Annotated in this window: 50 protein-coding genes and 2 pseudogenes (2 of these 52 running past the window's edge); 32 read left to right on the forward strand and 20 right to left on the reverse strand. The window is 72.3% G+C overall.

Annotated elements, in window-relative coordinates:
- The 4 genes from KBX00_RS09760 to KBX00_RS09775 form a co-directional block, all read right to left on the reverse strand.
- On the reverse strand, window positions 1-999 hold the 5' end (the start) of the coding sequence (locus KBX00_RS09760) for an amino acid transporter (RefSeq protein ID WP_210825460.1). Its footprint begins 1092 nt before the window's first position; only the first 999 of its 2091 coding nucleotides appear in the window; the start codon lies at window positions 997-999; its stop codon lies beyond the left edge, outside the window.
- Between the two features lie 130 nt (window positions 1000-1129).
- On the reverse strand, window positions 1130-1525 hold the full coding sequence (locus KBX00_RS09765; RefSeq protein ID WP_210825462.1) for a hypothetical protein: 396 nt from the start codon (window positions 1523-1525) through the stop codon (window positions 1130-1132).
- A 289-nt stretch (window positions 1526-1814) separates the two neighbouring features.
- Window positions 1815-2600 (reverse strand): DUF5995 family protein, encoded by a 786-nt coding sequence (locus tag KBX00_RS09770; protein WP_210825464.1) that lies wholly within the window; start codon window positions 2598-2600, stop codon window positions 1815-1817.
- 102 nt (window positions 2601-2702) lie between these two features.
- Window positions 2703-5576 carry a helix-turn-helix transcriptional regulator gene (locus tag KBX00_RS09775; protein ID WP_210825466.1) on the reverse strand — a complete coding sequence of 958 codons (2874 nt, stop codon included), beginning with the start codon at window positions 5574-5576 and terminating at the stop codon, window positions 2703-2705.
- Between the two features lie 193 nt (window positions 5577-5769).
- Between KBX00_RS09775 and KBX00_RS29185 the strand changes: the two are divergent.
- Window positions 5770-6894, forward strand: a pseudogene (locus KBX00_RS29185) (AAA family ATPase); the annotation flags it as partial.
- 798 nt (window positions 6895-7692) lie between these two features.
- On the opposite strand, the gene KBX00_RS09785 reads toward KBX00_RS29185, so the two are convergent.
- Both KBX00_RS09785 and paaI read right to left on the reverse strand, forming a co-directional pair.
- A complete protein-coding gene (locus KBX00_RS09785) occupies window positions 7693-8292 on the reverse strand; it encodes a dienelactone hydrolase family protein (RefSeq protein WP_307868403.1) in 600 nt (199 codons plus the stop codon).
- A 109-nt stretch (window positions 8293-8401) separates the two neighbouring features.
- A pseudogene (gene paaI, locus KBX00_RS09790) lies at window positions 8402-8773 on the reverse strand (hydroxyphenylacetyl-CoA thioesterase PaaI); the annotation flags it as partial.
- 433 nt (window positions 8774-9206) lie between these two features.
- Here paaI and KBX00_RS09795 point away from each other — a divergent pair.
- Complete coding sequence (locus KBX00_RS09795; RefSeq protein WP_210825468.1) at window positions 9207-9917, forward strand: MBL fold metallo-hydrolase; 711 nt, start codon at window positions 9207-9209, stop codon at window positions 9915-9917.
- Window positions 9918-9939: 22 nt separating this feature from the next.
- On the opposite strand, the gene KBX00_RS09800 is transcribed toward KBX00_RS09795, so the two are convergent.
- Both KBX00_RS09800 and KBX00_RS09805 read right to left on the reverse strand, forming a co-directional pair.
- Window positions 9940-10275 (reverse strand): hypothetical protein, encoded by a 336-nt coding sequence (locus KBX00_RS09800; RefSeq protein WP_210825723.1) that lies wholly within the window; start codon window positions 10273-10275, stop codon window positions 9940-9942.
- A gap of 121 nt (window positions 10276-10396) precedes the next feature.
- On the reverse strand, window positions 10397-11662 hold the full coding sequence (locus KBX00_RS09805; protein ID WP_210825471.1) for an MFS transporter: 1266 nt from the start codon (window positions 11660-11662) through the stop codon (window positions 10397-10399).
- A 155-nt stretch (window positions 11663-11817) separates the two neighbouring features.
- Between KBX00_RS09805 and KBX00_RS09810 the strand changes: the two genes are divergently transcribed.
- Window positions 11818-12801, forward strand: coding sequence for a LacI family DNA-binding transcriptional regulator (locus KBX00_RS09810; protein WP_210825473.1), 984 nt, complete (start codon window positions 11818-11820; stop codon window positions 12799-12801).
- Window positions 12802-12819: 18 nt separating this feature from the next.
- On the opposite strand, the gene KBX00_RS09815 is transcribed toward KBX00_RS09810, so the two are convergent.
- Complete coding sequence (locus tag KBX00_RS09815) at window positions 12820-13446, reverse strand: TetR/AcrR family transcriptional regulator (protein WP_301547649.1); 627 nt, start codon at window positions 13444-13446, stop codon at window positions 12820-12822.
- A 66-nt stretch (window positions 13447-13512) separates the two neighbouring features.
- Between KBX00_RS09815 and KBX00_RS09820 the strand changes: the two genes are divergently transcribed.
- From KBX00_RS09820 to KBX00_RS09900, 17 genes are all read left to right on the forward strand, one after another.
- The gene (locus KBX00_RS09820; protein WP_210825477.1) at window positions 13513-14670 is read left to right on the forward strand and encodes an FAD-dependent oxidoreductase; all 1158 of its coding nucleotides are present in this window, start codon (window positions 13513-13515) and stop codon (window positions 14668-14670) included.
- A 169-nt stretch (window positions 14671-14839) separates the two neighbouring features.
- Window positions 14840-15646: a DUF3153 domain-containing protein gene (locus tag KBX00_RS09825; protein ID WP_210825480.1), complete on the forward strand. Its 807-nt coding sequence runs from the start codon at window positions 14840-14842 to the stop codon at window positions 15644-15646.
- A gap of 83 nt (window positions 15647-15729) precedes the next feature.
- Complete coding sequence (locus tag KBX00_RS09830; RefSeq protein WP_210825481.1) at window positions 15730-16065, forward strand: hypothetical protein; 336 nt, start codon at window positions 15730-15732, stop codon at window positions 16063-16065.
- 12 nt (window positions 16066-16077) lie between these two features.
- Window positions 16078-16686 (forward strand): glycine zipper family protein, encoded by a 609-nt coding sequence (locus KBX00_RS09835; protein WP_210825482.1) that lies wholly within the window; start codon window positions 16078-16080, stop codon window positions 16684-16686.
- The gene (locus KBX00_RS09840) at window positions 16683-17378 is read left to right on the forward strand and encodes a carboxypeptidase regulatory-like domain-containing protein (protein WP_210825483.1); all 696 of its coding nucleotides are present in this window, start codon (window positions 16683-16685) and stop codon (window positions 17376-17378) included. The genes KBX00_RS09835 and KBX00_RS09840 overlap by 4 nt, the downstream gene beginning before the upstream one ends.
- 31 nt (window positions 17379-17409) lie before the next feature.
- A complete protein-coding gene (locus tag KBX00_RS09845) occupies window positions 17410-18645 on the forward strand; it encodes a phage tail sheath subtilisin-like domain-containing protein (RefSeq protein WP_210825484.1) in 1236 nt (411 codons plus the stop codon).
- 1 nt (window position 18646) lies between these two features.
- Window positions 18647-19126 (forward strand): phage tail protein, encoded by a 480-nt coding sequence (locus KBX00_RS09850; protein ID WP_093402636.1) that lies wholly within the window; start codon window positions 18647-18649, stop codon window positions 19124-19126.
- Window positions 19104-20498, forward strand: a complete 1395-nt coding sequence (locus tag KBX00_RS09855) for a hypothetical protein (protein WP_210825485.1) — start codon at window positions 19104-19106, stop codon at window positions 20496-20498. The genes KBX00_RS09850 and KBX00_RS09855 overlap by 23 nt, the downstream gene beginning before the upstream one ends.
- Window positions 20498-21256: a hypothetical protein gene (locus KBX00_RS09860; protein WP_210825486.1), complete on the forward strand. Its 759-nt coding sequence runs from the start codon at window positions 20498-20500 to the stop codon at window positions 21254-21256. Before KBX00_RS09855 ends, KBX00_RS09860 begins: the two co-directional genes overlap by 1 nt.
- Window positions 21253-22848: a phage baseplate assembly protein V gene (locus KBX00_RS09865; RefSeq protein ID WP_210825487.1), complete on the forward strand. Its 1596-nt coding sequence runs from the start codon at window positions 21253-21255 to the stop codon at window positions 22846-22848. The genes KBX00_RS09860 and KBX00_RS09865 overlap by 4 nt, the downstream gene beginning before the upstream one ends.
- The gene (locus KBX00_RS09870) at window positions 22848-23186 is read left to right on the forward strand and encodes a hypothetical protein (protein ID WP_210825489.1); all 339 of its coding nucleotides are present in this window, start codon (window positions 22848-22850) and stop codon (window positions 23184-23186) included. The genes KBX00_RS09865 and KBX00_RS09870 overlap by 1 nt, the downstream gene beginning before the upstream one ends.
- A complete protein-coding gene (locus tag KBX00_RS09875) occupies window positions 23183-23650 on the forward strand; it encodes a GPW/gp25 family protein (RefSeq protein ID WP_210825492.1) in 468 nt (155 codons plus the stop codon). Before KBX00_RS09870 ends, KBX00_RS09875 begins: the two co-directional genes overlap by 4 nt.
- Entirely contained in the window at window positions 23647-26247 is a 2601-nt protein-coding gene (locus KBX00_RS09880; RefSeq protein WP_210825493.1) for a putative baseplate assembly protein, read from the forward strand. The genes KBX00_RS09875 and KBX00_RS09880 overlap by 4 nt, the downstream gene beginning before the upstream one ends.
- Window positions 26228-26833, forward strand: coding sequence for a phage tail protein (locus KBX00_RS09885; protein WP_210825495.1), 606 nt, complete (start codon window positions 26228-26230; stop codon window positions 26831-26833). Before KBX00_RS09880 ends, KBX00_RS09885 begins: the two co-directional genes overlap by 20 nt.
- Complete coding sequence (locus KBX00_RS09890) at window positions 26830-27753, forward strand: hypothetical protein (protein WP_210825498.1); 924 nt, start codon at window positions 26830-26832, stop codon at window positions 27751-27753. The genes KBX00_RS09885 and KBX00_RS09890 overlap by 4 nt, the downstream gene beginning before the upstream one ends.
- Complete coding sequence (locus KBX00_RS09895) at window positions 27750-28205, forward strand: hypothetical protein (protein WP_210825500.1); 456 nt, start codon at window positions 27750-27752, stop codon at window positions 28203-28205. Before KBX00_RS09890 ends, KBX00_RS09895 begins: the two co-directional genes overlap by 4 nt.
- 14 nt (window positions 28206-28219) lie before the next feature.
- Window positions 28220-28990: a hypothetical protein gene (locus tag KBX00_RS09900; protein WP_210825502.1), complete on the forward strand. Its 771-nt coding sequence runs from the start codon at window positions 28220-28222 to the stop codon at window positions 28988-28990.
- A 29-nt stretch (window positions 28991-29019) separates the two neighbouring features.
- Here KBX00_RS09900 and KBX00_RS09905 read toward each other — a convergent pair whose 3' ends face one another.
- A complete protein-coding gene (locus tag KBX00_RS09905; RefSeq protein WP_210825504.1) occupies window positions 29020-29631 on the reverse strand; it encodes a TetR/AcrR family transcriptional regulator in 612 nt (203 codons plus the stop codon).
- A 90-nt stretch (window positions 29632-29721) separates the two neighbouring features.
- Here KBX00_RS09905 and KBX00_RS09910 point away from each other — a divergent pair, with 90 nt between their 5' ends.
- From KBX00_RS09910 to yidC, 3 genes are all read left to right on the forward strand, one after another.
- Window positions 29722-30768 carry an aldo/keto reductase gene (locus KBX00_RS09910; protein ID WP_210825507.1) on the forward strand — a complete coding sequence of 349 codons (1047 nt, stop codon included), beginning with the start codon at window positions 29722-29724 and terminating at the stop codon, window positions 30766-30768.
- A gap of 98 nt (window positions 30769-30866) precedes the next feature.
- Complete coding sequence (locus KBX00_RS09915; RefSeq protein ID WP_210825509.1) at window positions 30867-31151, forward strand: DUF6412 domain-containing protein; 285 nt, start codon at window positions 30867-30869, stop codon at window positions 31149-31151.
- A 95-nt stretch (window positions 31152-31246) separates the two neighbouring features.
- Window positions 31247-32179: a membrane protein insertase YidC gene (gene yidC, locus KBX00_RS09920; RefSeq protein ID WP_210825511.1), complete on the forward strand. Its 933-nt coding sequence runs from the start codon at window positions 31247-31249 to the stop codon at window positions 32177-32179.
- Between the two features lie 111 nt (window positions 32180-32290).
- Here yidC and KBX00_RS09925 read toward each other — a convergent pair whose 3' ends face one another.
- The 4 genes from KBX00_RS09925 to KBX00_RS09940 are packed head-to-tail and all read right to left on the reverse strand — an operon-like array spanning window position 32291 to window position 37789.
- A complete protein-coding gene (locus tag KBX00_RS09925) occupies window positions 32291-34627 on the reverse strand; it encodes a beta-glucosidase (protein WP_210825513.1) in 2337 nt (778 codons plus the stop codon).
- Window positions 34628-34662: 35 nt separating this feature from the next.
- Window positions 34663-35529: a carbohydrate ABC transporter permease gene (locus KBX00_RS09930; protein WP_210825725.1), complete on the reverse strand. Its 867-nt coding sequence runs from the start codon at window positions 35527-35529 to the stop codon at window positions 34663-34665.
- A complete protein-coding gene (locus tag KBX00_RS09935) occupies window positions 35526-36524 on the reverse strand; it encodes a carbohydrate ABC transporter permease (RefSeq protein WP_210825516.1) in 999 nt (332 codons plus the stop codon). The genes KBX00_RS09930 and KBX00_RS09935 overlap by 4 nt, the downstream gene beginning before the upstream one ends.
- Window positions 36521-37789, reverse strand: a complete 1269-nt coding sequence (locus tag KBX00_RS09940) for an ABC transporter substrate-binding protein (protein WP_301547651.1) — start codon at window positions 37787-37789, stop codon at window positions 36521-36523. The genes KBX00_RS09935 and KBX00_RS09940 overlap by 4 nt, the downstream gene beginning before the upstream one ends.
- 202 nt (window positions 37790-37991) lie before the next feature.
- On the opposite strand from KBX00_RS09940, the gene KBX00_RS09945 reads away from it, so the two are divergent.
- Complete coding sequence (locus KBX00_RS09945) at window positions 37992-38984, forward strand: LacI family DNA-binding transcriptional regulator (protein WP_301547652.1); 993 nt, start codon at window positions 37992-37994, stop codon at window positions 38982-38984.
- Window positions 38985-39259: 275 nt separating this feature from the next.
- Here KBX00_RS09945 and KBX00_RS09950 read toward each other — a convergent pair whose 3' ends face one another.
- From KBX00_RS09950 to KBX00_RS09975, 6 genes are read right to left on the reverse strand one after another with little or no spacing between them, the layout of a single operon-like run.
- Window positions 39260-40099 (reverse strand): PmoA family protein, encoded by an 840-nt coding sequence (locus tag KBX00_RS09950; RefSeq protein ID WP_307868367.1) that lies wholly within the window; start codon window positions 40097-40099, stop codon window positions 39260-39262.
- Window positions 40096-40728: a hypothetical protein gene (locus KBX00_RS29635; protein ID WP_210825522.1), complete on the reverse strand. Its 633-nt coding sequence runs from the start codon at window positions 40726-40728 to the stop codon at window positions 40096-40098. The genes KBX00_RS09950 and KBX00_RS29635 overlap by 4 nt, the downstream gene beginning before the upstream one ends.
- Window positions 40712-41596, reverse strand: a complete 885-nt coding sequence (locus KBX00_RS09960) for a carbohydrate ABC transporter permease (protein ID WP_210825524.1) — start codon at window positions 41594-41596, stop codon at window positions 40712-40714. Before KBX00_RS09960 ends, KBX00_RS29635 begins: the two co-directional genes overlap by 17 nt.
- Window positions 41596-42579: a carbohydrate ABC transporter permease gene (locus KBX00_RS09965; protein ID WP_210825526.1), complete on the reverse strand. Its 984-nt coding sequence runs from the start codon at window positions 42577-42579 to the stop codon at window positions 41596-41598. Before KBX00_RS09965 ends, KBX00_RS09960 begins: the two co-directional genes overlap by 1 nt.
- A 30-nt stretch (window positions 42580-42609) precedes the next feature.
- Window positions 42610-43950, reverse strand: coding sequence for an ABC transporter substrate-binding protein (locus tag KBX00_RS09970; RefSeq protein ID WP_210825528.1), 1341 nt, complete (start codon window positions 43948-43950; stop codon window positions 42610-42612).
- Between the two features lie 19 nt (window positions 43951-43969).
- Window positions 43970-45100 (reverse strand): LacI family DNA-binding transcriptional regulator, encoded by a 1131-nt coding sequence (locus KBX00_RS09975; protein ID WP_210825530.1) that lies wholly within the window; start codon window positions 45098-45100, stop codon window positions 43970-43972.
- Between the two features lie 236 nt (window positions 45101-45336).
- Here KBX00_RS09975 and KBX00_RS09980 point away from each other — a divergent pair, with 236 nt between their 5' ends.
- The 8 genes from KBX00_RS09980 to KBX00_RS10015 all read left to right on the forward strand — a co-directional run.
- The gene (locus KBX00_RS09980) at window positions 45337-46665 is read left to right on the forward strand and encodes a Gfo/Idh/MocA family protein (RefSeq protein ID WP_210825532.1); all 1329 of its coding nucleotides are present in this window, start codon (window positions 45337-45339) and stop codon (window positions 46663-46665) included.
- Between the two features lie 24 nt (window positions 46666-46689).
- Window positions 46690-48117: a glucuronate isomerase gene (gene uxaC / locus KBX00_RS09985; RefSeq protein WP_210825535.1), complete on the forward strand. Its 1428-nt coding sequence runs from the start codon at window positions 46690-46692 to the stop codon at window positions 48115-48117.
- Entirely contained in the window at window positions 48114-49415 is a 1302-nt protein-coding gene (locus KBX00_RS09990; protein WP_210825536.1) for an enolase C-terminal domain-like protein, read from the forward strand. Before uxaC ends, KBX00_RS09990 begins: the two co-directional genes overlap by 4 nt.
- Window positions 49406-50896 carry a mannitol dehydrogenase family protein gene (locus tag KBX00_RS09995; RefSeq protein ID WP_210825538.1) on the forward strand — a complete coding sequence of 497 codons (1491 nt, stop codon included), beginning with the start codon at window positions 49406-49408 and terminating at the stop codon, window positions 50894-50896. The genes KBX00_RS09990 and KBX00_RS09995 overlap by 10 nt, the downstream gene beginning before the upstream one ends.
- A gap of 86 nt (window positions 50897-50982) precedes the next feature.
- The gene (locus KBX00_RS10000; RefSeq protein WP_210825540.1) at window positions 50983-52164 is read left to right on the forward strand and encodes a Gfo/Idh/MocA family protein; all 1182 of its coding nucleotides are present in this window, start codon (window positions 50983-50985) and stop codon (window positions 52162-52164) included.
- Between the two features lie 216 nt (window positions 52165-52380).
- Window positions 52381-53766, forward strand: a complete 1386-nt coding sequence (locus KBX00_RS10005; RefSeq protein ID WP_210825541.1) for a polysaccharide lyase family 1 protein — start codon at window positions 52381-52383, stop codon at window positions 53764-53766.
- A 39-nt stretch (window positions 53767-53805) separates the two neighbouring features.
- Window positions 53806-55377 (forward strand): polysaccharide lyase family 1 protein, encoded by a 1572-nt coding sequence (locus KBX00_RS10010; protein ID WP_210825542.1) that lies wholly within the window; start codon window positions 53806-53808, stop codon window positions 55375-55377.
- Window positions 55378-55687: 310 nt separating this feature from the next.
- On the forward strand, window positions 55688-57671 hold the 5' portion of the coding sequence (locus KBX00_RS10015; RefSeq protein ID WP_210825543.1) for an AAA domain-containing protein. Its footprint extends 863 nt past the window's final position; only the first 1984 of its 2847 coding nucleotides appear in the window; the start codon lies at window positions 55688-55690; the stop codon falls past the right edge of the window.

Here is a 57671-nt window from a genome sequence, read left to right on the forward strand (position 1 = left end):
TGCAGCGACGGTGAGCAGCCGCCGCGTGTTGCGGATCCGGGCGGCCAGCCGGGCCGGCGCATCCGGCCCCTGCCCCGCCACCAACGGCATCATGCTGACCCCGGTCTCGAACCCGGACAGGCCCAGCACCAGCAACGGGAAGGCCAGCGCGGCGGTCAGCGCCACCTCGCCCGGACCGCCGCCCGTGGTCAGCGCCGCCGTCCAGTCGGCCAGGGGACGGGGATCACCGGCCAGTTCGGCGAGCGACACCGCCACGATCACCGCGTTCAGCCCGAGGAAGGCGGCCACCAGCGGTACGGCCACCGCCACCGCCTCCCGGAAGCCGAGCAGGAACACCGCACCGAGGATGAGCAGCAGGACGACGGTCACCCCGACGGCGACGCCGGTGCCGCCGAACCACTCCGGCAGATACGGATTCTGCAGCACGTGCACGGTGGCGTCGGCCGAGGAGAGCGTGATCGTGACGATCCAGGACGTGGCGACGAATCCGAGCAGCACCAGCACGAAGATCTTGCCCCGCCAGAACGGCAACAGTCGTTCCAGCATGGCCACCGAACCCTGGCCGTGCGGACTGTCCCGGGCCACCCGGCGGTACATCGGCAACATGCCGAACAGGGTCAGTGCCACGATCAGCAGCGTCGCCACCGGAGACAGCGCGCCGGCGGCCAGGGCGGCGATGCCGGGCAGATAGGACAGGGTGGAGAAGTAGTCGACGCCGGTCAGGCACATCACCCGCCACCAGGCGTGCGACCGGGTCTGTCCCTCGGCGGTCTCCGGTCCGACCGGCTGCACCCGGTGGACGAACAACCACCGGCGCAGCCGGCTCTCCGGTGCCGCCGGGCCGGTCGGCACGGCCACCCGCTCGGGCATGGTGACCCGGCGCCCCGCCCGTTCCCCCTTGCGCGTCGGATCCCGCGCGGCACGCAGCCCCGGTTCCGGTGCGCCGGGCGCCGGGCGGCGGCGTTCCCGGCCCCGTCGCGCTTTCGTCCCGTCCCCCATGCCCCCGCCTCACCGTTGTCGAACAGACCGTAGGTGGTGGTTCGGTCCGACCCACCGCACCCCGATGGTCAGCCGCCGACCGGATCCGGTGCCCCGGCCCCAGGGTCACGGTCGACCGGTCCGCCCTTCGTCAGCCGCCGTCCGGTGCGGTCAGCACCCGGGCCAGGTCGGCGGGGTCGGCCACGGTGACCGTCAGTCCGGGATGACGCGGCCATCCGCCGGGAAGCAGGGCGGGCACCGGCCGCACGAATCGGACGCAGAGCCCGGCGGCCGTGGTGGTGCCGAAGGTGACGCCGGTGTCGGCGCCGGACAGGTGCGGACCGATCACCCGCCACCAGCGGTACGGGCCGCCGCGCTGCACGCCCGCGACGTTCTTCCGCTCGGTACGAAGCCGCCAGGGGCCGAACCGGACCAGCAGTTCACCGGAGTCGACCCGGACCCAGGCGGTGTCGGGCCGGACCCCGATCAGCGCCAGCAGCCAACGGAACCGCGACTCGAAGCGGAACTCGAACACCTGAGCGGTCATCACCGGGCTCCGCGGCCGGCGCGATCTCCCGGCCGCGCGGGACGGGGCGGGGCGGCGGGGCGCGGTCGCGGTCGGGCGGCAGGACGGCGCCGGGACACAGCGGTCATGGTGGCGGCGTACCCCGCAGGGGCCGGCCGACACCCCCCGGGCCGGCCGGCCCCTGTTCCCCGTGGTCCCCCCGTGCTCCCCGTGGCCCCCCGGTGGCCACCTCCGGACGCTGCCGCCCGGGTCTCGGGTCGGATGTCCCCGCGCCCACAGGTGGGCGGGGCGCGGGGACCCCCCGTCCCGGTTACTGCAGGAACGCCCCGAGGGGCGACAGCAGCAACCGACCGAGCGCGGCGGCCGTGTCGTCGAGCCGCCTGCGCTCGCGCTCATGCTGGTGCGGGTCGTGCCGGCACCGCCAGATCCGCTGTGCGTTGCGCCAGGCGACATCGCGGGTGTAACTGATCAACTCACCCTGGTACCAGTCGTCGATGTCGCCGTTGAGCATGTCGATGAGCAGTTGCCACTGCTCCAGGTAGCCCCGGCGCAGCCCGGGGATCTTGTCGGCGAAGATCTTGTTGATCTCCAGGTAGTCGCGGTGCTGGTCGCTGCCGTCGACCGGCTCGGACTCCAGGTGGTCGAACGTGGTGACCAGCGCGAACGGCAGGTCGAAGTTGATGTGCGCGTTGACACCGGCCGCCGCCGAGGGCAGCGGCCGGGCGTCCGGCCCATGCATCCGCTCGAACAGGCACGTCCAGGCTCTGGGAGTGCTCGGGCTGGCGTCGCTCCACATGCGTAAGGCGTCGAAGTAGCGGGCCGCGAACTCGACATCCAGTCGGGACAGGAAGGCCGGATCGACGAAACGGTCGGTGTACAGCCCGTCCAGCACGCTGCTGGTGATGGTGAGGTACAGCTTGTTGAAGTCGGCCAGCGGGCAGCTGTCCAGCAGCGGCGGGAGCCGGACCAGCATGTCCTGCAGCTTGGTCAGGTGGTCGACGACAGCCGGCACGTCGGTGGGGTGATCGGCCAGCAGATCGACGATGTCCCGGTGCACCGGCCCCCACACCGGCTCCCCACACCCGCGCTCGCTCATGTCCCCTCCAGGCTGCCCGGCGTCGTCGTGCCCGTTGCGACACCGGGCACAGCCTTTCAGGCGTCCGCCACGCGGACATCAGTAGAACGACGTATCCGACACCTACGCGCGACTACGCAGGAAGATGGCGCTCGCCTGAACCCGGGTACGCACCTGGAGCTTGTCGAAGATGTGCGACACGTGGACGCCGATGGTCCGCTCGCTGATGAACAGCCGCTGGCCGATCTCCTTGTTGGTGAGCCCTTCGGCGACCGCGGCCAGCACCTCGCGCTCCCGCGCGGTCAGGGCGGCCAGTTCGTCACCACCCGACCCGTCCGGCGTCGGGATCCCGACCGCACCGCGTTCCTCCAGCGCGACCCGGGCCCGCCCGGCGAGCGTACGGATCTCGTCGGTCAACGGCACCGCCCCCAGCGTCTGCGCCATCTGGTACGCCTGGCGCAGCAGCTTCCCGGCGGTGGCGGCCTTGCGGCGGCTGGCCAGCAACGCCTCGGCCTGACGCAGCCGCGAGTACGCCGCCGGGTACGGATGGTTGCGGTGGTCCCACTCGGCTGCGGCCCGTGCCCACAGCTCCGGATCCGCCCCGTCGAGCCGACTCACCTCGGCGGCGCACAACGCCAGGTAACCGTCGACCACGTAGCGCACCGGCCGGGCCGCCCGCTCGCTGCGCTCCGCCACCCGGTCGGCGATCCCGCGCAGCCGGCGCACCGCGTTGTCGTCGACGGCGACGGTGCGGCTGGCGTGCGCCTCCGCCTCGGCGCGCAACCCGTGCCAGACCAGCACCGCGAGGATGACCAGGTCGTCGGAACGGGTCTCGGTCAGACCCCGCTGCACGGCGTGCCGGGCCACGTCGTGCCGCCCCTGCCACATCGCCATCCCGGCCCGCAGGGTGAGCAGCGGGATGACGTGCCGGGCACCGCCGCCGGCCAGGATGGTCGCCACCGCGTCCAGATCCCGATCGGCCGCCTCGACGTCGCCGTAGCCGACCGACAGCCGGCAGCGGGCCAGCAGCAACTCGACGGCATCCGCGCCGGAGGGACGGTGCCGCAGTGCCGAGGCGACCACCTTCTCCGCCTCGGCCCACTGGCCCACCCGGAACAGTCCGTTCGTGGCGATGGCCAGCAACCGGGTCTCGTAGGAGCGACCCAGCCCCAGCTCGGCGACCCGCTCGGCGCCCCGGCGGGCGACCACGACGCCCTCTTCGAGGATGTTCAGCGGCCCGGTCAGCAGCTCGGCCAGGTGCAGGTAGGCCAACGCCACGGCCTCCGGGCTGCCGGCCCGCTCGGCGGTGGCCAGGGCCCGCCGCAACACCGCCAGGCCCGCGTCCGGATCCTGCCGGTACGCCTCGGAGAAACCCAGCGCGGCGCTGGCCAGCACCACCTCGGTGGTCGCGCCCTCCACCTGCTCGGCCAGGGCCAGCGCCTCCCGCGCCCGCCGGCCCGCCTCGGCGTACCGGCCGAGTTGCAGCAGCAGCTCCGCCAGCCGGGCGGCGGCGGTGGCCCGCTGCCCGGGCGTGCAGTCGGCGACGGCGAGTGCCTGCTCGTACTCCACCTCGGCAAGCGCGGAACGGCCGGCGGCGGCCAGGTAGCGGGCCCGCCGGATGTGCAGCTCGCAGGCCGGGAGGTCGGTGTCGGCGCCGGCCAGTTCTTCGAGCAGGGCCAACGCACGCGCGTACTCACCACAGTGGTGCGCCGCCTCGGCCGCCCGCCCGAGCAGCGTGGCCCGGTCGACGTCGGGCAGCCCCTCGGCCGACTGCACCGCCACCGACCAGTGTCGATGCGCCTCGGCGTAGCCGTACAGCCGCTCCGCCTCCTCGGCGGCGGCCACCGCCGCTGGCAGCGCCCGCTCCGGCTCACCGGCCAGCCGCCAGTGATGGGCCAACCGGGCCTGGTGCAGCTCGGCCGGGGCGGAGGTCAACGCCTCGGCGTAGCGGCGGTGCAGCACCGCCCGCTCGGCGGGCAGCAGTTCGTCCTCCAGCACCTCGGCGACGAGCCGGTGGCGCAGCCGGTAGCCGTCGGCGGAGCCGACGAGCAGCCGGTGGGACACCGCCGCCCGGACCGCGTCGAGCAGCTCGTGCTCCGGCAGCTCGACCACCCGGGCGAGCAGCCAGTGCTCCACCGGTTCGACTCCCGCGGCGACGGCGTGCACGGCACGGTGGGCCGGTCGCGGTAGCGCGTCCACCCGGGCCAGGAAGACCTCGCGCAGGGTGTCGGACAGCCCGTCCCGACCGTCGCGCAGTTCCCGGGAGAGTTCCTCGGCCACGAAGGGGTTGCCGCCGCTGCGCTGCCACAGTTGCTCGGCCGCCTCGGGTACCAGTGGCCGACGCATCACCGCGGTGGCCAGTTCCTCGGTGCCGGCCCGGTCCAGCGGAGCCAGATCGAGCACCCGCACCGAACGCAGTCGGCGCAGCTCGGTGAGCACCCGGCGCAGCGGATGCGCTCCCTGCAGCGACTCCGACCGCACCGCCGCCAGCACCGACAGTTGCAGGTCACCGAGGCCGGCGAGCAGATACAGCAGAAGTTGCCGGGTCGTCCGGTCGACCCACTGAAGGTCGTCGAGCACCAGCACCAGCGGGCGGTCACCGGCGATCACATTCAGCCCCCGGGACACCCGCTCCAGCAACGCACCCGCGCCGTCCGGGCCGGCCCGGTCCTCGGCGAACACCCCGAGCAGCGCGCGGACGGACGCCGCGGCCGGCGGGGCGAGGTCGGCGTCGAGGCGGCGCAGCGCCTGTCGCAGCGGGTGCAGCGGGGAGGCGTCACCGATGTCCAGACAGGACCCGGTGAGCACCAGGGCACCCCCGTGGCCCAGTCGGTCGGCGACCTCGCGCAGCAGGCGGGTCTTGCCCACGCCGCTCTCACCGGTCAGGAACACCGCCGCCGTGTGTCCCGGCGCCACGTCGTCGAGCAGCGCGGATCGTACCGTCGCCACCAGGTCGTCGCGACCCACGAGCGGTGTGGTGTCCACGTCGCTGGCCATGGCTCGCAGCCTAGTCACAGGTTCCGCCCCCGTTCTACAGGTGCCTCGCGTCTGTCCTACTCATCGCGTCGACATTGCGACCAAAGGTTGCGTCCGGCCGACATACGTCGTTCTGCAGATCCGCCGTCGGACCAGCGGTGACAGGCTCCGGACATCGTCGGCGCGCACGGGGGGTGAGGCAGGTGCGATCTCCATGCCCAGTTCTGTTGTCGCTGGTCAGGCCACCGTCGGGCGAGTGCGGTGGCCCGTGGCGGAGGAGCGGCGGACCGTCACGGTCCTCTTCGTCGACATCGTCGGGTCGACCCGATTGGTCGACCGGCTCGACCCGGAGGACGTCCGCGCCCTGCAACGGGCCTACTTCGGCAGCGTCGCCCGGGTGCTGCGACGGTGGAACGGCGCGGTGGAGAAGTACGTCGGCGACGCCGTGATGGCTCTGTTCGGCGCACGCCACGCGGACGGATGGGACGCGTATCGGGCGGTGCGCGCCGGGCTGGAGATCCAGCGGGCACTCGACGGCCTCCCGCTGGCCCCGGCACCGGGACTGCGGGTCCGGGTCGGCGTCGCCACCGGCGAGGCCGTGGTCGACCTGACCACCAGCCACGACGGCGGGCACGGCGTCGCCAGCGGTGCGGTCATCACCCTCGCCGCCCGGCTGCAGGAACACGCCCCGCCCGGTGGGGTGGCGCTCTGCCCGGCCACCCATCGGGCCGTCGCCGGGCTGATCGCACAGCGCCCGGTCCCGGCGGTGGCCGTCGTCGGCAAGGCGCTGCCGGTCGACGTCTGGCATGCCACCGGCACCGAGCCTCCCCGACCGCCACGACACGTGGGTGCCCTGCTCGGCCGCCGACGGGAGTTGGCCGTCGCCGGCGAGCACCTCGCCGAGGCGGTGCGCGGGCGCGGCGACCGCCGGGTGCTGCTGCTCGGTCCGCCCGGCAGCGGGCGCAGCAGCCTGTTGCGGGAACTGGTGCGGACCACCCGCACGCTGGACGGGGTCCCGGTACGTTGGTGTCCCACGGCCTGCCCGCCCTACCCGGAGGCACCGCTGCAGCCGGTGGCGGACCTGGTCCGCGGGCTGGCCCGGGCCCGCGTCACCGACGACCCCGAGACGGTACGCGGCCGGCTCGCCGCCGCCCTGACGTCGCTGGTGCCGGCCGACCTGCTGACGCCCGCGCTGGCCACAGTGGACGACCTGTTAGGGATGACGGTCGCCCAGGCGCGCGCGGTGCCGTACTGGTGGGAGGTGTTGCTGAGCCTGGCGCGACGGCAACCGGTGGTGGTCGCCGTCGACGATCTCGACCGTGCCGCACCGGCGCTGCGCCGCCACCTGGCCACGCTCGTCGACCTGGCCGACGAACGTGACCTGCCACTGGTGCTGGTCGCGACCGGTACTCGGGAGCGGGGCACTGCCGCTCGCCGGGAGGCCCGGGTGCGCCTGTCACCGCTCGACACCATCAGCACCGCCCGGCTCCTGCGCCGACTGCTGCGCCGGGCCGGTCAACCGACCGGGTTGGTGCCCCGGCTGATCGCCGTGACCGGTGGCAACCCCGGCCGTGCGGTGGCCTACGTCCGCATGCTCACCGCGCTGGCCGGGGTCGCTCGGCCGGGCCGGTTCGCGGCGGACGGCACCCCCCGAGCGCTACCCGTACCGGAGTGTGTCCGGCGGGTCGTCGAGGCCCGGCTGGACCGTCTCGGCGGCGGTGCGCGTGCGGTCCTGATGGCCGCCGCGCTCCTGCCGGGCCGCACCGTGGCGGAACTGGCCGCCGTCCTTGTCTGGCCGGATGCCCGGGCGGCGGCGGAGCTGGCCACCCTGACCCGCGACGGCCTGCTGCTCACTCGGCCGGCCGGCGGCTACGAGGTGGCCGATCCGGTGGTGCGGCAGGTCGCCCGTGCCCGGCTGCCCCGAGCCGTGCGGGCCGCCTTCGCCCGGCGGGCGGCGCGAGGCACCCCGACGAGCGCGGCGGGTGCGGACCATCTCGACCCGGACCGCGCGGCCGGCATCGCGTCGGCGACCCCCGTGACGCACCACCGGGAGCCGCCTCCGACGCGCTCGGCACCAGTGCCGGCACTGACCCGCGGTCCCATCCCGCACGCCGGTTGTCGGCCCCGGATCGCCAGGTCAGCGCCGGGCGAGGAAGGCCATGACCCGGTCCCAGGTCAGCGCGGCGGCGACCGGGTCATGGTCGGCGACGCTCGGGTCGGTGAAGAGGTGTCCCGCCCCGGGATACCGGTGTGCCACGAGATCGGCCCCGGCCGCGGTCATCTCCCGCTGCCACGTGTCGACCTCGTCGGGTGGGTCGTAGGCATCCGGGTCGGCCAGGTGCAGCTGCACCCGGAGGCCGGGACGGACCGCCGCCGGAGACCCTCCGGTGCCGTGCAACAGCAGCAGTCCGCCGGTGTCCGGTCGTTCGGCAAGCAGCGCACCGGCGACCCCGGCACCCATCGAGAAACCGGCGAGCACGGTGTCGGGCGGCAGTCCGTCGAGCGCCGCGCGTGCCCGGTCCAGAACGGCCTGCTGGCCGATCCGCGCCAACAACGCGAAGCCCTCCGCCACGGAGTCCACGGCGGGTACGCCGTACAGGTCGGGCGCGTGCACCTGGTGACCGGCGGCGCGCAGCCGGTCGGCGGCCGCCAGCACCGCTGGTCGCAGCCCGTACACGGAGTGGAAGAGCACCACATGTCCCATCGGGACATCCTGCCCGACCCCGGCGCCGACCATGGATCGACGCGCGCGGGTGCCGTACCGGGCGGCCGGCTCAGCGGTGCTGTTCGGCTGCCGGCGCCCGGTCCGGCTCCACCGGTTCCGGTGCGCCACCGCCGGGATCGGCTGCCGGGCGCAGCGTCCGGCTCTGTCCGCGAAACTCCGCGACCACCTCCCCGTCCGCCCGGCACACGGTGACGTCGTAGATGCCGCTGCGGCCGTACCGGGTGCGCTCGCTGGCCCGGGCGACCAGCAGATCCCCCTGCCGGGCCGGGCGGACGAAGGTGATGTCGGCTCCGGCGGCGACGGTGGCCGGGCCGTGGCTGTTGCAGGCCAGTGCGAACGCGGTGTCGGCCAGCAGGAAGACGAAACCGCCGTGCGCGATGCGGTGTCCGTTGACCATGCCGTCGGTGATCCGCATGCGGGCCACCGCGTTGCCGTCGGTGGCGCTGATCAGCTCGATGCCGAGCCGGTTGGAGGCCACGTCGGCGTCGAACATCTCGTGTGCGGCGGTGCGCTGTGATTCCACCTGGTGTCCAGTCCGTTCCGGCCGGGCGCCTCGCCCTCGCTCACGAAAATCATGGCAGCACAGGTCGGCGCACCTACGCGCGGGCTTTCCCGAGCGGGGGCGGCTCCCGGCCCAGGTTCGACGACGGCGTCCCGGGTCGCTCGGTTCGGCGGGGTGTGCCGACCGAGCGCGACCGAGCCGGACCGTCTGTCCGGTCCGACCCGATCCGATCATCGCCCCGCCATTCTCTCGTAGTTGCAAAAGCTTGGCAACAAGGCTGGACAGGAAAGCCCGCCAGTAACTGGCGTGCTCTACCCGACCGGGCACAGCCCGGAGTGGACACCCCCGATCTCCTGGCACCGCACGGCCCTCAGGTGCCACGGCTGCACGATCGCCACGCAGGGGTGGGAGCTAGGGTGCGGTGATGGTGGTGGCGTTCGAGCATCTTGTGGGTCGGGTGTGGCTCTGTCCGGGGGATCCTGATCCGGACCTGGTGCAGGCGGGCGTCGCGGTGATCGCCGACGAGCGGGGCAGTGTCCTGGTGGACGCCGGCCAGAGCCCGTCGCACGCACGTGAGCTTCAGGCGGCGCTACGGGCCGCCGGTCTACCGGCTCCCCGCTGGCTGGTCTACACCCATCATCACTGGGACCACGTCTGGGGCGCCTGCGCCTGGCCGGACGTGCAGATCGTCGGCCATGCCAGCGGTGCGGAGCTGCTGCGCGCCGAGGCGGCCCGGCCGTGGAGCGTCCGGTACCTGCGCGAGGAGGTGCTGCGCAACCGGCGGCTCGGGCCGAGTTTCCGGGCCCGCGCGCTCGCCGTCGACTCCTGGGACGAGTTGCGGATCCTGCCGCCGACGCGCGTCTTCACCGATGAGGTGAAGTTGCCCACCGGCGTGCTGGTACGCCACGTCGGCGGCCGGCACGCCCCGGACTCCACAATCGTGGTGGTGCCCGATTCGGGGGTCATGCTGCTCGGGGACAGCTGGTATCCGCCGCCGGCGCACCTGCGTACGCCGGCGGACGAACCGGACCTCGCGCTGGTCGGGCGGCTGCTCGACGACGACATCGGCTGGTACGTCTCCAGTCACAGCCCACCGTTGACCCTCGACGATGCCCGGGCGGCGATCACCGGCTGAGTCGGTCGGCAGCCCGGTCGGCTCAGCGGGCGCGACGCTCCGGATGGGCCCGGTTCCAGGCGCGCATCCGGTCCGGATATCCGACCTTGTTGGCCTCGTAGAGCGGGATGGCGTGTTTGCGGGCCAGGGCGCCGGCGGCGCGCGGCGTGCCGGTGCGGCGGCGGATCCACTCCCCGTCGTGGGCGATGGCCATCACCGTGGTGTCGGTGGCGGTGGTCTCCGGTTCCAGGTAGAACTCCACCCCCTGCCGGCTGGTGGCGAACCGCTCCAGCGCGGCGAGGTCCTCGGGGGTGGCCTCGCGGTCGAGTTTCGTCGGGGTGCCCTGCGCGGCTCGTGACCGCCGGCTGAACCAGCCCATGCCCGGCTCCTCTCCTCGGCGTGACTCCCAGTGCAGCACCGTCACCTGGCAGATCCCTGTGAGCCGGGTGAGAATCCCCCGTCGCGGTGAGCCGGTCGACGGCGGCCCGGCCACCGGCCCGCTACGCATCCGGCTGCCCCGAGCCCGCCCGCGCCGGCGCCCCCGTGCCGCCGGCGTCGGGCGGGCGGGCCGCCGGGACCAGCAGGAGGGTCGGCAGCAGGAGCAGCGGTACGACCAGCAGCGCCCGCAGCGTGCCCACCTGGTCACCGAGCAGGCCCAGCAGCGGCGGCCCGGCCAGGAACGCCGTGTAACCGATCACCGCGACCACGCTGACCCGTACGTGTGCGTGCTCCTCCTCGTCGGCGGCGGCGCTCATCCCCACCGGGAAGCCGAGCGAGGCACCGATCCCCCACAGCGCGACGCCGACCACCGCGACCGGACCGGAACCGGCGAGCACCGCCAGACCGGCGCCGACGGCGGCGAGCAGGATGGTCGTGGTCAGCACCGGCCCCCGCCCCCAACGGTCCAGTGCCACCGTGCCGACCGTTCGGCCCAGCGTCATGCCGACCACGAACACGCCGAAGACCGCCGCGCCGGCCGCCTCGCTGAAGCCGTAGCCGTCGATGAAGGCGACCGCGAGCCAGTCGTTGGCGCTGCCCTCGGCGAACGCCGCCGCCAGCACCAGCAGACCGATGAGCAGGGTGCGGGGCTCCCGCCAGGCGGCCAGCAGCCGACTGCGGCGGCCGGCCGGGGTGCCGGCCGCCGCCGGCTCGGCCGGCAGGAACGCGCGCGCCCCGAGCAGGGTGCCGCCGAGCACCAGGGCGGCCAGCACCGCAAGGTGCACTGCGACCGGGACGCCCAGGCGGGCGGCGCCCGCGCCGACGCCCGCGCCGGCCACCGAGCCGAGGCTCCAGGCGGCGTGGAAGCGGGGCATCACCGTCCAGCCGAGCCGCCGTTCGACCGCCGCACCCTCGACGTTCATCGCGACGTCGCAGGTGCCCGAGCCGTAGCCGAGCGCGAACAGGCCCACCGCCACTCCGGGCAGCCAGCCGGCGACGCCCGCCGAGACTCCGGTGATGGTCAGCCCGAGCGCGACCAGCACGGTGGACGCCGCCACCGCGCGCGCCGCGCCGAGGCGCTGGGCGACCAGGCCGGCGGTGGGCATGGCGAGGATCGCCCCGAGGGACAGGGCGAGCAGGAGCAGGCCGAGACGGCCCGGGCTGAGGCCGAGGCCGTCGCGGACCGCCGGTACCCGGGCGAACCAGGTGGCGACGGCCAGTCCGTTGAGCGCGAACACGACCGCGACACCGTTACGGGCGGCCAGCACGGCGCCCGACGGGCCGGGGCTGGCCGGCGGGGTGGCGGGGGTGGTGACGGCGGGGTCCACGTACGTTCCGGTCCTCTCCTCGGAGCAGTACGACGATCACACACCTGGGAGCGCTACCACCACAATCCGTCGCCGGTCCTTACCAGTGGCCGTCGGGCACGGCATGATGCTGTTGGGCGCCCAGGTGGGCGGGAGCGACAACGGGGAGAACGCCAATGACGACCGCAGCGCACCGCCCGGCGACCCTGGACGACGTGGCCCGGGTCGCCGGGGTGTCCCGCTCGACGGCGTCCCGGGTCCTCGCCGGTAACGGCTTCGCCTCACCGACCGCCCGCGCACGGGTACGCACCGCCGTGGACCTGCTCGGCTACGTGCCGAACTCGGCGGCCCGGGCCCTGGTGCACGGCTCCGGCGTACGGCTGCTGATCGCGGTGGCCGGCGCCGACCCGGCGGTCCTCGACGACCCCTACGTCGACCAGGCCGTCGCCGCGGTGGCCCGGGCCTGCACGCCGCACGGTCTGGGCGTCGCGGTGCAGTGGGTGCCCTTGGGCGCACCGGAGTGGCTGACCCGGTTGACCGACGACCGGGGCGTGGCCGGCCTGGTCCTGCTCAACACGACGCCGGCACTGCTGGACCTGGTGCCGCGCCGGCTGGCCGGCCGGGCCGTGTCGATCGGGATCGGTTCGGCCACGGTGCCGTCGGTGGACATCGACAACGGCGGCGGCACCACGGCGATCGTCCGTCACCTGCACGACACCGGCCGCCGACGGATCGCCATGGTCACCGGCCCGCGCTGGCTGGCCTGCGCCAACCGCTCGGTGCGGGCGTACCGGACGGTCATGCACGACGCCGGCCTGCCGACCCGGGAGGTGGTCGGCGACTTCAGCGCGACCCGGGGGTACGCCGCCGCTCGGGAGGTGCTGCGACGCTGGCCGGACACCGACGCGATCGTCGGGATCAGCGACGCGACCGCGCTCGGCGTGATCGGCCGGCTGCGAGCCGACGGCATCCGGGTGCCCGACGATGTCGCGGTGACCGGGTTCGACGACATCCCACTGGCCGCCACGGTGGCGCTCACCACGGCCAGTCACCCGGTACGACAGATCATCACCGCGGCCGCGACGATGGTGCTCGAGCAACGCACGGCACCGGAGACGACCGTCTTTCCCTCGGCGCTTGTGGTACGCGGCAGCGCCTGAGTTCCGCCAGTCGTCCCCTCAGTCGACGAGGGCACGCAGCAGGTCGCGTACCGCCTCGGTGAGATCGGCGCGGCTGGCCGGGGTGCCGGGTGGCGGCGCGCTCAGCGCCCCGGCGCCGACGAGCCGGTCGAACAGCAGGCCGTCGACGAAGGCGACGAACCGATGACCCCGGCGTCGGGGGTCCGGGGCACCCGCGCGGGCGAGCAGATCCTCGGCCTGGGCCCGCAGCACCGCCCCGTGTTCCAGGATCGTCCGCAACTGCGGTCGATGCACCGCCTCCAGCAGGCAGGCGTACCGGGCCAGGGTGCGCGTCCGGGCGCCGGAGAGCCAGTGGTCGAGCACTCCGGCGATGCCGGCGGCGAGCCGGTCGAGGTCCGCCGGGGACAGCGGCCGTCCCGGCGGCGTCGGCGGCGTCCCGGGGGGTAACTCGTGGCCGGCGATGTCGACGCGGTCCAGGTCCGCGAGACGCCGCACCACCGCCTCGATCAGCGCCTGCCGGGTGCGCAGGTACGCCGAGGTGGTCCCGGCCGGCATCCCGGCACGCCCGTCCACCGCCCGGTGGGTCAGTCCCCGCATGCCGCTTTCGGCGATCAGCCCGATGGCGGCGTCGGCCAGTACCGCCACCCGCTCCGCCCGCCCGCCCAACCGGTTCCCCCTCCGCCGTTCTACGGATGTAGTATGCCTTTCTACAGGCGTAGAAAGGCGGTCGCCGTGACCGAGAGGCATGCGGTCGTGGCCGGTGCGGGCATCGGCGGGCTGGCCGCCGCGCTCGCCCTGCACCGGCGAGGCTGGCGGGTCACCGTGCTGGAGCGGGCCCCCGAGCCGCGTGAGGTCGGCGCGGGCATCACCCTGATGGCGAACGCGGTACGCGGACTGGACGCCCTCGGCCTCGGCGGCGAGGTGCGCCGGCTGGGGCGCGACGGCGCCACCGGCGGGCTGCGCACCTGGGACGGGCACTGGCTGTCCCGGGTGGACGCGGCCGAGCTGGAGCGCGTGCTCGGCACCACGGCGCTCGGCGTGCACCGGGGTGCCCTGCACCGGGTGCTACGCGAGGCGTTGCCGGCCGAGGTGCTGTGGACCGGTTGCGCGGTGTCCGACGCCGACCCGGCCAGCGGCACGGTGCGCTATGAGCGCGGCGGCGCGTCGGCCGAGATGTCCGCCGACCTGGTGGTCGGCGCCGACGGGTTGCGCAGCGCGCTGCGTACCCGGCTCTGGCCGGACAGTCCGCCACCGGTGTACTCGGGCTCCACCGCCTGGCGGGCGGCGATCGCCTTCGACGGGCCGGTCCCCGCGGCGGTCAGCTGGGGGCCGGGCAGCGAGTTCGGCATGGTCCCGCTCGGCGACGGACAGGTCTACTGGTACGCCGCGACCTGCGCCCCGGCCGGCGGGCAGGCCGGCGACGAACTGGCCGAGGTACGCGAACGCTTCGGCCACTGGCACGACCCGGTACCGGCGCTGCTCGCCGCGACCCGACCCGACGAGGTGCTGCGCAACGACCTGTACCACCTGGCCACGCCGCTACCCCGGTACGTGCGCGGCCGGGTGGCCCTGCTCGGTGACGCGGCGCACGCCATGACTCCGCACCTGGGGCAGGGCGCCTGCCAGGCGATCGAGGACGCGGTCACGCTGGGCGCGGTGGCCGGTCCGGCGGTCGACGTGCCGGCGGCGCTGCGCGCGTACGACCGGGTGCGCCGGCCCCGCAGCCAGGCCATCGCCCGCGCGGCCGCCCGTACCGCCCGGTTCGGACAGGAACTGCGACACCCGGTGGCCATCGCGGCACGAAACGCAATGCTGCGCCTCACGCCGAGCCGGGCGGCGCTGCGGGGCATGGCCAAACACGCCGACTGGCATCCGCCCCGACCCGCCTGACGTCAGAGCCGCCACCACCCGATCAAGTAATTGCGACCAACCCTTCAGGATATCGATTTTCCCGGTTCGCGACCTCGGCCGAATGTGACGGGATGCCGGTAAGATCGGCGACTGGCATGTGACTGATCGCTGACTGATGACTCGGCCGGCGAGAGCACACACTGGGCCCATGAATTCGGGGCTCAGGCGCTTCAGGGCACTCCGCGGCGCGGCGTGTCTCGTGCTGGTGGCGGCCCTTTCCGGCTGTATGCAGCTCAATGCCGGGCTGACCGTCAACGCCGACGACACGGTCAGCGGACAACTTCTGCTCACGGCCGAGCGGAACGTCCTGACCTTGAACAACAGGCCGGTCGAGGCGGGCTTCGCCGAGTTGCGGCAGAACATACCGGCGCTACCCGCCGGACCGGAGACCCGATACGAGGACGACACCCACTTCGGATCTCTGATCGACTATCGGAACGTTCCGTTGAGCGAATTCGACAGCGAAAGTCTGAGCATCGTCCGCACCGACGACCGGTACGTGTTCACCCTTCCGCTGGACCCGAAGAAGTACGGCGGAAAAGTGGCCGAACAGGACCCCAAAAATCAAGAACGATTCATGTTGTTGATGTCGTTCGAGATAGCGGTGACCTTTCCCGGCCGCGTCCTGGACGCCAGCACCGGTGGTCAGGTCAACGACCGGACCGTCACCTGGCGGGTCAATCGCAACGAGCAGAAGCCCGCCGAGCTGCGCGCCGTCGCCGAGGCGCCGCCGCGACCGTCTCCGGCGGCCGGAGCGGACTCCGGCGGCGGCTTCCCCTGGCTGCTGGTCGTCGCCGGCACCGTGGTACTGCTGCTCGTCGCGGTGTTGGTCGCGTTCCTGCTCCGCCGCTCCCGCACCGGCGGTTCGCCGCCCGGGAGCGGCACGCCTCCGGTCGGCGGATCCACACCGGTGACGCCGGCCGTCACGAATCCCGGTCCGCCGGACGCCGGCTGACGACCGGCCTGCCGCCGCCCGTCGAGGACGGCAGCTCACCCACACCCCACCCGGCAGTACGCAACACCGAAGGGGGATCGGCAATGAACGATCTCTTCACCTGGGCGGCCCTGGGCAGCCTCACCGGCGCCAGTGCCGCGACGCTGCTCGCCACGAACGTCATCGGCGGACTCATCGGCCCCAACGCCGACAAGGCCCGCAAGTGGATCGCACTGGGCATCGCACTCGCGCTGTCGTACCTCACCGCGGCCTTCGCCACCGACGCGGGCCCCGAAAAGTGGATCATCGCGTTCTTCAACGGCCTGGTCATCTTCTCCGCCGCGCTGGGCATCAACCAGTTGCCGCCGGGCAACCGGCAGGCCACGCCGATCCAACTGGCGCAGGGCAACGAACCGCGGTTCATCCGCTCCTGGGCCTGAGGGGAGCCGGAGATGGTCTTCGGAATCCTCAGCGCCGCCGTGCACGTCGCGGCGGGCGCCGTACTCGGCCAACTCCTCGGTGGCGGCGTCGGGCTGCTCGTCGGCGCGGGCATCGGCCTGCTCGTCGGCGCGGTCTTCGGCTGGGCGGTCGCCGCGGCGGAGGTCTACGCGGTCAGCCCGCGCGGTGTGTTCCTCTTCGTCGTGGATCACACCTGGAGCCTGCTGAACACCCTCGTCGGCGCGATCTACCTGGCTCTGCACCTGGTGTTCGGGCACTCACTCGACCGGGCCACCACCCGGCACAGCTGCCGGGTGAACGTGGTCGAGGGGGTCTCCCCCCGCTACGCCACCACGCTCGGCACGGTCTGCGCCGGCTCCGGTCCCGGCATCCAGCGGCACGAGGACGTGCACATCTTCCAAGCCCGGCTGCTCGGCCCGCTGTACATCCCGCTGGTCGTGGCGAACTACGTGCTGTTCACCATCGCACCGGTCTGGCTGCTGTACCACGACCACACCGGCGCGCCGATCAACCGCTTCACCCGGTACTTCGAGATCGGCGTCTACCCGCACGTGTGGAACGAGGCCATCGCGTACCGGATCCAGGGGACGCCGCCGCGATGACCGACGACGGTCCGATCTGCACGGCCACCGCCGAGGTGGTGGCGTGGCTGGCCGGGACGGTGGGGGACACCGTCCCGGTCGGCCCGCCCCGACCCGACGCCGAACCGAGCCGGTTGACGCTGTGGCCACTGGAAATCCGGCCCGCCCGGCAGACCCGGGGCAGCGGCAGCGGCCCCGAACCGTACCGGTTCACGGTGCGTTACCTGCTGGCCGCGGGCGGACCGGAGTCCCTGGCCACCCTGGACCGGGTGCTCGTCGCGGCCAGCGCGGCGGCGGACGGGCGCACGCTGGTGCTGGAGGCCGGCGACCCGGCGCTGTGGGCGGCCTTCGGGACGCCGCCCCGGCCGGCGGTGCTCATCGACGTGCCGGTGCAGGTCACCCACCCGGCCCGGCCCGCCGCACCGGTGCTGCGACCGCTGCGCCTGCGGCAGCTGGAGATGGTGTCCTTCGACGGGCGCGTCGTCGGTCCGGCCGAGCAGCCCCTCGCGGCGATGCGGGTCGAGGTCGTCGGCCAGCCGTACGCGACGCAGACCGACCCGGCGGGCCGCTTCCGGGTCGTCGGCGTCCCCCACGACCCGGAGCGGCCGGCACCGGTCCGGCTCCGGCTCACCGGCCGGGGACAGGTGCTCACCGCCGAGGTCGACCCGACCGAACCCGACATCGTCATCGTCTGCGCGCCGCCGACGCCCTGATCCGCCGACCCGACCTGCACGGGAGGAACCGATGCCCACCTACTTCTCGCCCGGCATCTACGTCGAGGAGGTGCCCAGTGGTGCCCGGCCGATCGGACCGGTCGGCACCAGCACGGCGGCCTTCGTCGGCGTCGCGCCGGACCGCACCGCCCATCTCGGCGAGGCCCTCGCGGTGAACAACTGGACCGATTTCCTCCGCCTGTACGCCGACGGCGACCAGTTGGAGAGCACACCGCTGGCCCGCGCCGTCTTCGGCTTCCTGGACAACGGTGGCACCCGCTGCTGGGTGGTGAACGTCGGCGAGGGCGGCGCCATCTCCGGCACCGGCCGCAAGCGCGCCGGTCTGGACCTGCTGGAGGCGGTCGACGAGATCGCCATCCTGGCCGCTCCCGGCTTCCAAGACGCGGTCTCCCACGAGGCGCTGCTGAGCATGGCCGAGCGCACTCGCACCATGGTCGCAATCTGCGACCCGGCACCCGACATCGACGACATCTCCACCCTCACCCGGGTGGCCACACCTGGTTCGGGCCGCGCGGCGAAGCCGAGCGACACCAGCGATCCGGACGCCGCCGCCGGGTCCGGGGGCGGGGGCGGTCCGGTTGCGCACCGACCCCGGCAGTCGGATTTCGGTGCGCTCTACTACCCGTGGTTGCGGGTCCGCGACCCGCTCGACGGCGAGCTGGTACTCACTCCGCCGAGCGGGCACGTCGCGGGCATCTGGGCCCGCACCGACGCCCTGCGCGGCGTGCACAAGGCACCCGCCAACGAGCCGGTACGCGGCGCGGTCGACCTGGGTCACCTGGTCACCCGGGCCGAGCACGACGTACTCAACCCCCGGGGCGTCAACGTGATCCGGTACTTCCCCGGTGAGGGCATCCGGGTCTGGGGCGCCCGTACCCTCGCCGCGGAGGCCAGCGAGTGGCGCTACCTCAACGTCCGGCGGCTCTCCATCGCCATCGAGCAGGCCATCGCCAACGGCACCCGGTGGATGGTGTTCGAGCCGAACGACTACACCCTGTGGCGGTCCATCCGTCGCGACATCGGTGCCTTCCTCACCCGGGTGTGGCGTGACGGGGCGCTGCTGGGACGCACGCCCGAGGAGGCGTTCTTCGTCAAGTGCGACGAGGAGACCAACCCGGCCGACGTCCGCGACGCGGGGATGGTGGTCGCCCACATCGGCATCGCCGTGGTCAAGCCCGCGGAGTTCGTGGTGTTCAAGCTGAGCCAGTGGGCCGGCGGCACCGAGACCGAGACGATTGGAGGCTGACATGCCGACCACGGCCACCCCACAGCCGGGCACCCCGGTCGACCCGTACCGGGCCTACAACTTCAAGCTGCTGGTGAACGGGGTGACGAACGGCCACTTCACCGAGGTCAGCGGCCTGGAGGTGAACATCCCGGCGGTGCCCTACCGGGAGCAGGGCAACGACCGGATCCGGATGGTCCCGGGCCAGGTGGAGTACGGACCGGTCACCCTGCACTTCGGCCTCACCGCGTCGCGGGAGCTGTGGGACTGGGTACATGCCGTGGCCCGGGGCACGGTCAGCCGCCGCAACGTCTCGGTGGTCCTGCTCGACGCCGCCGGCACGGCGGAGGTGCTGCGCTGGAACCTGATCAACGCATGGCCGACCAACTGGCGCGGCGCCCACCTGAACACGCTCGGGCAGGAGATCGCCATCGCGGCACTGACGCTGCGCTACGAGAGCCTGGAACTGGAGGCCGGCGGTGCCGCGCCGACGCCCGCGTAACTGGCTCGCCGACCGGCTGCGCTCCGCGGCGGCCACCGTGGACCGCCTCGCCGGCGCGCTCGACTCCCCCACCCCGCCGGCTCACGCGGTCGCGACCGCCCCGAGCCACGTCGATCGTCGGCCCCGGCGACCGGGGCAGCCGCCCGAGCACTGGCTGCGGGTCGTCACCGCCCACGCTCCTGGCCTGCTGCGGGACCTGGCCCTCGACCCGTCGCCGGACGCCGGGTCGGCGCCGGCCGATGCGTACCACCATGAGCCGGGCCACCACGAACCGGGCGGCGACGGCCGGCCGGACGTCGATCCCGCCGGCCCGCCGGGCGGGGGTGGTGCCGAGGGCCCGGAGCACCGACCTGCAACGTCGCTCGGCGCGGCCGGCTACGCCCAGCGTCCCGACACCACTGCCGAGCCCGCCCCGGCCACCGACGTGCACCCCCGCTCGACGGCAGCCTTCCCGACGTCCGGACCGGCACCGGAACCCCACTCCCCCACGCCCTTTGCTCTGCTTCACTCCACGCATCACCCGCCGTCCGGTATCCGGACGTCGACAAGTGCGCAGGTTGAAGCAGAGCAAAGGGGCCGCAGGGGGATGTCCCGGCCCGCTCCGGCGACGGCCGAGCAGACGGGGCCGGTCGAGACCGGCGGACCGGGCGGACCGGGCGGATCCGACCGGTCGGGCGGGATCCGCCGGCAATGGAGCCGAAAGGCGGACCAGGCACCAGCGGCGACAGCCGCGACGGTTGGCCCCGGCGGGGCCGCAGCGTCAACGGCGGGTCGCCGCCCCGCCCAGCCGGCGGGAAGATCGACGGCGACGAACCAGGGCACCACCGGGGACCAGGCGCTTCCGCCCGCACCGACACCCCGACACCCCGATCCAACGGGCCGGCCTGCCGACCCGGCGGGCCGGCGCACCGTCCCGGCTGACCGGCCCGCCGACGTGGCCAGCCGGCAGTCTGCCGGGCCGCACCGATGGGCGGCCGGACCGCTGAACGATCCCGAGCCGACCTCGGCCGGGGCCGTCCCGGGGCACCGCGCGGCGCTCCGGTTGGTCCCCGGGCGGCAGCAGACGGCCGGCCCCGACCTGCCGGGCGGCGACGGCGGGGCGGGACGAACGATCCGGCCCGGCGACCGACGCTGGTTCCCCGCCGGATCGTCCACCGGCGACGGACGCTGGCCCGGCAGCGGGCTACCCACCGGCGACGGACGCTGGTCGGTGGACGCGGACGTGCGGTGGCCGGAACTGGATTCGACGCGCGTCGGGCCCGACCCGTGGCCAGCCCTGCCCGACGACCGGGCACTGTGGTCGGTTTCCGGACCGGCCGACGGCGACGAGCACCGGACGCGGCGGCTCGACGGGGAACAGGCGGGTGGCTGATGCAGCGGGTGGCCTTCCTCATCGACAGCGGCGAGCGGATCGACTGTCTGCTCAACCCGGAGACCGTGCAGGTGACCCGCCTCGCCGGGGTGCGGCAGCGGGGTGGCGCCGACGGCCAGCTCACCGGCGCCGGGCTGGCCGACGACCCGCTGCTCTTCACCGGCGGTGGGCGCACCGAACTCGTGCTGGACCTGCTCTTCGACATCGACTTCGCCGAGGGGCAGGTCCAGCCCACCGACGTGCGGGCGCTCACCCGACCACTGTGGATGCTGGCGGAGAACTCGGCGGTGGAACACGGCTGGCTGCGGCCGCCGCTGGTGCGGATGGTCTGGGGCAAGACCTGGAACGTGCCCGGTGTGATCGTCGCGGTGGCGGAGCGCTTCGACGCATTCACCGCCACCGGCTCCCCGCGCCGCTCCTGGCTGCGACTCAAGCTGGTCCGGGTGGCCGAGGACGCCCGCCGCGCCGAGGAGGGCTTCGCCGAGGAACTGTCCGCCGCACAGACCCCCACCGTAGCCCCGGGCACGGCCGTGGTGGCCGCCGGCGACGGCACCACCGCCGACACCTCGGGCGTACGCTTCGACCTGCTCGCCCACGACGCGCTGGGCTCTCCCCTGCGCTGGCGGCTGCTGGCCGAGCACAACCGGATCACCGACCCGCTGGCCGTGCCCGCCGGCACCGCGCTCGCCGTACCGCCGCTGCCCGGCACCGCACCGGCGGGGGCGAGCGCCCTCGACTCCTCGGGAACCGGGTCGTGACCGCCGCCGCGCCCCGGGCGCTGACCGTGCTGCTCGGCGGCAGACCGCTGCCCGACGCGGTGACCGGCCGGGTCACCTCGGTGCGGGTGGCCGCCCGCCTGAACCTGCCCACCCAGTGCGAGGCCACGCTGCGCGCCGGGCCCGGCACCGCCGCGCTGACCGGGCCGGTGCAGATCGGCGCGAGCCTGGACGTCCGCCTCGACGGGCAACCGGAGGCGCTGTTCACCGGGGAGGTCACCGCCGTCGAGGTCGAGTACGCCGCCGACGGCGGGGCCACGCTGCGGGTACGCGGCTACGACCTGCTGCACCGGCTGCGCAAGCGGCAACGCATCCGGGTCTTCGAGTCGGTAACCGCCGCCGAGTTGGCCACGGAACTCTGCGCCGACCTGGGATTGCGGGTCGAGGCGGAGGTCGACGGCCCGCGCCTGGACCGGCTGCCGCACCACCGGCCCAACGACCTGGACCTGCTCGTCGAGGTGACCGGACGCGCCGGGCTGCACCTGAGCCTCGACGGTGACGTGCTGCGACTGGTCACCCTGGACGGCTACGGCGAGCCGACCGCCCTGGAGTTGGGCCGCGACGTGCACGGCCTGCGGTTGTCGGTGAACGCCGACAGCGCCGCCGGGGAGAGCGCGGTGCTGGGCTGGCATCCGCAGCGGGCCGAACCGATCGTCCAGCGGGTGGGCAACCCCCGCTGCGGGCGCCGCACCCCGGCGGATCCCGATCCGGCCGAGGTCGGCGCGGACGGCCCGCGTACCGCCCTGGACCAGCCGGGGCGCAGCGACGACGAGATCGCCGCGCTGGCCCAGGCGCGGCTCGACACCCGGGCCGCCGCGCTGGTCACCGCCGACGGTACCGCCGAGGGCACGCCCGCGCTGCGGCCCGGCCGGCGGATCCGGCTGACCGGGGTGGCCGAGCCGGTGGCCGGCACGTACGTGCTGACGGAGGTGGTGCACACCGTCGACGCGAACGGTCACCTGAGCCGCTTCTCCACCATGCCGCCACCGCCGCCGCGCACCGGGTCGCCGGCACCGGCGGTGGTCACCCTCGGCACCGTCACCGACGTCACCGACCCCGACGGTCTGGGCCGGGTACGGGTGGAGCTGCCCGCGTACGGCGGGGCGGACGCCGGCTGGCTGGCGGTGCTGTGCCCGGGAGCCGGCCGGGGCAAGGGGCTCGTCGCGTTGCCCGACCCGCAGGACAGCGTGCTGGTGGCGCTGCCCGGTGGCGAGCCGGCGTCCGGTGTGGTGCTCGGCTCGCTGTTCGGCACCGTCGAGCCGTACGACACCGGGATCGACGACGGGCGGGCCCGGCGCTGGTCGCTGCGTACCGCCGGTGGTCAGCAGGTGGTCGTCGACGACGTGGCGCGCAGCCTGCGGCTGAGCACCGAAGCCGGCAGTTGGCTGGAACTGACCCCGCAGCTGGCCACCCTGCACGCCGCCACCGATCTGGTGCTGTCCGCGCCGGGCCGGGCGATGGTCGTCCGGGCCCGCAGCGTCGACTTCCTGCACGCCGAGACCGTCGAGGACCCGGAGACCGCCGCCGAGCAGGCCCGGGTGCTCGCCCGCGCCCACCACGAAGGAGGCAGCTGATGCGCTGGATCCACCGCGACTCGGTGATCAGGTGCAGCCACGACGGCCGGGTCCGCAACCGGGCGTCCCAGGGCTGGGTCACGGTGACCGGCGTGCCGGTGCTGGTGGCCGACGACCCGAAGGGACGGGAGATCGTCGCCTGTCCGAACTACGGCGCCACGGTCAAGCCGTGCACCGGCACCGAGGCGGTGCGGGCCGGCTACAGCGACTGGGTGCGCGTCGGCGGCCGGCGGATCGTGCTGTCGCACCTGTCCGGGTTCACCAACGGCAGTCCGCCCGGCCAGTTCACCTACCGGGTACGCGATCCCCGGCAGCGTTTCGTGGGGGCCGACACGTGAGGGCGATCCGGTTCGTCGGTGCCGGCTTCGACCCGGGTCAGGGCGGTGGGCTCGGGTTGACCGCGGCCGGCGGCCTGGCGATGACCGACGGCGACGAGACGGTACGCCAGGCGCTGTTCCTGCTGCTGTCGACCACCCCGGGCGAGCGGCTGATGCGACCCGGGTACGGCTCCCGCCTGCACCGGCTGGTCTTCGCGCCGAACGACGACACCACCGCCGGGCTGGCCATCCACTACGTCCGGGCGGCCATCGCCCGCTGGGAGCACCGCATCGACGTGCTCGACGTCGACGCCGGACCGGATCCCGACGATCCGTGGCGGCTGGTGATCCGGCTGGACTACCGGATCCGGGCCAGCCTCACCCCCGGTCAGCTGGTCTTCTCGGTCGACCTGCTGCCGGCCGACGACGACCCGCCCGTCGGGCCGACCACCGGCACCGACCCGGACACCGAGGAGGCACGATGACGCTGCCCGTGCCACACCTGGACGACCGGAGCTTCCTCGACCTGGTCACCGAGGCCCGGGACCGGATCCGGCAGTCCTGCCCCGGGTGGACCGACCTGTCCGCGCACGACCCCGGTGTCGCGCTGCTGGAGGCGTTCGCACACCTCACCGAAGTGATGATCTACCGGCTGAACCAGTTGCCGGAGAAGGCGTACGTCTCCTTCCTCAACCTGCTCGGGGTGACCCGACACCCACCGACGGCGGCCTGGGCCGACGTCCGGTTCACCCGCACCGGCGGCGACGAGAGCCCGTTGCGGATCCCCGCCGGTACCCGGGTGGCCGCCGCTCGGGGGGCCGACCCACGGCCGGTGGTCTTCGTCACCTGCGAGCCGGCGCTGCTCGCCGCCGGGCAGCGGGAGGTGACCGTCCGGATGCACCACTGCGAGCCGGTGGAGGCGGAACTGCTCGGCGTCGGCACCGGGCAGCCGGGGCAGGTGCTGCGCGCCGGGCGGGCGCCGCTGGCGCGTACCGCCGAACCGCTGGACCTGCTGCTCGGCGTCGAGGTGCCGACCGGTTCGGTGGAGCTGGGCGCCGCGGCGCGGGAACACGACGGGCGCACCTTCGAGATCTGGCGGGCGGTGGACAGCTTCGCCGGCCTCGGCCCGCAGGACAAGGCGTACCTGGTGGACCGCTGCTCCGGCACGGTGACCTTCGCACCGGCGTTGGACCTGCGGGCCGCCGACGGCGGGACGCTGTCCGCCGGCGAGGGCCCGGTCACGGCGGTGCCACCGGCGGGCCGGCAGGTTCGGCTGTGGTACCGCGCGGGCGGCGGACCGGCCGGCAACGTGGCCGCCGGCACCCTGACCAGCCTGCGTGACCCGCTGCCGGGGGTGAAGGTGGTCAACCCCATGCCGGCGGCCGGTGGGCGGGAGCTGGAGACCATGGAGTCGGTGCTGCTGCGCGGGCCGTACGCCTTCTTCGCCCAGCAGCGCGCGGTGACCGCCCGGGACTTCGAGGTGCTGGCCACCGCCGCCAGCGGAGTGAGCCGCGCCCGTGCCTTCACCCGGGCCGCCGTCTACAGCTTCGCCCGCCCCGGTGAGGTGGAGGTGGTCCTGGTGCCGCACGTGCCGGACGGCGCCCGGCCCGGTGGCCAACTGCCGGTGGCGGTACTGGGCGAACACGAGGTCGAGGAGGTCCGGTTGCGGGTCGAGGCGGACCTGGAGCGCCGCCGTTCGCTGGGGACCGCCTGCCGGGCCACCTGGGCGCGGTACAAGGCGGTGTCGATCCGGGCCCGGGTGGTGGTCCGCCGGGAGGAGGACGTCGACGCGGTACGCCGGCGCATCCACGACCGCCTGCACCAGACGCTCAGTCCGCTGCCGACCACGCTCAACCCGACCGGGTGGGCGTTCGGCGAGCCACTGCGCGCGTCGAACGTGTACCGCCTGCTGGAGCAGGCCGAGCCGGGGGTGCGCTACGTCGAGTCGGTTCGGTTCGAGGTCGACGAGGCACCGGACAGCCAGGTGCGTACCCTCGCGGCCGACCAGTACCAGCCGCGCACCTGGTACGCCGGCAGTGGGGCGGTGCTGTTCCGCTCCACCAACGCGGGAGCCGGTTGGGAGCCGGCGGGACGCTTCGACGATGGGGAGACCGTGCAGCGGGTGGTGCCGGCACCCGCGCCGGTGCGACCGGGCATCGTGCCCCGGGCCGGTTCGGTGGCGGTGGCGACCGTACGCAGCGACGGCGGCTCCCGGGTGCACCTGAGCACGGATCTGGGTGAGACCTGGTCGCTGCTGGCCGACCTGGACTCGCGGGTCGGTGACCTGGCCTGGATCGACCGGGACGGCGCGGGCGCGCTGCTGCTCGCCACCGACACCGGCCTGTACGAGGTGTCCCTGCTGCCCGGTGCGGTGCCGTTGCAGATCCTGGTCGACCCCGCCGACGCCGACCGGGGCTTCTACGCGGTGCGGGCGTTCGTCTCCGAGCGCGGCGCGGCCGGGGTGGCGGTGGCCGCCCAGGCCGGTTTCGGGGTGTACCTGTCCGGCAACGCCGGCCGCCCCGGCAGCTTCAGCCACGTGGGTCTGGCCAACGTCGACAACCGGGTGCTCGCCGTGCAGTACGACGGACCGGCCACCCTGCTGTGGAGCGGCACCGGTGAACCGGACCCGAAGCGACCCGGCCAGGGCTGCTTCCGCGCCCGGCTGTTCGAATCCGACGTGAAGTGGCAGGCGCTGTCGGCGGGCTGGCTCGGCGGCACCTGCCGGGATCTCGCCTTCAGCGGTCCGCTCGCCCTGGCCGCGACGCAGAGCGGCGGGGTGCTCCGGCTGGACACCCTGTCCGCGCAGCCGCAGTGGACGTCGGTGTCGGTCAACTGCGGGCTGCCGCTGCGCGACCGGACCCGGTTCATGCCGGTGGACGCGGTCGCCGCGACCGGCGCGACGGACCGTCTGGTGCTGGCCGGTGGGGAACGTGGCGTGCACCGCAGCGGCGACGCGACGGAGTGGTCGGCCAGCGCCAACCAGGCCACCGCCGACGTGGTGACCGTCCCGGACACCTGGCTGCTCTGCTCCGGCGAGCACGACATCGAGGTGGTGCGGCAGGATGCGACGAGCGGCAATTGAGCGGCTGCTGCCCGCGGCCTATCAGCGGGCGGCCGGGCCGGGCAGCGTGCTGGGTGCGCTGCTGGACGTGATGGAGGCGCTGCACGCCCCGGACGAGGCGGTACTGGCCGAGGTCGACGCACTCTTCGCGCCGTACCGGGCACCGGCACCGATGGTGGCGTACCTGGCCCGATGGGTGGCGATGGACCACGTGGTCACCGCGCCTCGGCGGGACGTTCCGCTGCCGCTGCCGCTGAATCGGCTTCGTGATCTGGTGACGCACGGTGCCGCGCTGGCCGCCTGGCGGGGTACCCCGGACGGTCTGCGTACCGCCCTGGAGTTGGCCACCGGAGTCACCGGGTTCGTCCTCGACGAGCCGGCCGAGCGGCCGTTTCACCTGATCGTCCGGGTGCCCACGGCCGCCGCCGACCAGTTGGCCCTGGTCGACCGGATCGTGGCGGCGGAGAAGCCGGCCGCCGTCACCGCCGAGGTGACGGTCGCCGACGCCCCGGCCGAGCGGGTGGTCGGCCGGGCCAGCGTGCCGTCGCCCGTCGTCGCACCGTCCGCTCCCGCCTCCGCCGATTCCGCTCCCGAGGAGCCGTCATGACCACCGAATGGACCGTCGTCGCCGCCGCCGAGCAGTTCACCCTGGACGCCCGCAACGCCGGTGAGCTGACCTTCACCGTCTCCAACCCGGGCCTCGCGCCGGACACCGTGGTGTTCGACGTGGCACCCGGCGAGGGCACCCAACGGCCGTGGTTCACCGTCACCGAGCCACAGCGCGTGGTACCGGCTCAGGGCTCGGTGTCGTTCCTGGTCCGCCTGGCCGTGCCGCCGGGCACCCCGCCCCGGCGCTACGACATGACCGGGTTCGCGTACTCGGCGAACACGGCACCGGAGGAGAGTTCCCGCTCCAGTGGCCGGGTCACCTACGAGGTACGCGCGGTGGCGCCGCCGAAGCGTACGCCGTGGCCGTGGATCGCCGCGGCGGCGGCGTTGGTCCTGGTGGTCTCGGCGGTGGTGGTGTTCCTGGTGGCCCGCGACGACGAGCCGCCACCGCAGGCGCAGGTGGTGACCGTCGAGGCGGAGACGTTGGTGACCGGGGCCCGGGTCGAGTCACCGTCGGGTTCCGGGGCCACCGTGCAGGCGCAGCAGAACTGCTGCGAGGTGACCTGGTCGCAGGACGCCCAGCTGTTCTTCCTCGGCCGTGCGGTGAACGACCGGGTGACCGTGACGATGGCGCTGCCCGCCGAGGCGACGTGGCAGTTCTCCGCCGTGCTGACCACCTCGTTCGACTACGCCAACACCGTCTTCCTGATCGACGGCCAGCAGGTCGGCGCCCCGTTCCTCGGGTTCACGCCGAAGGTGCAGGTCACCGACTGGGTCGAGGTGGGTCGGGTGCGGCTCGGTCCCGGAACGCACGAGATCACTCTGGTCGTGATCGGCAAGACGCAGAGCACGAACCGCTACTTCGCCGGCATCGATCTGCTTCGGTTCACCGAGGTCGCACCCGAGGACGAGCGATGAGTGGACAGCAGAAGGCGCTGCTGGCGGCGCTGGGCGTACTGCTTGTGGTGCTGTTCGCGGTGGCGGTGGGCGCGGGTCGCGACGACCGGGGCGACCCGGCGGCCCGGCATCCACTTGTCGACCTGCTGGGCCGAGCCGGAGGTGGGCGAAGCGCCGTCGATCCGGCCGGCGTGGCCGCGGACTGCGCCGACGCCACCGGGCAGTTGGTGGTCGACGGCCGCTGCGAGCTGCGAATCGCCGATCCGGGCGGGCTGCGCACCCTGATCCTGCGCGGTCCGCAGGCGTTCAGCGTAACGGCCACGGCCCCGGGCGACGCCGACTTCACGGTCACCGACGAGGTGGATCCCGCCGACGACGGCAGCGGCGCCGTGGCCCGCGTCGCCGTCGACCGGGCCACCATTGTTCTGGTGAGTTGTCCGCCCGGCTGCCTCGTCACGATCGCGCAGGACTGAGGCGGGAGGTCGGCATGGGTGCGCTGCGCAAGCCGTTCCTGCTGCTGGCGATGCTGGCGCTGGTGCTGGCGGTCGGCCTGGAGGTGGGTGCCGGGCTGTTACTGGGCGGCGGTGACGCCGGGGCGGAGTTGGCCGGCAGCGCCGCCGACCTCGGGGTGGAGGTCGGTGACGTACGGGAGGTCAGCGAGCCGTCCGGCCGTGGTACGGGCCATCTGGCGCTCATCGACGCGGCGGCGCTCTGGACGACCGGGCTGTTCTGCCTGGGTCTGGTGCTGCCGGACCGGCTGCACGGCCGGATCCAGGGCGTCGCCACCCTGATCTTCTCCGTCGTCCTGATCCTCGTGGCCCTGCTGGCGCTGGTCCTCGCGTTCATCGAACTCATGATCATGGTGTCGTTGTTCCTGGCGCCGCCGTTCGGCACGCTGGCGTACCTGGCGCTGTGGGGCTTCTTCCCGGTCGGTGACGCCGCGGTGCTACTCGCGCTGGTGCTGCTGCTCAAGCTCGCCTGGGCCGGGTTGCTGGTCCTGGCGCAACCGAAGTTCCTGCAGAACAAGGGGCTGGTTCTGCTGATCCTGACCAGCCTGCTCTGCACGGTGCTGCTGGAGTTCCTGCACCACCTGGTGCCGGTGATCCTGGTGAGCATCCTCGACTCCGTGGGCGCCGTCGTCTTCGCGATCATCGCGATCGTCTGGGCGCTGGTGCTGCTGATCGGTGCGATCCCGGCGATCGTCAAGGCGGTGCGGGCCACCGCCGCGCTGCGCGCCGAACCGGACCCGCACGGCTGAGGGCCGGCATGAAGAACTGAGCTGCGCCGTCAGTCGGGACAGCTGGTCTGGGTGAAGACGCCGGCGTGGGCGGCTGCCGCTGCCGCTTCGGCGGACCGGTCCGCCATGGCCTCGTCGATGGGGTCTCCGCTGACGAGCAGGCGGTAGTAGAGCGGTGCCGAGACGGCACGGATGACCTCGGCCGCGTCCGTGCCCGGGGGCAGCTCCCCCCGCCGCACAGCCTGTTCCACGCAGGGGGCCCACTCGGCGATCCGGACGGCGTAGAAGCGATGCAGCGCCTCGGCGGCGCGTAGGTCGCAGGTCGCGGCGACGATGACCGCCCGGAACAGGGCACCCTGACGCGAGTCGACCAGGGTTCGCTGCACCAGCCGGGCATTGGCACGCAGGTCCCCGATCAGGGTTCCGGTGTCGGCTCGCGGCAGCGACTGCTCCGCCATGTCTGCCAGCAGGTCGGTGACCAGGCCGGCGACCGTACCCCAGCGGCGGTAGACCGTTGTCTTTCCCACCTCGGCACGGCGCGCCACGTCCGCGAGGTCAAGACGGTCGAATCCGTGCTCGACGAGTGCGTCGCCGGCAGCTTTCAGCACGGCGGCGCGAACCCGGGCGGTCCGCCCTCCGGGCCGGGTCGCACCGACGGTCATAACGGGTCTCCAGTTCCCTTAACTGCGATTGACTGCTAGCGTAGCCGACGCGCTAACGAAACCACAGTTCCCTTAGCGGAAGGATTCATCGTGGAGTACCGACGACTCGGGGCATCCGGCCTCATCGTGCCCGCCCTCAGCTTCGGCGCCGGCACCTTCGGCGGGTCCGGCCCGCTCTTCGGCGCCTGGGGCAACACGGACGCCCGAGAGGCGAGACGCCTCGTGGACATCTGCATCGAGGCCGGGGTAACGATGTTCGACACTGCGGACGTGTACTCCGACGGCGCGTCCGAGGAGGTGCTGGGGCAGGCGATCAAGGGCCGACGCGACGCCGTCCTGATCTCGACCAAGAGCGGTCTGCCGACCGGTAACGGGCCGAACGACGCGGGGACGTCCCGGGCCCGGCTCATCCGATCGGTCGACGTGGCGCTACGCCGACTCGGGACCGACTACATCGACCTGTTTCAGCTACATGCCTTCGACGCCGCGACGCCCGTCGAAGAGGTCATCGCGACACTTGACGACCTGGTGAGGGACGGCAAGATCCGTTATCTCGGCGTCTCCAACTTCGCCGGCTGGCAGCTCATGAAGTCCCTCGCCGCAGCCGACCGGGAGCATCGCCGCCGCTACGTGGCGCACCAGGTCTACTACTCGCTCGTTGGTCGGGACTACGAGTGGGAACTGTTGCCCCTGGGCCTCGACCAAGGCATCGGAGCCGTGGTGTGGAGCCCTCTCGGCTGGGGACGACTCACCGGCAAGATCCGCCGCGGCACACCGCCACCGGCCACGAGCCGGCTCCACGCGACCGCCGCCTTCGGCCCGCCGGTCGAGGACGAGCACCTGTTCCGCGTCATGGACGTCCTCGACGAACTGTCCCGCGAGACCGGTCGAGCAGTGCCGCAGATCGCGGTCAACTGGCTACTGCAGCGGCCCACGGTAGCCACCGTCATCATCGGCGCCCGGAACGAGGCGCAACTGCGGCAGACCATCGACGCTGCCGGTTGGTCACTCACGCCGGAACAGACGGCCCGGCTCGACACTGCCAGCAGCCGCACCGCACCCTATCCGTACTTCCCGTATCACCGACAGGAAGCCTTCGCCAGGCTCAATCCTTCGCCGGTCGCGACCACCGCCTGATCGCAGCCTTCCACCTCCGTTCGACGACCAGACGCGGCTGCACGACGGGGCCGAGATCCTGGACACCCACGTTTGCTTACGCCGGATAGGGTTGCCCCGTGATCGGGCTCGGCCTGCTCTGGTACCTCGTCGGCGTGTTGGCCGACGTCGGTGCCACCAGCATGCTCTCCGGCACGGCGGCGGTGACCGGCGTGCTGCTGGCCGCCGTGCTCACCGCCGGGGTCCTGCTCACCGGGGCGGTGGCCGATCCCGCCCGGCGGGTCACCCGTCGGATGCTGCGGGAGCGTTCCGGTCGTACCGGCGTACCCCGCCACCGTGATCCGGACGCCGCCGGCCGGGCCCGGCCCAGAGCGCCCACCGCCGCGACCCTCGCGGTCGCCTGAGCACCTCGCACCTCATCCACCTCTGCCGCTCGTCGGCGACCGCTGGTGACCGTTCCTGCTCACATCAGTCGTAGTCGCACGTCGAGGGGTGTTCCATGTCCATGATCTACCATGCCATCTCCGCGATCCTGCTGTTCTGGCACAGTGCCTGGCAGCGGCTGCTCGGCGAGGCGTCCGCGCTGGGTACCGACTGGTCCTGGGTGCTGGGCATCGTCTTTCTGGTGCTCAGCGTCCGGATCGTCCTGTTCCCGGTCTTCGTCAAGCAGATCCAGTCGCAGCGGGCGACACAGGCGTTGCAGCCGCGGATCGCCGAACTCCGGGCCCGGCACCGCGACGACCGGGAGACCCTGCAGAAGGAACTGGTCGAGCTCTACCGGGTGGAGAAGGCCAACCCGCTGATGGGCTGCCTGCCGATGCTGGTGCAGATCCCGGTCTTCCTCGGCCTGCTGCACGTGTTGCGTCATCTCAAGCCGACGATGCCGGAACACCTGAAGACCTTGTACGGCTGGTCGGTCACCCAGTTCGACAGTGCCTCGTCGGCCACGCTGTTCGGCGCCCCGATCGCGGGAAGCTTCGGCTCCACCGGACCGGACCTGGCCCTGCTCGGGGCCGACGGCACCACGGTCCGGATCGTGGCCGCCGTACTGATCGTGACGATGATCGCCACGACCTACCTGTCCAGCCGGCAGTTGATCCTGCGCAGCGGCTGGGCCACGGATCCGCAGCAGCGGCTGGTACAGCGGCTGATGCTCTACGGCATCCCCGCCTCGCTGCTCGTCTCCGGGTTGATCTTCCCGATCGGCGTGATCATCTACTGGGTGACCACGAACCTCTTCTCGCTCGGCCAGCAGACCTGGATGCTGCGCCGGTACCCGCCACCCACCAGCGGCACCACCGACCCGGGTGAGCGGACCACCATGCCGAAGGCCGGGCCCAACCGTGCCGGGGACGCACCTGGCCCTCCGGCCGCCCCGGCACCGAAGGTCGGGGCGAAGCCGACCAACCGCCGCCGGAGGCGTGCCAGCTGAGTCGTCCGGAAACCGGGCGGCGCAGGTACACCAGGGCAGTTCCCGATCGTCGGGAACTGCCCTGGATCAGGCGGTCGGCCACCATCGCGGCGGCGGCCGGTCAGCCCCGGGTCAGCCGATCTCGGCGGTGGTCCAGCGGGCGGAGGCGTTGGTGACCGGTGCGACGTCGCCGACCAACGTGGTCGACGCCTCGACGTCCCGACGCACGCTCGTGCCGACCCAGAGGTCGACGGCACCGGGCTCCACCACGCGGGTGAACGTCCGGTCGGAGAAGGCCAGCCGGGTGGTGGGCACCGTCATCGTGACGGTGACCGACTGGCCCGGCGCCAGGTGGACCCGCTGGTAGCCGAGCAGTTGGGCCACCGGTCGGGTCACCGATGCCACCAGGTCCCGGCCGTAGAGCTGCACCACCTCGTCGCCGGCCACCGCGCCGGTGTTGGTGACGCGCACGCTCGCCGTCAGCGCCCCGTCGGTCGGCACCATGGCCGGCACCGTCAGGTCCGCGTACTCGAACGTCGTGTAGGACAGCCCGTGGCCGAAGGGTGCGGCGGGCGTCGCCGGCAGGTTTGTCACCTCGTTGCCGTCGCCCAGCGTCGGGTGCAGGTACGAGTACGGCTGCGCCCCCGCCGACCGGGGCAGGCTGACCGGCAGCCGGCCCGACGGGTTCACCCGTCCGGAGAGCACGCCGGCGATCGCGCCGGCACCCTCCTCGCCGGGGAAGAACGTCTGCACCACCGCCGCGCAGCGGCTCAGCGCCCAGTCGATCGCGTACGGCCGGCCGGTGAGCAGCACCAGGACGACGGGCCGGCCCGTCGCCAGCACCGCCTCGACCAGGTCCCGCTGCACACCGGGCAGCTCCAGATCGTCCCGGTCGCAGCCCTCGCCGACCGTGCCGCGCCCGAACAGGCCCGCGTGATCGCCGACGACGAGTACGGCGACGTCCGCCGCGGTCGCCGCGGCGACCGCGGCGTCGAAGCCGGAGCGGTCGTCGTCGTCCACCGCGCAGCCGTGGGCCGAGGTGACGAACTCCGCGCCGAACTCGGCGCGCAGCGCGTCGAGCACGGTCGGTACCTCGATGCCGGTCTCCACGTCGGGATGCTGCACGAGCACGTGGTTGAGGAAGGAGTAGCAGCCGAAGAGGGCACCCTGCCGGTCCGCGTTCGGCCCGATCACCGCGATCCGGCGACCCGCCGGCAACGGCAACGCCTCCTGGTTGGCCACCAGCACGATCGACTTCTCGGCGAGACGGCGGGCGATCGCCCGGTGCTCGGGTGAGTCGAGGTCGACCGCCTGGACCGGCTCGTCGGTGAAGGTGGCGTCCAGCAGCCCGAGGTCCAGCTTCTGCCGCAGCACCCGCAGCACCGCCCGGTCGATCACCGACTCGTCGATCCGGCCGGCACGCACCGAATCCGCGAGGGTCAGGTACGCGTCGCCGGTGGGCAGCTCGATGTCCACACCGGCGGTCAGCGCCTGCACGGCCGCGTCCGCGTGGTCACCGGCGACCTGGTGCAGCAGGTTCAGGAACGCCACACCGAAGTAGTCGGCCACCACCGTGCCGTCGAAGCCCCACCGGTCCCGGAGCACCCCGGTGAGCATCGTCGGATCGGCGGCAACCGGCACCCCGTCGATCTCGGCGTACGAGTGCATCACGGAGCGTGCGTCGCCGTCGAGGATCGCCATCTCGAACGGTACGAGGAGCACGTCGGCCAGTTCGCGCGGACCGGCGTGCACCGGCGCGAAGTTACGCCCGGCGCGGGAGGCGGAGTAGCCGACGAAGTGCTTGAGGGTGGCGTGCACGCCCTGCGACTGCAGGCCCCGCACGTACGAGGTGCCAAGCGTGCCGACCAGGTAGGGATCCTCGGCGATGCACTCGTCGACCCGCCCCCAGCGGGGGTCGCGGATCACGTCGAGCACCGGGGAGAGCCCCTGATGGATGCCGAGCGCCCGCATGGACGTCCCGATCGCCGCAGCCATCTCGGTGACCAGGTCGGGGTCGAAGGCGGCCCCCCACGCCAGTGGGGTGGGAAAGGTTGCCGCCTTCCACGCCGACAGCCCGGTCAGGCACTCCTCGTGCACGATCGCGGGGATGCCGAGCCTGGTCCCCGTCACCAGGTCGGACTGGAACTTCCACAGCCATGACGCCCGCGACACGACGTCGACGGGCCGGGTGCCGTAGGCGCGGGTGAGGTGACCGAGCCCGTGCCGGGAGAAGTCCTCGAGCCGACCGATGTCGCCGAACTCGCCCTGCAACGGCGCGACGGCCTCACCCTCCGCCTTCTCCCAGAAGCCGACGAGCTGCGCGACCTTCTCCTCGATCGTCATCCGACCGAGCAGTTCACGTACGCGCGTCTCGCCATCGGACCCGTACCGGTCGGGCCGGCCGTGGCCCGATCCTGTCTGGGCCGGCACCGGTGCCGGCCCGCCCACGACCTCGCGGACCTCAGTCATGCTGTGTTACCCCTTTGTGTTCGTGCCGCTGCCGCTCAGCCCTTGACCGCGCCCTGGAGGCCACCGACGATCTGCTTCTCGGCGAACGTGAAGAAAATGAGTGCCGGCAGCATCGCCAGCGAGGTGAAGGCGAGGATTCCCGCGGTGTCGGAGGTGTACTGGCTGGAGAAGTTCTGCACGCCCAGCGGCAGGGTGTGCAGGCTCGCGTCACCCAGCACGAGCAGCGGCAACAGGAACGCGTTCCAGCTGGTGACAAAGGCGAGAATACCGACGGTGACCAGCGCGGGCCGCGACAGGGGCAGCAGAATGCGCCACAGGAAGCCGAGCCGGCCGGTGCCGTCGATGGCCGCCGCGTCCTCCAGCTCACGGGGGATCGCGGTGAGGAACGGTCGCAGGATCACGATCGTCAGCGGCAACGCGAAGGCGACCTGCGGCAGGATCACCGCGTAGTACGAGTTGATCAGGTTGAGGTCACGCAGCATCAGGTAGAGCGGCAGGATCGCCGCTCCGGCCGGGAACAGCAGACCCAGGGTGAAGAAGGTGTAGAGCACCTCACGACCCCGGAAGGTGTAGCGGGCCAGCACGAACGCGGCGCAGACCCCCAGCACGACCACACCGATGGTGGTGCCCAGGGACACCACGGCGCTGTTGAACACCTGCCGCCAGAAGTCACTCTGGGTCAGCACCCGGGCGTAGTTGTCCCAGACCCACGGGTCGGGCAGCCCGGCCGGATCCGCGACGATCTGCGGCGTGGTGCGGAAGCCGCCGATGATCACGTAGACCACCGGAGCGATGGACACTGCGGCGACCGCGAGCGCCAGCGCGTAGGTGAGCGGGTTTCCCCAGGACACCGGGCGGCGCTTGGCGGTCGGAGACAGGACGGCGTTCGCGGCCACGTTCAGTTTGCCCTTCTGGTGATGGCGCCCTCGATGTCACGACGCAGGAGGAAGCGCTGGAACAGCACCGCCGCGACGAACGAGATGGCGAACAGGATGACCGCCACCGCGTTGCCGTAGCTCCACAGTCGGGCGAAGAATCCGTTGTCCACCATGTACGTCGCCATGGTGGCCGACGCGCCCAGCGACCGCACCGCGGGCACGGAGGTCACCCAGATCACGTCGAAGACCTGCAACGAGCCGATCATGGACAGGAACATCCAGATCCGGATCGTCGGCCCCAGCAGCGGCAGCGTCACGTGCCGCTGGATCTGCCACCAGCTCGCGCCGTCGATGGCGGCGGCCTCGTTCAGCTCCTGCGGCACGTTCGACAGACCGGCGAGCAGGAGGATGATGGCGAAGCCGACGTACTTCCAGGTGAGCACGGCCAGCATCGTCCAGATGACGACGTCGAGGTCGGCGAGCCATGCCTGCACGAGGCTGCCCAGACCCACCGACTCCAGCATCGCGTTGACCGTGCCGGCGTCGGAGAGCAGCAGCTTCCACATGATGCCGACGGTGACCTCGGCGAGCACGTACGGCACGAACGCCAGCAGGCGGAACAGCGCACGGCCGCGGAAGTTGCGGTTGAGCAGCAGGGCCACGCCGAGGGCGATGGGCCCCTGGATCAACAGTGACCCGAACACGATTATCGCGTTGTTGCGCAGCGCGTCGATGAAGATCGGGTCCTGGAACGCCAGGACGTAGTTGTCGAAGCCGACGTAGTCGGTGGGCGGTCCGACGCCACGCCAGCGGAACAGGCTGTAGTAGAAGGCGAAGCCCATCGGGACCAACACGAACATCACGTAGACGATGACGGCTGGTGTGCTGAGCCCGATGATCTCGTACCACTTGCGTCGGGTCTGGGCGGCCCGAGCTGACGAGCGTCGGGCGGGCCGGGGTCCCGCCGGCGGCGCGGATGCGCCGCCGGCGAGGTCCAGGGTCGGGTTGGTCGAGGTCACTTGCGCGCGGCCGCCTTCATGGCCTCGACGACCTGCTCGGGAGTGCCGTTGCCGGCGAAGATGGCGACGATCGCGTCGTTCATCGCGTTACCGACGGTGCTACCGAACGCCGTGTCCAGCCAGAGCTGCACGTAGGTGGCGCTGGTGGTGGCCTCCAGGATGGACTTCAGCGCCGGGTCCTTGACGCCGTCCTCGGCACCCTTGGCGACGGGCAGGCCGGTGCCGGTCTCGGCGTAGCCCTTCTGCACCTCGGGGCTGACGATGTACTTGAGGAACTCGACGCACTCGGCCGGGGCGTTCTTGGCGCAGGCGAAGCCGTCGCCGCCGCCGAGGGCCGCCTTCGGGTCGCCGGCGGAACCGGTGATGGCCGGAACCGGGAACCAGCCGATGAACTTGTTCAGCGCCTCCTGGTCCTCGGTGACGGTGTCCAGGGTGCCCTTGTTCCAGTCACCCATCAGCTCCATCGCGGCCTTGCCGTTGGCCAGCAGGCCGTTGGCGCTGGTCGGGTCGTTCTGACCCGGCGTGGCGATGAAGTTGGGCTGGAACGGCTCGGTGTCGATGAAGGCCTTCAGGTCCTGACCGGCCTTGACGAAGCACTGGTCGTCGAAGTTGTTCTCCAGGCTGGCCTTACGCAGGGTGTCGACCGAGCAGGCGCGCAACGCGAAGTTGTACCACCAGTGCGCGGCGGGCCACTTGTCACCGGCGCCGACGGCGATCGGGATGACGTTGATCGCCTTGAGCTTGGTGACCGCGTCGTTCAGCTCGTCGAAGGTGGCCGGCGGAGCGGTGATGCCGGCCTGCTGGAACAGGTCCTTGTTGTACCAGATGCCCTCGATGCCCATCCGGTACGGCAGGCCGTACTGCTTGCCGTCGACCTGCCAGATCTCGACCGCGCTGCCGATGTTGGCAACCTCGTCCTTGACCTGGTCGGTGATGTCCTTGAGGTAGTCGGCCTCCACCTGCTCGCGGATCTCGCCACCGCCCCACGCCTGGAAGATGTCCGGCGGGTCGTTGCTGAGCAGCGCGGCGGGGAGCCGGGTGCGCTGGAGCTGGTTGGTCTCGATGCCCTCGACCTCGATCGTGACCGTCGGGTGCAGCGCGTTGAAGTCCTTGGCGACCTTCGCCCAGTACTCTTTACCGGGGCCGTCCTGGGAGGCGTTGTGCCACCAGGTAAGCGTCACCGGGTTCTTGTACAGCTCGCTCTCGGCAGGTGCCTCGCTCTCGCCACCGCCGCCGCAGCCGGCGACGAGTAGTGCGGTTGTCATGGACAGCGCTAGAAAGGTGGTTGCACGGCGCTTTATAGCCATCGATGTCTCCTCGACCAGTCAGTCGGGTGCTCGGCCTGAGCGAGTTTTTCAGCAAGGTAATCCGGTGTCAATCGGTGTCGATAACGTTTTCGACTCGCCTTCGTAACCGGAGCGCCGGCCCTCTATCATCATCGACGTGGCGTTTCCCCAGCGTGTCAAGATGTCGGACGTAGCCCGCACGGCCGGCGTCTCCGTGGCGACCGTTTCCAAGGTCGTGAATGGCCGTTACGGAGTGGCACAGGCAACCGTGGAACGGGTCCAGCAGGTCATCCGTCAACTCGGCTACGAGGCCAGCCTTGGGGCGCAGAGCTTACGCAGCCATCGCACGAACGTGCTCGGCATCCTGGTCGCCGAGTTCGAGCCGTTCTCGACCGAACTGCTCAAGGGCGCCAGCGTGGAGGTCGCCGGCACCGGCTACCAGTTGCTGGCGTACTCTGGCGGCGACGGCGCCGGGACGGCCGTGGGTTGGGAACGCCGCTCGCTGGCCCGGTTGTCGGGCACGCTCATCGACGGCGCCGTCATCGTCACGCCGACCGTGGTGGAGACCAAGCAGGGCTTCCACGTCGTGGCCGTGGACCCGCACACCGGCCCGTCGGGCCTGCCGACCGTCGACTCCGACAACTTCGCCGGCGCCGTTTTGGCGACCAACTACCTGTTGTCCCTCGGCCACCGCCGCATCGGGCACATCAGCGGACGCGCCGACCTCGAATCGTCCCGGCTCCGCGAGGCCGGCTTCCGGCAGGCCATGGCCGACGCGGGCGTGACGGTGGACGAGCGGCTGGTCCGGGTGGGCGGATTCCGGATCGAGAGCGCCGCCGAGACCGCCGCCGAGCTGCTCTCGTTGCCCGACCGCCCGACCGCCGTCTTCGCCGGAAACGACCTCTCCGCGATCTCCACGATCGACGTGGCCCGGAGCATGGGCCTGGCGGTCCCCGACGACCTCTCCGTGATCGGCTTCGACAACATCCCGGAATCGGCGCTGGTCAACCCGCCGCTGACGACGATAATGCAGCCGTTGCAGCGGATGGGCGCCGAGGCGTTGCGCCTGCTTGTCGACCTGATCGCCGGCGTCGAGCGGGACACGCACATCCGGCTGCCCACCGAGCTGGTCGTCCGCTCCTCCTGCCGCCCCTACGACCCCGCCACCACCTGAATCCCCGACGCCTCACCCCACACCCCGCGCGCTACGCCCAGCGCCCGTCGCCCAGCGCCCAGCGCCCAGCGCCCAGCGCCCGTCGGCCGCGAGATGCGGCATGTCGCGGTATCCCGGGCGCCGGATACCGCGACAAGCCGCATCTCGCGGCCGACACAAGGCGCAAGCCGGCGCACAGGCGGAGAGTTGGCGCAGGCGGCGCGCAGGGCCGAGCAGGGGCGCAGGGCCGAGCCGGGGCGCAGGGCCGAGCCGGGGCGCAGGGCCGAGCCGGGGGCTCAGAGGCTGGCGAGGGCGGCGGCGGCGGGCCGGTCGAGTGGGCCGTCGGCGACGGCCACCCGGTAGTGACCGCGCCGACCGGTGCCGGCCGGGATGGTCGCGGTCCGCTCGAAGGCGAAGGCCACGCAGACCCCCGGGTACATGGCGGTCCGGACGAACCATCGGTCAGCCGCGCCGAGCCCACTGAAGACCAGGGTGTACGCCCCGCCCTCAGGTGCCCGCGCCCGCAGCGCCACCCATGGTTCCGCGCATCCGTTGACCTGCTCCTCGCCGGTCAGCCGGGCGGTGAAGACCTCGGGCGGTTCGGCTGCCACCGCACGCCAGAAGAAGCCGCCGTAGCCCGCCCCGCCGGGGCGGCCGTTGGTGGCCGGACTGCCCAGCGTCACGTCGCGGTCGGCGGGCGCGGTGAGCGTACTGGTCAGGTCGAGCCGCCACGCGCCCTCGTGGCCGGGTACCGCCGAGGCGGTGAGCATCCGCCGCTCGGTGAGCAGCACCCCACCTGTCGGGTCACACCAGTGCAACTGGTGGTCGAGCCGGTCGGTCGCCAGGTGTTCCCAGCCGACATGCACGATCCGGCCGTGGTCGGCACGCCAGGTGTAACCGGTACCGCGCACGTACGTCCGTCCGCCCCACAGGTTGGTGCCGGTGACGTCCTGCACGGCCAGCGACGCCCCCAGGTGCCACACGTGGTCGGCGGGCAGCGCGTCGGTGACCGGGGTGCCGGCCAGGGTACGCACCGGATGCAGGTACGGTCGGGGCCCGTGCCGGACGTCCAGGTCGGGGGCGAGCACGTACCGGGCGACCGGCGTGCCGTCGACGAGAAGCTGTGGGTCGGTCACGACAGCTCCACGCGGGTGACCTGTCGACGGCGGACGACCGCGTGCACGGCGGCCAGCGCGTATCCGGCGAGGATCGGCACCGCCACCGGGGTGACCAGCACGCCAAGCAGGATCACGACCGCTGCGGTGCCGGCGAGCGCGGCCCAGTTCGCGGGGTGGTCGAGGCAGGCGCGGGCGGCCCGGGTGACCGCCGACCGCCACCCGGTGCCGCCGGCACGCCCCACCTCGACCACGATCGCGGCGGCGTAGCCGAACAGGGACGCCGCGACGACGAGTGTGACAACCAACGCCACCGTACCGCCCGGGACGCGGCCGCTGGCCACTGCGGCCAGGTCCGCGACGAGCAGCCCGGCGGCGGCCAGCCCGACCAGGACCACCGGTACGCCCGGCAGCAGCGCGCGGCCGAAGCGCGACAGCGTACGCCGTGCGGGCGGCCAACTGCCGGTGGTCAGCCAGTCGTGCACGGCCGCGCTGGCGGTGCCGACCGCGGCACCGGCGGTCAGTACCGGTGCTGCGGCCAGCGCGGCCAGGATGCCCAGCAACGCGAGGTCGGCGGCGTCACTGACGGTGTCCCGCCAGTCCCGCCCCGGCTCGTGCCGTTCGACGGGAGTGTCAGCCCTTGAGTCCACTGGTGTTGATCCCCTCGACGAGCATCCGTTGGAAGGCCACGAAGAACCCGAAGACCGGCAGCAGGGACAGCACCGCCATGGCGAACATCGGACCGACCGCGCTCTGGCTTGTCGAGTCGATGAACAGGGTCAGCGCCACCGGGACGGTGTAGTCGCTCAGGTCGGACAGGAAGACCAGTTGCCGGAAGAAGTCGTTCCAGGTCCAGATGAACGAGAAGATCGCGGTGGTGACCAGGGCGGGCCGGCTCAGCGGCAGGATCACGTGCCGGAAGATGCCGAACGCGTTCGCGCCGTCGATGCGGGCCGCCTCGTCCAGCTCGCGGGGAATGCCGCGCATGAACTGCACCATCAGGAAGACGAAGAACGCCTCCGTGGCCAGGAACTGCGGGATCAGCAGCGGCAGGTACGGCCACTCCGCACCGACCAGGCCGAGGCTGCGGAAGAGGATGTACTGCGGGACGATCAGCACGTGCCCCGGCAGCAGCAGGGTGCCGATCATGACGGCGAACCACAGCCCGCGCAGCCGGAACCTCAGCCGGGCGAAGGCGTACGCGGCCAGCAGGCAGCTCACCGCGTTGCCGACCAGGGTGAGCAGGCTGACCATGGCGCTGTTGAGAAAGAAGCGGGCGAAGCTCACGTCGAAGTTGGTCCACCCGTCGGTGTAGTTGCCCGGGGTGAAGTTCCGGGGCAGCAGACCGATGTTGTTGACGATCTCCTCCTGCGACTTCACGGAGGTGCCGATCATCCAGAACAGCGGGTAGAGCACGACCGCGACGATGGCCAGCAGCACGACCAACCGGAGCCAGGAACGGCTGCGTGGGCGTTGTGGACGGGTCGCCCTGTTCGGGGCGACGGTATCGGCCACCATCAGCGATCCTCCCCGTCGGAGTAGTGCACCCAGAACCGGCCGGTGCTGAAGAAGATCACCGTGATGATCGCGATGGCGATCAGGAACACCCAGGCCATCGCGGAGGCGTAGCCCATCTCCAGGTTGGTGAAGCCGGTGATGTAGAGGTTGAGCGTGTACATCAGGGTCGAGTCGACCGGCCCGCCGGTCCCGTTGCTGAGCACGAACGCGGCGGTGAAGCCCTGGAACCCGTTGATGGTCTCCAGCACCAGGTTGAAGAAGATCACCGGAGAGAGCATCGGCAGGGTCACGTTGACGAACTGCCGGAACTTGCCGGCCCCGTCCACCGCGGCGGCCTCGTACAGCTCCGTGGGCACCTGCTTGAGCCCGGCCAGGAAGATCACCATCGGTGCGCCGAACTGCCAGATGGCCAGCACCATCAGCGTCTCAAGCGCCCAGTCCGGGTCGTTCACCCAGGGCTTGCCCTGAATGCCGAAGAGGGCGAGGAACGAGTTGAACGCACCGTCCCGGTTGAACATGTTGACCCAGACGATGGCCAGCGCCACACTGCCGCCGAGCAGCGACGGCAGGTAGAACAGGCCGCGGAACAGTCCGACGCCGCGCCAGGCCCGGTTGAGCAGGAGGGCCACCCCGAGCGCCGCGGCCAGTTTCAGCGGTACGGCGATCAGGGCGAAGCTGAGGGTGACCCGTACCGAGTGCCACCACGAGGGATCACTTGTGAACATCCGTTCGTAGTTGGCCAGCCCGACCCACTCCACCTCGGACAACGGGGTGAGGATGTCGTAGTTGGTGAAGCTGAGGTAGAGCGACAACAGCATGGGTAGCGCCGTGATGCCCATCAGACCGACGAGCCAGGGCGACAGGAAGACGTAACCGGCCAGACCTTCCCCGTGCCGGATCCGTCCGGTCCCGCGCCGGTTGGCGTCGGGCCGGACGGATCCGGTGCCGCGTCGGGTCGGGTCGGGCGCCGTGGTCAGGGCCACGAACTGCTCCTCTCCGGGTGGTGCGGCAGGTCAGGAGGCGATTGCCGCCGTGCACGCCTCGACGAACTGGGCGGCGGCCTCGGCGGGGGTGACCCGGCCGTACAGCGCGTTCTCGGCGGCCTTGATCAGCTCGGCGCGAACCTTGCTGTGCCCCTTGATCGGCACCTGGGGCGCCTCGCCGAACGTCTTGGCCAGCTCGGTCTCGACGGCGATGGACTGCTTCATCGCCTCGTCGGTGGTGTCGTCGCTGACCACCCGGCGCAGGTCCAGGTTGGACGGCAGGCCCCGGTCGGTGCCGAGCAGCTTGACCGCGTCGGCGTCGTTCGCCAAGAAGTTGATCACATCTACCGCGATGTCCGCGTTCTTGCTGCCCCGGAAGACCGACCAGTACATCGAGGCACGGGCCCACTGGCCGCTGGGGTCACCCGGGTAGGCGATGACACCGAGTTCGTCGGAGGTGTTCTTCTTCAACTCCGGCATCTGGTTGACCCACACCCAGGAGGTGGCGGCCTTTCCGGTGACCACCAGCTGCTTGGTGATGTCGGTGGCGTTGCCCTCGTGGATGACGTCCGGGGTGGGGGTCGCGCCCCGATCGCGGGCGTCCTTCCACAGCTCGAACCACCTGGTCACGTCCGCCACGGTGAAGCCGAGCTCGTTGCCGGAGTACAGATCCTTACCCTGCTGGCGCAGCCACACCCAGAACGCCTTGTCGATGGCGCTCGCGTCCATCGTGCCGGGGACCCCGGTCTTCTTGCTGACCTGCTCGGCCCAGGCGATGTGCTCCTCCCAGCTCATGCCGGTGGTCGGCTCGGGCAGGCCGTTCTCGGTCACCAGCGTCTTGTTGTAGACCAGCCCCTGGGTGTTCTCCCCGGCGGCCAGGCCGGCGAGCTTGCCGTCGACCACGCCGTACTGGAGCAGGCTGGGCGGGAACTTGGAGGTGTCGAGGTCACCGGATTCCTGGTACGGCTTGAGGTCCAGGGTCGCGTTGCGGGCGGCGTACTCGGTGAGGAAGTTGTCATCGATCTGGAAGATGTCCGGCGGGTTGCCGCCGGCGGTCAGGGTGGCCAGCTTGTCGAAGTAGCCCTGGTTGGCCTGCCACACCTTCTCGAAGACGACGTCCGGATTCTTCTGGGTGTAGAGGTCCAGCGCCTGCTCGGTGAGCTGGGCCCGGGCCTCGCCACCCCACCAGAAGATCGAGATGGTGGTCTTGCCGTCGGACGCGGCGTCGTCGCCGCAGGCCGCGGCCGCGCCGACCAGCGGCAGAGTCACGACCGCGGCGACCAGGCCGCGCAACAACCGGCGGCGCAACAGGGGGGTACGGTAGGTGCGCCCGTCGGGCGCGCTGGCGGTGGGGTGCGTTGCGGGGTGCATGTGCGCTCACTCCTTGGCGTTAGGAGGCGACCACGTCACCGGCGGCCACGACCGGGTTGCCCGGGTCCGCACGGCGATGCGGGCCCGGGCCAACGGCAGCGGTTCCGGGACGTTCCCGACCGGCGTAAGGGCCCGGCCCGGTGGAGTCGCGGATGACCAACTCGGTCTGGAGCATTACCTGTGCGGTGGTGCGACGGACGCCGACTGCCACGGTGGCACCGCCGCCCCGCGCGGTACGCGGGAAATCGGTGTCCTGTTGCAGCAACATGTCGACGGCCGTCCGGCCGGCGGCCGCGGTTGGCGTGGCCACCGTCGTCAGCTTGGGGCGGGTGAGTCGGCTCAGGGAGATGTCGTCGACACCGACGACACTGACCTCCTGTGGCACCCGCACCCCGAGTGCGTCGAGCCCTTCGAGAAGCCCGATCGCCATCAGGTCGTTGTAGGCGAGCACGGCGGTGACGCCGGCCCGGCGGACCTGCTCCGCCTGGGCGAGACCGCCGGTCTCGGTGGGCGGGTTGGGACCGAGCACCGTGAGCTCCGCTCCCGCAGCCCGGGCGGCGGCGCCGGCTGCCCGCCGGAGTTCCCGGCTGGTCCACGAACCGCGGGGCCCGCCGAGCAGCGCGATCTCCCGGTGGCCCAGCCCGGCGAGGTGCTCGATCGCGGACCGGGCGCCCTGCCCGACGTCCATCAGCACGCACGGCAGCCCGGCCAACTGTCGGTTCACCACCACAAGCGGCACCTCCCGGCTGAGCTGCTCGATCAGGCTGTTGCTCATCCGGGGGCTGCACAGCAGCACCCCGTCGACCTGCTTGGCCAGGGCGTGGACCAGTTCCTCCTCGGCGGCGGCGTCCTCGTTGGTGTCGGCCACGAAGACGTGGTAGTCGCGGTGGCGGGCCTGGCTCTCCGCCGCCTTGATCAGTGGCGGGAAGAAGGGGTTGGCGATGTCGGCGATGATCAGCCCGATGTTGTGGGTACGACCGGTGATGAGTGCGCGGGCCGCGCGGTTGGGCCGGTAGCCCAGGTCCTCGGCGCAGGCAAGCACCCGTACCCGGGTCTCCGGGTTGACCAGGTGGGGTGCCGAGAAGGTGCGCGAGACGGTGGAGATGTGCACACCGGAGGCCCGGGCGACGTCCCTGATGGTGACTGGCATCCAGGCCCCCTTCGTCGATGTGTCGGCGCTCACGGTGCCGCCAATTAATGCAAACGGTTGCTCCAGTGTCAACGGTGAATGGTTACAGCTGCGTTTCGGCAGACCGCTTGCCATGCACAGGTAAGCCCTTCAATCGGGGCAAAGGCCGCCGATTTCCGGACCGTCGTTGACGGAAGCCGATCGACCGTGGTTACTTCAATGCAAAGGTTTGCAGGTAGATCGAGGAGGATCGCTCCGTGTCACCGCAACCCGGCCGACGGGCCCGGTACGCCGTGGTCGGCACCGGTGCCCGCGCCGAGATGTTCGTCCGGGCGCTGGTGCGCGAGCACGCCGACACCGCCGAACTGGTCGCCTTCGCCGACGTCAACCAGGCTCGGATGGACGCCCACAACCGGTGGCTCGGTGAGCTGGGCCACCGGCCGGTGCCGACGTACCACGCGGGCGACTTCACCGCGATGCTGGCCAAGGAGCACGTCGACGTGGTGCTGGTGACCTCGGTGGACGTCACCCACGACGAGTACGTGGTGGCCGCGCTGGAGGCCGGCTGCGACGTGGTCACCGAGAAGCCGATGACCACCGACGCGCCACGCTGCCAGCGCATCCTCGACGCGGTACGCCGCACCGGCCGGCGGGTGACCGTGGCCTTCAACTACCGCTACAACCCGCTGCACGGGCAACTGCGGCGGCTGCTGGCCGACGGTGCGGTCGGCGAGATCGGTTCGGTGCACTTCGAGTGGCTGCTCGACGTGCGCCACGGTGCCGACTACTTCCGCCGCTGGCACCGCGACAAGGCCAGCTCCGGCGGGCTGATGGTGCACAAGGCCAGCCACCACTTCGACCTGGTCAACTGGTGGCTCGACGCCACACCCGTGCAGGTGTACGCCGCCGGGCGGCTGTTCTTCTACGGTGACACCGGCCGCCGCCACGGCTACGCCCGCGACTACCACCGGGCGCACGCCTCGCCGGCCGCCGACGACGACCCGTTCGCGTTGCGGCTGGCCGAGCACCCCCGGCTGCGCGAGCTGTACCTCGACGCCGAGGCCGAGGACGGCTACCACCGCGACCGCAACGTCTTCGCCCCCGGGGTCAGCATCGAGGACGACATGGCGGTGCTGGCCACCTACTCCACCGGGGCGACCATGACCTACCACCTCACCGCGTACGCGCCCTGGGAGGGTTACCGGGTGATGGTCAACGGCAGCCGGGGCCGCCTCGAACTGGAGGTCACCGAGAGCGAGTTCGTCAGCCCGGCGGCCGCCGGCGCGCTGAAGGGCGCCGCGTTGCACGGCGACCAGGCCGCCGAGGAGGGTGGCGCCGCCACGCTTACCCTGCGCCCCTTCTGGGCACCACCGCAACGTATCGAGGTCGACGGCTACACCCGGCACGGGCACGGCGGGGCGGACGGCCGGATGACCCAGGTGCTGTTCGGCGGCGTACCCGATCCGCTGCACCGCGCGGCGACCGCCCGGGACGGGGCACTGGCCCTGCTCACCGGCCTGGCCGCCAACCGGTCCTTCGACACCGGCGCACCCGTGCGGGTGGCCGACCTGCTCACCCTCGACTGACACCGACCACAGGAGCCGCTCCCCGTGCCCACCCCGACCAGACCCGACCTGCTTCTCCCCGCCGAGCCGGGCCAACGCGCGCTGGCCCGGGAGCTGTACGCGCTGGTGGCGCAGTTGCCCATCATCTCCCCGCACGGGCACGTCGACCCGGCGCTGCTGGCCGAGGACCAGCCGTTCCCCGACCCGTCGCAGCTGCTCATCGTGCCCGACCACTACCTGACCCGGATGCTGCTCAGCCAGGGCGTCTCCCCCGGTGAGCTGGGCGTACCCAGCCGGGACGGCAGCCCGGTGGAGACCGACGGACGGCGGATCTGGCGTCGCTTCGCCGCCGGCTGGCACCTGTTCCGGGGCACCCCGTCGCGGCTGTGGCTGGAGCAGACCTTCACCGAGGTGTTCGGTGTGCACACCCGACTCACCCCGGGCACCGCCGACGAGGTGTACGACGCCCTCGCCGCCCGGCTCGCCGAGCCCGGCTTCCGGCCCCGGGCGCTGTTCGAGCGGTTCAACATCGAGGTGCTCGCCACCACCGAGTCGCCCCTGGACGACCTGGGCCGGCACGCCAAGCTCGCCGCCGACGGCTGGGGTGGTCCGGGCGGGCGGGTGGTCACCACCTTCCGCCCGGACAACGTGGTCGACCTGGACTTCGAGGGCTGGTCGACGAGCGTCGACCAGCTCGGTGAGATCACCGGAGAGGACACCGGGACGTACGCCGGCTACCTGGCCGCCCTGCGTTCGCGCCGGGCCGCCTTCATCGCCGCCGGTGCCACCTCCTCCGACCACGGCCACCCCACCGCCCGTACCCTCGACCTCGGTGCCGACGCGGCGACGCTGTTCGACCGGGCGCGGCGGGGCGCGGCGGAGCCGGGTGACGCGGAGGCGTTCCGGGCGCACATGCTGCTGGAGTTCGCCCGGATGTCGCTCGACGACGGCCTGGTCATGCAGCTGCACCCGGGTGCGGTGCGCAACCACAACCGGTGGCTGCACGCCCGGCACGGTCGCGACGTGGGCGGCGACATTCCGCAGGTCACCGAGTACGTGCACGCGCTCGCCCCGCTGCTGGACGCGTACGGCAACGACCCCCGGCTGCGGGTGGTGCTCTACACCCTCGACGAGGACACCTTCACCCGGGAGCTGGCACCCCTCGCCGGTGGGTACGCCGCTCTGCTGCTCGGTGCTCCCTGGTGGTTCCTGGACTCCCCCGAGGTGCTGCGTCGCTTCCGCGAGTCGGTGACCGAGACCGCCGGCTTCTACAACACCGCCGGGTTCGTCGACGACACCCGGGCGTTCTGTTCCATCCCGGTCCGGCACGACGTGGCGCGCCGCGTCGACGCCGGCTTCCTGGCCCGGCTGGTCGCCGAGCACCGGCTGCCCATGGACGAGGCCGCCGAGACCATCGTCGACCTGGCGTACCGGCTGCCGAAGCGGGTCTTCAAGTTCGGGGAGTGGGCATGACCAGGATCACCGACGTCACCGTGCACGACGTGCGGTTCCCCACCGCCGCCAGCGGCGACGGCTCCGACGCGATCAACCGGGGCGACTACTCGGCCACCTATGTGGAGCTGAGCACCGACGACGGACCGACCGGCGCCGGATTCACCTTCACCAACGGCCGTGGCAACGAGATCACCTGTGCCGCCGTCGACGCCCTGGCCCATCACGTACGGGGACGCAGCCTCGCGGAGATCGCCGCCGAGCCGGTGGCGTTCTGGCGCTCGCTCGTCGCCGACGTGCAGCTGCGCTGGCTCGGCCCGGAGAAGGGGGTCATTCACATGGCCAGCGGCGCGCTGGTCAACGCGGTGTGGGACCTGCGGGCCAAGCTGGCCGGCAAGTCGATGTGGCGCTACCTGGCCGAACTGCCCACCGACGAACTGGTGGCCAATGTCGACTTCAGGCACATCACCGACGCGCTCACCGCCGACGAGGCCGCCGCGATCCTGGACAAGGGGCGCGACGGGCTCGCCGACCGGCTGGCGCTGCTGGAACGCGAAGGCTTCCCGTCGTACACCACCTCGGTGGGCTGGCTCGGCTACCCCGACGACAAGGTCCGGACGCTGACCCGGACCGCGTACGCGCAGGGGTGGCGGGCGATGAAGATGAAGGTCGGTGGCCCGCCCGCCGACGACCTGCGGCGGGCCCGGATCATCCGGTCGGAGATCGGCCCGGACGCGCTGCTGATGATGGACGCCAACCAGGTCTGGGACGTCGATGAGGCGATCACCAACATGACGGCGCTGGCCGAGGTGGACCCGTACTGGATCGAGGAGCCGACGCATGCCGACGACATCCTCGGCCATGCCCGGATCGCCCGCGCGATGGACGAGCTGACCGGCGGTCGGTGCCGGGTCGCCACCGGCGAGGTGGCCGCCAACAAGGTCATCTTCAAGCAGTTGTTGCAGGCCGAGGCGATCGGCGTGATGCAGATCGACGCCTGCCGGGTGGGCGGGGTCAACGAGGTGCTCGCCGAGATGCTGATGGCGGCGAAGTTCGGGGTGCCGATCTGCCCGCACGCCGGCGGTGTCGGCCTCTGCGAGTACGTGCAGCACCTGGCGATCTTCGACTACCTGCGGGTGGGCACGAGCCTGGACGGGCGGATGGTGGAGTACGTCGACCACCTGCACGAGCACTTCGTCGACCCGGTACGCACCCGCGACGGGCGCTACCTGCTGCCGACCGCGCCCGGCTACAGCGCCACCATGCACCCCGAGTCGATCGCCACCTTCCGCTTCCCGGACGGCCCGGCATGGCGGTGACCGTGGGCGCGTCCCGGCTCGGGCTGGGCGCGGTGCGCCGGTTGCCCGCCGAGGCCCGTCCACTGGTCCGCCCGGGCACCGTGCCGGCCGGCGTGGTGCACCTCGGGCTCGGCGCCTTCCACCGCGCCCACCAGGCGGTCTATACCGAGCAGGCGATCGGCCTGGCCGGCGGTGACTGGGGCATCGTCGGCGTGGCCCCCCGCAACGCGGCGCTGGTGTCGACGCTCGCCGCCCAGGACAACCTCTTCAGCGTCAGCACGCTCTCCGCCACCGACCAGCACACCCGGGTGGTCGGGTCACTTGCCGAGGTGCGGCTGGCCGCCGCCGACCCGCAGGCGGTGGTGGCCCTGTTGGCCGACCCGGCGATCCGGGTGGTCACGCTGACCGTGACCGAGAAGGCGTACCAGCTCGACCCGGCCGCCGGCACGCTGCGCCCCGACGCCGACCTGGTCGCCGACCTGACCACCGACCGACCGCCGGTCACCGTGCCGGGGCTGCTGGTGCGCGGCCTGCTGGCCCGCGCCGCCGCCGACACCGGACCGATCGCCCTGGTCAGCTGCGACAACCTGCCCGCCAACGGCCGCCGGCTGCGCGGCCTGGTGACCCAGTCCCTGGCGTACGCCGGCACACCGCAGGATGTCGTCGACTGGGTCGCGGCACAGGTCGGTTTCCCGGGCACCATGGTGGACCGCATCGTCCCGGCCAGCACCCCGGCGACCCTCGCCGCAGCCCGGCGGGCGCTCGGCGTCGAGGATCTCGCGGCGGTGGCGGCCGAGCCGTACACCCAGTGGGTCATCGAGGACGACTTCCCCGGCGGCCGGCCCGCGTGGGACCGCGCCGGGGCGGTGCTCTGCGCGGACGCGGGTCCGTGGGAACGACTGAAGTTGCGCGCCCTCAACGGTGTGCACTCGGCGGCCGCCTACCTCGGCGCGCTGGCCGGCTGCGAGACGATCGCGGACGCCCTCGCGCTGCCGCACCTGGACACCGTGCTGCGCCGGCTGATCGCCGAGGATGTGGCCGCCAGCTTCGCCCCACCCGACGGAGTGGACGTGGTCGGCTACGGCGAACAGGTGCTGGCACGGTTCGGCAACCCGGCGATCCGGCACCGCACCCTCCAGGTGGCGTTGGACGGATCGCAGAAACTGCCGCAGCGCATCCTGCACACGGTCGCCGACCTGCGCGCGGCCCGACAGCCGGCCCGCTGGGCGGCCCTCGTCGTCGCCGCCTGGATCCGATTCGCCCAGGGCAGCGCCGACGACGGCCGCCCGCTCCCCCTTGACGACCCGCTGGCGACGCGGATCCGGGCGGTGCTGGCCGCCGCCCCGCAGACCCCGGCGGGCGCGGTGGACGCCATGCTCGGTCTCGACGAGGTCGTGCCGCCCGAGGTGGCCGCCGACGCGCAGGTCCATGCCGACGTGGTCGCCTGGCTCACCGATCTGGAGCGACACGGTGTACGCGCCACCCTGGCCGGTGCGGCGTGACGTCCGTCGACGGACCGCCGGCGGGGTCGACCCGCGTCGGACCGGCCGGTGCCGAAGCGGGGCCGGCTCGCCCGACGGCGCAGCACTTGTCGCCCGCCACGCCGGCACCCCGGGTGGCGCTGGTCGGGGCGAACGGGCACGGGCGCTGGCACCGCCGGATGATCGGCCCGCTGCACGACGCCGGCCGGGTCCGGTTGGTCGCCCTGGTCGACACCCGGCCGATCGAGTGCGAACCGGCGGCACCGGTGCCGACCGGCGTGCCGGTGTTCACCGATCATCGGGCGATGCTCGCCGACGTCACGCCGGACGTGGTGGTCATCTGCACCCCACCACACACCCACCTGCGGATCGCCCGGGACGCGGTGACCGCCGGTGCGGACGTGCTGCTGGAGAAGCCGCCGGTGCTGTCCACCGCCGAGCACGAGGACCTGTCCGGGGCGCTGGCCACCACCGGCCGGGTCGTGCAGGTCGGGTTCCAGGCGCTCGGCTCGGCGGCGCTGAGCGCGTTTACGGACGCGGTGTCGGCCGGCCGGGTGGGCGCGGTGGACGGCATCGCCACGGTGGCGGCCTGGCAACGCCCGGACGCCTACTACGCCCGCGCGCCCTGGGCCGGGCGCCGGCTGCTGGACGGGCGGCCGGTGCTCGACGGCGCGCTGGCCAATCCGCTCGCCCACGCGGTGATGCAGTGCCTGGCGGTCGCCGAGGCGCTCGGCGACGGGCCGGTGGAGCCGGTGAGCATCGAGGTGGAGCGGTACCGGGTACGGCCGATCGAGGTGGACGACACCGCCGCGCTGCGGGTACGGACCCGGCACGGTCCGCCGATCGTGGCCGCGGTGACCCTCGCCGGCGAGGACTTCATCGCCGGTGAGGTGATCGTCACCGGTACCGCCGGGCGGGCGGTGCTGGAGTACCCGACCGACCGGCTGCTGCTGCCCGGCGAGGCCACCGCCCGTACGGTGCCCGGCCGGCGCGGGCTGCTGGAGAACCTGCTGGCCCACCGGGCCGATCCACACGTGCCGCTGATCGCGCCACTGGCCCGGACCGCGCCGTTCACCGCCGTGCTGACCGCCCTGCAGGCGGCACCCGAGCCGGCGCTGCTCGACGGCGCCCTGGTGGCGGCCGTCGGTGCCGGCGCGCAGCGGGTGTTGCGGGTGCGCGGCGTCAACGAGGTGCTACGTCGGGTGGTCGACGAGGGCAAACTGCCGTCGGAAATCGGCGTGCCGTGGGCGATAGCGCCTTGGCGAACCCCACCCATCGGGCAAGAATAGGAGGCGCCGCCGCAACAAACTGCAAATCATCGGTCCACACAGGATCAGCTACAACGCGATTACCAGCAACTTCCCGACCAGAACCCGTCGGGACGATGCTACTCGAAAGAATTATCTGCAACAAATCTGCACATCATTAATATTGACCCTCGTAAAAACGCGGCCGTAACCTTCGTCATTAATAAGAAACAGCGACGAAGGAAACGGAACGAGCCGATGCGCAGACTTGCCGCCGCCGCGGCATCGACAATTGTCGCCCTGACCGCCCTCCCTACCGCCGCTCTGGCGCAGCCGTCGAACGACGCGGGGGTCGGCAGCCACCACGAGCGGGACAGCCGCACACCACTCTCACCGTCGGCCCGACAGCTCGGCCGGCAGGCCCTCCCGGCCGGCGACGGCTGGGCCGCCGCCGGTCCCGGCACCACCGGAGGCTCCGCCGCCTCGGCCGAGCAGGTCCACGTGGTGAGCAGCCGCGCCGAGCTGGTCGCCGCGCTCGGCGGCGACAACGCCACAAACGCGACGAACGCCACCTCCAAGATCGTGTACGTCAGCGGCAGCGTCGACGGCTTCGAGGACGCCGACGGTCGGTTGCTCGACTGCACCGACCTGGCCGATCCCGGGTACTCGCTGGAGGGATACCTGGCCGCGTACGACCCGGCGGTGTGGGGCCGGGTGGCGCCGAGCGGGCCGCTGGAGGAGGCCCGGCGGCGCTCGGTGACCAACCAGACCCAGCAGACCCAGATCAACGTCGGCCCGAACACCACGATCATCGGGTTGCGCGGGGCGCGGCTGACCGGCCTCACCCTGATGATCGACCGGGCGACGAACGTGATCGTCCGCAACATCACCTTCGACGACGCCCGGGACTGCTTCCCCGCCTGGTCCCCCACCGACGGCGACGCCGGCAACTGGAACTCGCAGTACGACCAGATCTCGGTGCGCCGCAGCGAGAACGTCTGGATCGACCACAACACGTTCACCGACGGCGACAACCCGGACAGCGCCCAGCCCGTCTACTTCGGACGGTCCTACCAGGTGCACGACGGCGCGGTGGACATCACCCACACCGCCAGCCTGGTCACCGCCTCCTGGAACCGCTTCTCCGGCCGCGACAAGCTGATGCTGATCGGCTCGTCCAACACGATCGGCCCGGACGTGGGGCGGCTCAACGTGACGCTGCACCACAACCTGTTCGACGGCGGGCTGCAACGGCTGCCACGGGTCCGCTTCGGCCAGGTGGACGTCTACAACAACGCCTACCAGCTCGGCGGTGACGGCTTCCAGTACGCCATCGGCGTCGGCGTGCAGTCCGCCGTGCACGCGGAGAACAACCACTTCACCCTCGGCGCCGGCGTCGACGCCGCCGAACTGCTCCACGACTGGGGCGGCACCGCGATCACCACCCGGGGCAACTGGGTCAGGTCGGCCGGCGCACCGTCCCGCCCGGTGGACCTGGTGGCCGCGTACAACGACGCACACGACCCCGACCTGAGTCCCGACGCCGGCTGGACGCCGACGCTGCGGCACGGACCGGTGTTGCCGGCGCGGTTGGTGCCGCTCGTGGTCGGCGCACTCTCCGGTGCCGGACGCCTACCTCGGTAACCCACTACTCCACCACCACCAAAGGAAGGTGAGACGAGGATGAGACGACACGTCGCACTCCGACTTCTCGCAGGACTGGCCGCCACCGCCACGGGAGCCGTGGTCTGTGTGGCCCTGACGACGCCCCAGGCGTCGGCCGCGGTCGGCAGCGCCACCGGCTTCGCGACCGGCAACGGTGGCACCACCGGCGGCGCGGGCGGGCAGACCGTACGCGCCACCAGCGGCACCCAGATCCACGCGGCCCTGTGCAACCGGGCCAGCAGCAGCACCCCGATCACCATCCAGGTCGAGGGAACCATCAACCACGGCAACACCACGAAGGTGTCGGGTTCGAGCTGCAACACCGCCGCCGACGTGATCGAACTCAAGCAGATCAGCAACGTCACGATCCTCGGCGTCGGCAACGGAGCCGTCTTCGACCAGATCGGCATCCACATCCGCGAGGCCAGCAACATCATCATCCAGAACGTGACCGTCCGGAACGTCAAGAAGTCCGGCTCGCCCACCTCCAACGGCGGCGACGCCATCGGCATGGAGGCCGATGTCCGCAACGTCTGGGTCGACCACGTCACCCTGGAGGCATCCGGCGGGGAGTCGGAGGGCTTCGACGGATTGTTCGACATGAAGAACAACACCCAGTACGTGACGCTGTCCTACAGCATCCTGCGCAACTCCGGTCGGGGTGGCCTGATCGGGTCCAGCGAGAGCGACAGGTCCAACGGCTACGTCACGTTCCACCACAACCTGTACGAGAACATCGACTCCCGTACGCCGCTGCTGCGCGGCGGCATCGCCCACATCTACAACAACCACTACGTACGCCTCAACGAGTCCGGCATCAACTCCCGGGCCGGGGCACGCGCCAAGGTGGACAACAACTACTTCCAGAACTCCAAGGACGTGCTGGGCACCTTCTACACCGACGAGGCCGGCTACTGGCAGGTCAGCGGCAACATCTTCGACAACGTGACGTGGTCCAGCCGTAGCGGCGACACCAACCCGGCCGGCCCCAACCCGACCTCCAACACCAGCGTCAGCATTCCCTACTCGTACCGCCTCGACTCGGCCAGTTGCGTGCCGAGCATCGTCAGCCAGACCGCCGGCGCGAACAAGGGCATCCGTACCTCCAACGGCAACTGCACGCCGCAGAGCCCGACCGCCGGGCCGACCAGCCCGACGCCCGGGCCGACCACCACCACCGCGCCACCGACCAGCAACCCGACGCCGACGCCGAGCCAGCCCAGCGGCACCAACCTCAGCATCGGTGCCGGCTCCGACGGCTCCAGCAAGGCCAGCGGCACCAGCTACGGCGACGTGCGCGACGGAAACATGAGCACCGCCTGGTCACCGAACGGCACCATCGGCCAGATCTCGATCAAGTGGGGCTCGGCCACCACGGTGTCGAAGATCAACATCCGGGAGGCGTCCGGCTCCGTCGGCACCATCCGCAACTGGCGGGTGCTCAACCACGACACCGGCGCGGTCCTCGCCACCGGCACCGGCGCGGGCGTCATCAGCTTCGGGTCGACCGCCCTCCGCAAGATCACCTTCGACATCACCAGCTCGACCGGCACCCCGAGGGTCGCCGAGTTCGAGACCTACGCAAGCTAGCGCCACCTGCACCGACACGGTGGGAGCCGTCGACTGTCGACGGCTCCCACCACTTTCCCCCCTGCGCCCTTTGCTCTGCTTCAACTGACGCAACGGATTCACCTGGATTCGATGCGTGGGTTGAAGCAGAGCAAAGGGCGCACACCAGTACTCCCGTACCCCCGCCCCCGACGCACGACCGGCAGGGGCCCGACGCACCACCGCACCACCGGGCCACCGGACCACCCGGCGACTGTCGCGGGCGTCGGTGCGCGGTCGCGTCCACCGACCGGAGCACGGCCGTGACGGCGTACGGCAGAATCTGCGGGCGATGCACGCGGCGACAATCCTCACCGCGCTCGCCGACCTGGCCCCGGCCGGTGCCGAGCGGATCCTCGACGTGGCCGGAACCGGTCGGCCGCTGGTCTGGCTGCCGGAACCGCACCGGGCCCCACGCGGCGCACGACTGGACCGGCTCGCCGCGCTGGACGCCCTGCACCGCGACGAACGGATCCTCCGCCTCGGACTGGCCTTCCTGGTCGGCACAGCCGATCTGGACGGCGCGCGGCGGCGGATCCGACTGCCGCTGCTGGCCCAACCGGTACGCCTGCACCGCGGCCGGCGCGATTACCGGGTCGTGCCGGCCGGTGACCTCGAACTGACCCCGCTGATCGAGGACCGGGAACTCGCCGCCCGACTGGAGGACGCACCGGGGCTGGCCGGGCCCGGCTGGCTGACGGCCCCCGGCACCACCGCCTGGATCACCGCGGCGGCCGAGGCTACGGGTGTGAAGGTGACCAGCGTCAGCTCGGGGCCACCGCGCAGCCTCGATGACGACGTCACCGGGGTCGCCGCCGCAGCGCTCTTCGTCACCCGCGACGTGTTCGCTGGTCGCCTTCGGGACACCCTGCTGAGCTGGGCGAGCCGGCCCGGGCTGGCGGACACCGCCCTGAGCCGGCTCTACCTCGGCGCCGACGGCGACGCGGAGCCGACCGCAGACGACCCCGGCGACGAGGATGAGGTGCTGTCGCCCCTGCCGCTCAACGAGGCTCAGCGCGACGTGATCCGGCGGACCAGGGCGGCACCCTTGGTGGTGGTCTCCGGTGCGCCGGGCAACGGCAAGAGCCACGCCCTGGTCGCCGCCGCGCTGGACACCGTGGCGCGCGGCGGGTCGGTGCTGGTGGCCACCCAGTCGACGCACGCCGCCGAGGTGCTGGGCGAACTGCTGCGCCGGCATCCTGGCCCACCACCGGTGCTCTTCGGCGACGCCGAGCGGCGCGGGAGCATCGCCAACGAACTCGCCGGAGGCGTCACCGTCGGCGTGGACGACGCTCAGCTGCGCCACGACACCGCCGCCGTGTCGGCCGCCCGCGACCGGGTCACCGGGATCCAGGCCGGCATCGTCGCCGCGCTGGAGCAGGAGCGCCTCGCCGCCACCCTGCCCGACTGGCAACCGCTGCTGCCCGCGCTGAGCCACGACGCCCCGGCGGTGTTCGAGCCGGCCACCGACCTCGCCGCGGTCCACACCGCCCTGCACGCCACGAGCCGGGACGGCGACGGCTGGTGGTCGCGGTGGCGCCGGTCCCGCGCCACTCGCCGCCTCCACCGACTCACCGGAGCCGACCCCGGCGTACCCGTACCGCAGCTGCGGGCGGCGGTGGACGCCGCGCACGCCGTACGGGCCGCCGCCCGACTCTTTGCGACCGGCGGTACCGACCTGGCCGCCGCCTGGCGGGCGCTGGCCGAGGCGGACGTCGCGCTCGCCGAGGCGGTCGGCACGGCGTTGCGCAACCAGACCGCCAGCGCGCGACGGTGGACCGGGGACGCCCGGCGCGCCGCCGGCGGCCTGGGCACCGCGCTGCGGGCCGGACGCAACCGCCGCCGGGAACTGCTCGCCACGCTGGACGCCGAGGCGCTGGTCCGGGCGCTGCCGCTGTGGGTGGGCACGGTGGCCGACGTCGAGGATCTGCTGCCCCCGGCGGCCGGCATGTTCGACCTGGTGGTGCTCGACGAGGCGGCGCACATCGATCAACTGCGAGCCGCTCCGGTGCTGGCCCGAGCCCGCCGGGCGCTGGTCGCCGGCGATCCACGGCAGCTACGGTTCGTGTCGTTCGTCGCGGACGCCGACGTGACCGCGACCCTGCACCGGCACGGCCTGGACCACTACACCGACCGGCTCGACGTACGCCGGGCCAGCGCCTTCGATGTGGCGGCCGGTGCCGCACCCGTCACCTGGCTCGGTGAACACCACCGCTGCGCACCGCACCTGATCGGCTTCTCGGCCCGCCGGTTCTACGACAACCGGCTGGAACTGG

Source organism: Micromonospora sp. C95, from assembly GCF_018070465.1.
In the GTDB taxonomy this organism is placed as follows: domain Bacteria; phylum Actinomycetota; class Actinomycetes; order Mycobacteriales; family Micromonosporaceae; genus Micromonospora.

What these genes read in the sequence shown, in the direction of transcription:
- KBX00_RS09765 (WP_210825462.1), bottom strand. Translation starts at nt 1,525, where the DNA reads ATGACCGCTCAGGTGTTCGAGTTCCGCTTCGAGTCGCGGTTCCGTTGG.
- KBX00_RS09940 (WP_301547651.1), bottom strand. Translation starts at nt 37,789, where the DNA reads ATGACAACCGCACTACTCGTCGCCGGCTGCGGCGGCGGTGGCGAGAGC.
- KBX00_RS09975 (WP_210825530.1), bottom strand. Translation starts at nt 45,100, where the DNA reads ATGCCAGTCACCATCAGGGACGTCGCCCGGGCCTCCGGTGTGCACATC.
- KBX00_RS09870 (WP_210825489.1), top strand. Translation starts at nt 22,848, where the DNA reads ATGCGCTGGATCCACCGCGACTCGGTGATCAGGTGCAGCCACGACGGC.
- KBX00_RS09905 (WP_210825504.1), bottom strand. Translation starts at nt 29,631, where the DNA reads ATGACCGTCGGTGCGACCCGGCCCGGAGGGCGGACCGCCCGGGTTCGC.
- KBX00_RS09845 (WP_210825484.1), top strand. Translation starts at nt 17,410, where the DNA reads ATGCCCACCTACTTCTCGCCCGGCATCTACGTCGAGGAGGTGCCCAGT.
- KBX00_RS09770 (WP_210825464.1), bottom strand. Translation starts at nt 2,600, where the DNA reads ATGAGCGAGCGCGGGTGTGGGGAGCCGGTGTGGGGGCCGGTGCACCGG.
- KBX00_RS09900 (WP_210825502.1), top strand. Translation starts at nt 28,220, where the DNA reads ATGGGTGCGCTGCGCAAGCCGTTCCTGCTGCTGGCGATGCTGGCGCTG.
- KBX00_RS09860 (WP_210825486.1), top strand. Translation starts at nt 20,498, where the DNA reads ATGCAGCGGGTGGCCTTCCTCATCGACAGCGGCGAGCGGATCGACTGT.
- KBX00_RS09895 (WP_210825500.1), top strand. Translation starts at nt 27,750, where the DNA reads ATGAGTGGACAGCAGAAGGCGCTGCTGGCGGCGCTGGGCGTACTGCTT.
- KBX00_RS09810 (WP_210825473.1), top strand. Translation starts at nt 11,818, where the DNA reads ATGACGACCGCAGCGCACCGCCCGGCGACCCTGGACGACGTGGCCCGG.
- KBX00_RS09835 (WP_210825482.1), top strand. Translation starts at nt 16,078, where the DNA reads ATGGTCTTCGGAATCCTCAGCGCCGCCGTGCACGTCGCGGCGGGCGCC.
- KBX00_RS09850 (WP_093402636.1), top strand. Translation starts at nt 18,647, where the DNA reads ATGCCGACCACGGCCACCCCACAGCCGGGCACCCCGGTCGACCCGTAC.
- KBX00_RS09795 (WP_210825468.1), top strand. Translation starts at nt 9,207, where the DNA reads ATGGTGGTGGCGTTCGAGCATCTTGTGGGTCGGGTGTGGCTCTGTCCG.
- KBX00_RS09945 (WP_301547652.1), top strand. Translation starts at nt 37,992, where the DNA reads ATGTCGGACGTAGCCCGCACGGCCGGCGTCTCCGTGGCGACCGTTTCC.
- KBX00_RS09840 (WP_210825483.1), top strand. Translation starts at nt 16,683, where the DNA reads ATGACCGACGACGGTCCGATCTGCACGGCCACCGCCGAGGTGGTGGCG.
- KBX00_RS09885 (WP_210825495.1), top strand. Translation starts at nt 26,228, where the DNA reads ATGCGACGAGCGGCAATTGAGCGGCTGCTGCCCGCGGCCTATCAGCGG.
- KBX00_RS09775 (WP_210825466.1), bottom strand. Translation starts at nt 5,576, where the DNA reads ATGGCCAGCGACGTGGACACCACACCGCTCGTGGGTCGCGACGACCTG.
- KBX00_RS09990 (WP_210825536.1), top strand. Translation starts at nt 48,114, where the DNA reads ATGACCAGGATCACCGACGTCACCGTGCACGACGTGCGGTTCCCCACC.
- KBX00_RS09800 (WP_210825723.1), bottom strand. Translation starts at nt 10,275, where the DNA reads ATGGGCTGGTTCAGCCGGCGGTCACGAGCCGCGCAGGGCACCCCGACG.
- KBX00_RS10005 (WP_210825541.1), top strand. Translation starts at nt 52,381, where the DNA reads ATGCGCAGACTTGCCGCCGCCGCGGCATCGACAATTGTCGCCCTGACC.
- KBX00_RS09830 (WP_210825481.1), top strand. Translation starts at nt 15,730, where the DNA reads ATGAACGATCTCTTCACCTGGGCGGCCCTGGGCAGCCTCACCGGCGCC.
- KBX00_RS09970 (WP_210825528.1), bottom strand. Translation starts at nt 43,950, where the DNA reads ATGCACCCCGCAACGCACCCCACCGCCAGCGCGCCCGACGGGCGCACC.
- KBX00_RS10010 (WP_210825542.1), top strand. Translation starts at nt 53,806, where the DNA reads ATGAGACGACACGTCGCACTCCGACTTCTCGCAGGACTGGCCGCCACC.
- KBX00_RS09925 (WP_210825513.1), bottom strand. Translation starts at nt 34,627, where the DNA reads ATGACTGAGGTCCGCGAGGTCGTGGGCGGGCCGGCACCGGTGCCGGCC.
- KBX00_RS09960 (WP_210825524.1), bottom strand. Translation starts at nt 41,596, where the DNA reads ATGGTGGCCGATACCGTCGCCCCGAACAGGGCGACCCGTCCACAACGC.
- yidC (WP_210825511.1), top strand. Translation starts at nt 31,247, where the DNA reads ATGTCCATGATCTACCATGCCATCTCCGCGATCCTGCTGTTCTGGCAC.
- KBX00_RS09825 (WP_210825480.1), top strand. Translation starts at nt 14,840, where the DNA reads ATGAATTCGGGGCTCAGGCGCTTCAGGGCACTCCGCGGCGCGGCGTGT.
- KBX00_RS09890 (WP_210825498.1), top strand. Translation starts at nt 26,830, where the DNA reads ATGACCACCGAATGGACCGTCGTCGCCGCCGCCGAGCAGTTCACCCTG.
- KBX00_RS09880 (WP_210825493.1), top strand. Translation starts at nt 23,647, where the DNA reads ATGACGCTGCCCGTGCCACACCTGGACGACCGGAGCTTCCTCGACCTG.
- KBX00_RS09995 (WP_210825538.1), top strand. Translation starts at nt 49,406, where the DNA reads ATGGCGGTGACCGTGGGCGCGTCCCGGCTCGGGCTGGGCGCGGTGCGC.
- KBX00_RS09785 (WP_307868403.1), bottom strand. Translation starts at nt 8,292, where the DNA reads ATGGTCGGCGCCGGGGTCGGGCAGGATGTCCCGATGGGACATGTGGTG.